Genomic DNA, 49,470 nt, shown 5'->3' on the forward strand with positions numbered 1-49,470 from the left:
GGTTGTCATCCCGACCTGTTCCAGACAAGTCTGTCACAGTTCAGTCTGTCACCCTGTTTTTCTTAATGATTCTCAAAATCTTTCAAGGTTATTTCACTGTTTAGTTATCAATGTTCGTTCAAATGACTTCGTCAGTTTATCATGTTTCTTTTTATCTGTCAATACCTTTTTTTGTTTTTCTTTCAAAAACTTTTTATATGATATATCAAGAATTTTCTGACTACTGTCTTATTTTTCTTACTGTCTCAAACACTTTATTTTCGACAGCTCAGTTATAATACACCCATTTATATTCATATGTCAAGCACTTTTTTTATTTTTTTTGTTTTTTTACATTTTCTGCTATTTTTCATGGAATCTCCTGCGGATCAGCTTTACGATCAGGTGATACACTGCCCTGATACAGGAAAATATAAAGAACAATACGATAAATCCGACAACGCCAAAAACAATATCTGCAAAGTCCATATTTCCGGTATTTGTGACTTTCTGTCCAATCTCGATTGCAAATGTGATCACGATGATCAGTGTAAATACATAGATCCATGCGATCACCATGATATGATCATGTTTTGCTAAGGATTTAAAAAACGGATAGACTACAAAAATCATCAACATTCCTAAAACCCCGATCACAATAAAGTGCAGCTCTTTATCAGAAAAGTTATATTCATATGCATCATTCAGCCCCATCAGCCGGTTATGTATTTTTGAGATCATATAAACGATCGTATAAAGAAATTCTTTCATATGCTTTTTCCTCCCAATACTATTTATCTACTCCCTGAATTCTCTATTTTAAAGATTTCGGAAAGACATTCTGTTTTTCTTTCTTCATTTTAATATAAGAAAGAAATACTGTCAAAGAACGTTTGACTTATTCTTTTTTTGAAACTATACTTAGTATTGGTACATTAGTACCTTACCTATTTCCCATATTACGAACGAAAAGGAGTAATTACCTATGACAAACAATTATCTTGAGCCTTATTTTTCTCCTGTATTGATCACTGATTATATCCGTGAAAATCCAAATGGTATGAAACGTTTCCAGATTTATGATCTGTACCGCTTTTTGACTTCAGCAGACAGCAGTTCCCATGACATCGTACCATTTTTATATCAGCTTACAGATGCTCCGCTTTCAGAAGATTCTTTTGAAATGATAAGCGGCTACTTAGCAGAAGATTTTTATTTTTCTCCTGCATTCCGCTCAGACAGCTATGACTCTGTTCTTCTATATTATGCAATCTGGCTGTCAGAGGACTCTGCAATGCAAAAAGACCGTTTTCTGCATCAGATCTTTTCGAAATATTCCCCTGCGATTTTGGAGATCGATTTTTCTGATTCTTCAAATAATCTGCCATTTGAGATTACAGATGCCTGCACATTCTTTGGAGGTCTTTTTTACATTGCATGTCATGCACCGGCACAGTTGCCGAAATTTCTTCCGGAATTTGCTAAACATTATCAGGAAGAATGGCATTTTACCTGTGAAGATTTCATTCTTTATAATTTTATGGATGAATATTTCGAAATCAGCAATTGCAGGAGCAACCTGAAATTTCAGGAGTTGATCTCAACGCTATCGCTTGCTACTCTGCAGGCACAGGATATGACATTAAACGAATGTACAGCTGCTGATGGTTTACAGCAGTTAAAACATCCATTTTCCCAGCTTGCAGGTCTATACCGTTATGGTGCTCTTACTTTTGAGCAGACAGGGAATCCTTCGGCTGCATGTGATAAAATGAAACACCTGTTAGATTATGCAGTTACCTACGAACTGCGCCGCAACCTGTTTGATTTTCATTTAGATGAAGACCGAATCATCACACTAGATAACTGGAAAGAAAAATTAAAATGGTATCACGTTCAGTATGACAGTGCCTACGCTCATGCTATTTCCCTGTTTTACAGTGCATCTGTATCACAGCAGTTATTAAAGAAACAGTTTATGGAAAAATTAAACGAACTGCAAATGCTATAAAAAGCGATCATTTTATTCTGTAAAAAACTTCCTTAAACATTCAGGAATGTCCCTGTTGTCTAAGGAAGTTTTTTCTTTATAGCTGTCAGTCTTCTTTGGAAACTGTTTTTTTCTTATTCTTTTTGCTGCTTTGAAAGCCATTGATATTATATTTTTTCTCATACATTTCAAAGCACTGCATATAGTCCTCATTTTTCAATTCACGAACACTCTTTAAATATTCGTGTGTATCAAAATCCGAAGCCTCTAATTCTATCATCGCAACTGCTACATTAGAACAATGTGCTGCAATACGCTCTAAATTATTCAAAAGATCATTAAAGACAAATCCCTGCTTCATATCGCATTTGCCCATCCGAAGTCTGGCAATATGCCGCAGCTTTAATTCGTCGCATAAGATACCGATCAGTTCACGAAGCGGCTCTACTTTCGCTGCTACTTCCAAATCGTCTTCCCAGAATGCATTGACTGCCAGATCTACAACTTCTCTTGTTGCATCTTCGAGCACATTCATTTCATAACCGGCTTCTTCGGAAAATTCAATCTTCTTATCTGATAATTCATATGCTGCTTCAGCAATATTTACTGCATGATCTCCTAAACGTTCAAAATCACTGATCGTATGTAAAAATTTAGAAACCTGCTTTGTCTGTGATGCATCCATTTCTTTTCCGGTAAGCTGCATCAGATAAGTGCCCAGCTTATCTTCATATTTATCGATCAGATTCTCTTTTTCCTGTACTTTCTGAAATTTATCCTGTGAAAATCCTTCTAACAGACTTAATGCACGGAAAATATTTTTTCTTGCTTTTTTCGCCATACCATTCATGGCTAAATGGCTCTGACTGATCGCAATTGCCGGATATGCCAAAAAACGTTCCTCTAACAGATCAAAATCTGCCTGTTCTTCTTCATCTTCCGGTGAATCTTTGATCAGTGTAAATACTAATTTTTCAATATACTTGATAAATGGCACCAGTATCAGGATCGTCGCTGTACGGAATACGGTATTCATCATTGCGATCTGCATCGGTCCTAAAATCGTATCCATAAAATCAAAATGAACGATCGCATTGACAGAATAAAATACGATTGACCAGAATACCATACCAAACAGGTCATTGATCAGATAGATCAATGCGGTACGTTTTCCGTTCTTATTCGTTCCAATCGATGATAACAATACCGGACAGGCTGCCCCTACACCAATTCCCATCGTGATTGGAAGTGCTGTTGCAAAGCTGATAGCTCCGGTAACTGATAACGCCTGCAAAATACCGACTGACGCAGATGCACTCTGCAAAACTGCCGTAAATAAAATACCTACGATAATACCTGCGATCGGATTTGAAAACATTGTGAGTACATGAACAAATTCTTCGCTTTCCTTTAATGGTGAAACTGCGCCACTCATCGTCTGCATTCCTACCATCAAAATGGAAAATCCAAGCATGATGTCTCCCACATTTTTATAGACAGCTTTTTTCAAAAACATCTTAAAGATGATACCAATGATCGCCACGATTGCTGAAATCGTTGCCGTTGATAAAAGCTGTGCGATCCCGCTTGAACCATCAATATAGGATAGACATAATATCCAGCCTGTAATACTTGTTCCGATATTTGCCCCCATGATAATCCCGATCGCCTGTGCGACTTTCATCATACCGGAATTTACAAAACCGACAACCATAACGGTTGTTGCTGAAGATGACTGGATGATGGCAGTTACAACTGCTCCTAACAGTATCCCCTTGACCGGTGTATTTGTCAGCTGGTACAATATCAATTCCAGCTTATTTCCTGCAACCCTCTTTAACCCATCTCCCATTAAAGACATACCGAATAGAAACAGTGCTACACCGCTCAATAACGATAGAATCATTGTAATGCCCATTGTGCAATCCTCTTCTTTTTTATGTTTTTTCGTAACTATTCCATAGCTTCCCAGTTACACTTTTCAAATGCTTTACCTGCTTTTTACAGTTTGTTTACATTCACATTCAAAAACTATTATACATTACAAATATGGGAAATTACAATATAATTTTCATATTTGTTAACAATTCCCTTGCCCATATGTTATCGTTTACCAGCAAAGCTACTGTCTGAGTCCTAATGCTCAACTGTTATCTGAAATGCCTTATACATTGAAAAAAGACGACACAAATAACTGGGTACTGAAAAATTACAAGGATTGATTTGTGAAGATCACGGCTATCCTAAGAACTTATCTTTACTATACATTTTGTTATTATTATTAACTTTTTATGCTATTTTAGAACATTTTCTTTCAATTTTACATTTTTTCAATTATCTATTGCATAGTTTATCTAACAGTGCTATTCTACAAAGGATTTACATCTTGAAATTTGCTCAAAGCAATGTTATTTATAATAACAATCAGGAAAAAAGGAACTTAAAATGAAAAAACTATCCACAACAATTCTTGCTGAAATTGTTGAAACCAAAAGAAAGGCTGCCAAGCTGACACAAGTACAGCTTGCCGAGAAAACCGGCATTAACAGAGCACAGCTTTCAAGACTGGAGCAGGAAGATTACTATCCTTCCATCCCCCAGCTGGAAGCTCTCGGAGAAGCACTGGGCTTCGATCTGGACGATGTATTTATCAATGCAGCCAGCAAGAAGATTGAATCACCATCACCACTCAATATCGCAGTAGCCGGAACAGGATATGTAGGGCTTTCCATCGCCACACTGCTTGCACAGCACAATCATGTCACAGCCGTTGATGTGATCCCGGAAAAGATAGAAATGCTCAACAACCGCAAATCCCCAATTCAGGACGATTATATTGAAAAATATCTGGCTGAAAAAGATCTGGATCTGACTGCCACACTGGATGGTGCAGCTGCTTATAAGGATGCTGATTTCGTTGTCATTGCCACACCGACCAACTATGACAGCAAGATGAACTACTTTGATACTTCACTTGTTGAGGATGTGATCAAGCTTGTACTTTCCGTCAATCAGGATGCCATCATGGTCATCAAATCAACCATTCCTGTTGGCTTCACAAAATCTGTTCGGGAAAAATACAATACAAAAAATATTATTTTCAGTCCGGAATTTCTGCGTGAATCCAAAGCACTATATGATAACCTCTATCCAAGCCGCATTATCGTATCCACTGATAAGGAAGATGAACGACTTATAGAAAAATCACACCAGTTTGCTGCTCTTCTGCAGGAAGGGGCACTCAAAGAAAATATTGATACGTTATTTATGGGATTTACTGAAGCGGAAGCTGTTAAGCTTTTTGCCAATACTTATCTGGCACTCCGCGTCTCCTACTTCAATGAACTGGATACTTATGCAGAAATGAAAGGGCTGAATACCAAGGATATCATTGATGGTGTCTGCCTTGATCCACGTATCGGAACGCATTATAACAACCCGAGCTTTGGATACGGCGGTTACTGCCTGCCTAAGGATAGCAAACAGCTCCTTGCCAACTATAATGATGTACCGCAAAATATGATGAGTGCGATTGTGGAAAGTAATAAAACGAGAAAAGATTTCATTGCTGATCGTGTTCTTGAGATTACCGGTGGATATGAAGCAAACAGCCAGTGGGATGCTTCTAAAGAAAAAGAAGTTATTGTCGGTGTATATCGTCTTACCATGAAGAGTAATTCCGATAACTTCCGCCAGTCCTCTATTCAGGGAGTTATGAAACGTATTAAAGCCAAAGGTGCTAAGGTCATTATCTTTGAACCAACACTGAAAAACGGAGAAACCTTCTTTGGAAGTGAAGTTGTTAATGATCTGGATAAATTCAAAAAAATGTCACATTCTATCATCGCTAATAGATATGATTCCTGTCTGGATGATGTGAAAGACAAGGTATATACAAGAGATATTTTCAAAAGAGACTAAATTCCAAAAGGGAAGTCACATAATGGCTTCCCTTTCTTATATTGTTATATCCATACTACATATAAAATTCCTTATACCACTCAGCAAACTTCCGAAGTCCATCCCTGAGACTTGTATTCGGTTTAAAGCCAAAGTCTTCTTCTAAGGCCTTCGTATCCGCATAAGTGACCGGAACATCGCCGGGCTGCATTGGAACGAGCTTCTTATGCGCTTCAAAATCATAATCTGCCGGAAGCACGCCTGCGCAGATCAGTTCCTGTTGCAGAATATCTACAAAATCAAGCAGGTTTTCCGGTTGGTTATTACCGATGTTGTAAACAGCATATGGTGGAACCGGTAAACCGTCTTCTCCCATCTTTTTCTCCGGAGCAGCCCGCATAACACGCTTTACACCTTCTACAATATCATCTACATATGTAAAATCACGCTTACAGTTACCATAATTAAAAATCTGGATTGTTTCATTGTTACGAAGCTTATTGGTAAAACCAAAGTATGCCATATCCGGTCTTCCCGCTGGTCCGTATACCGTAAAGAAACGCAAACCGGTCGATGGAATATTATAGAGCTTACTGTACGCATGTGCCATCAACTCATTTGACTTCTTTGTAGCAGCATATAATGATACAGGATTATCCACCTTATCCTCCGTCGAATATGGCACTTTCTTATTTGTTCCATATACAGACGAGGATGAGGCATAAACCAAATGTTCTACACCAGCCTGTCCATCATCGTAGGAATGACGACAAGACTCTAAGATATTGTAAAAACCAATCAAATTACTTTCGATATACACATCAGGATTGGTAATCGAATATCTGACACCGGCTTGTGCTGCAAGATTGACAACTACAGAAGGCTTATGTTCTGTAAAAATCTGATTAATCAAGTTCTTATCTGCAATACTGCCCTTTACAAATCTCCACGAAAGATCCTCTCTTTCTGCAGCCATTGTCTCAATCTGACTAAGACGATATTCCTTAATAGAAACATCATAGTAGTCATTCATATTGTCAATACCAATGATCTGCATTGGTTTTCCCATACGGATAAGTTCCATAACCAAGTTAGAACCGATAAAACCTGCAGCCCCGGTTACTAATATTGTTTTGTTTTCTAACGATATGTTTTGTTGCTTCATTATTGATTATCTCCCTAAAAATAAATTACTTAAAATGCATGGCATCCCATTTTATAACTGAGTATTCCACCGCAACGTAATATTCAATAACTTACTGGCATTATTGTTTATTGTCTTTATTAAGCTAATTCTCCAAATCTTCTATCAGCTGTTTAGTTCTAGCATTCGCCCTTTCTTCATTCAAGTGCAAAATTGTATTATAAAAATAATTATACAAAAAAATTTACTCTCTATAATTTGATATAACTTCGCAATCTAATTGTCATGCCGAAAATCAGAACAAATATTCTCTTTCTTTGATTACAATTATCTCTATCAAATTTACGTGTTAATCAACTTTTAATTAACGGCAAATGTTTTTTAATATATTTATTATATATATGACAAAACAAACAATCCGCTATCATAGAAATTACAAATGACACTAGCGAAATTAAATAACCTCTTCCGGAATACAAAACTTTCTCATCAAACAGATGCCAGATTATTGTATTTAAAATACCTACCATAATCGCCTGTATACCATATATACTCATACTGTTTTTTCCAATAAATTCGAGAATTTTATAAGTTTTATTACCTTGAGACAAAAACATACTAAAGCAAATAATAGCAGCAGAAAATAGAATCGCAGTTGCTACATCCGTAAATACATTACCAAAACTATGCGAATCAAATGCAAAATTTATGTCAAAAGAAAAAAACATAACAAATCCTAATCCAAGAAACACAAGTGTCGAGTTAAAAAGAGTTAATCTGCTTAATTTCTTTTTTAATATTTTGCTAATCCAATAGCCAAAACATATATAAAAAACAGCTAAAGGAACCACTTCAAAATGCCAAACGAGATATACATCATTATAATAGTTACAAAACAAATAAGAACTCACTAAGCAAATAAATGCAAAAACAATCTGAAAATTTCTTTTTTGTTTAACAAGAATAAAGTGTGCAATCATTAACGCTAAAAATAGCGTGAACAAAAACCACAAACTACCAGTGTAATCAGAATAACCGATTTGAAGTACAATTCCAAAAAAACGCCTAATTAATGAGATTCTGCTATATGTATGTTCAAAACAGTTTTTTACAATTTGCCATATATACATCACTAATTCAAAAAAATATGCAGGGATTATGATCGAGTTTATTCTCTTTTTTAAAAATATACTTGTATTATTCTCTTGACTTAAAGAAAATGTTATTCCTGATAAAATGAAAAATAATGGCATATGGAATGAATAAATGAATTGTCTGGCAATTCTAGGGTAAGTCGTCATATGCCCTAGTACAACTAAACAAATCGCAATTCCCCTAGCATAATCAAATTCTTTTTTTCGTTCTATATTCTGTTTGTCGATCATCTGATTTTCCATATTCTTATTCAACAACTTTCTTCAAAAAATTTTCATTGTACCTATCACCATGTATTTATGCATTGACGAGAAATTTACCACAGTGAGGCTAACCTATATAGCTTCTTTTCTGCAGGTTTCAAAAATTTCTAATCCATATATATGCATATCCATTCAATCACTATTAAGTCTCCAAAACCGTTTCATCCATTCTTTAAAGGAATAATACTTCCTAGCCTCTACACATTCTTCCGTATCAACATATGGCTGCTGTAAGAAATAACCAATCAACTCTATATCTGTTTCATCGTGACAAACCAATATATTATTGCCATTGTAGAAAGCCAAATTTTTAACTTCTGAATTAAATGTTATTAGTTTTTTTTGAAAATATAATGCCTCTAAAACTCGCAATGTCAATCCATGTTGTCCTTTTAATGGGACATCTAAAATAGCTTTAGAATGAATGACATTTTTAATATTATCTTCATATGAAATTGGTTTGCGATAAAATCTTTCCCCAGTACTAACTTTAGAACTGGCATCTGCAACCACATGAAAATTAGCCATCAAGTTTATACTTTTGCAATATTGTTCGATTTTCTTTATGAGTTCTGCTCTGTTTTTATCACTCCCAACAAAATACAAATCCCATTTTATTAGATTGTCATAGTCAGCTTCTTTTGCCATGTAGTACTGTGTATTAAAATGCATATTATATTGCTTACAGTCATCAGCATCAAAACTCCACTGCTCACAGTGCATTGCCAACTCAGCTTGCGGATTTATTTCATTCTCATATATTTTATTCCAATGCCACATAATCACGCGGCATCCTTCTTTTTTGTGTTTTAAAATATACTCAAAAACCCAACTGCGGCCTTTTAAACCTTCGCATATTATCAAATCATAATCCAAAATATTTTTTGCCCAATCTCCTAAAAAGTATACTAAAAAAGGTAATCTCAGCTTTACATTTATTCTAGCCAAGATCTTACAAACAGCGTTATCAAATCTATAGACTGGTGATGCAAATATATACTCGTCGTATTGTCCACTAGCAATCATATCCTTTTTTCCTTTTGTTAAAAAAACGCTCTTTTTCATTCAAACACCACCTCGTACATATTTGCTTTTTTTATTCTGAAATCACTCTTCATTTAAAATATTTGTTTTCAAAATAATGTTGGAACGGCACAGACAAAATATTCAACAATACATTTTCTTTATGTTTTGTCTGTTGCCCATGTCTCTGAAAAGCTTTATATTTCCCATAATATCCTATGCGCTTAATTAATCCATGCATCGTTTCATAATATAAATAGGCATAATCTGCATTGGCGTTTGGATTTTTATTTGGAGCTGCCACATGGCTTGCACTTCCAATCGAATATCCATCCATTTGATATTTCCCAGTTTCTAAGACCACAGGTATCACTCTCACCCAATATTGCTTATCTATGCTTCTCCAACACCAGTTCTCCGGAAAAAACCTCTCTTCTTTATATTCCGGAAATTTAAATTTTTTCAGTACATTTGTCCGATAAATCTGCGTTGTATCAAAAACACCTGTTACATCAAACATATCATTTAATTTCACATTAGCTGCATTTTCAGGGAACTTAATTTGCATATTGTCAAAACTACCGTCTTCGGCTTGCAAATGTCTGTAACCTACCATTCCGGCAACTTTTTCATCTGCTTGTATATCTGAAATTGTATCAAAAACAGTCTGAATAGCATCTTGTGTCAGTACATCATCAGAATCACAGATCAAGAAAAAATCTCCTGTTGCCAAATCCACAGCATAGTTATGTGCAGTATGCTTGCCACCATTTGATTTGTATTGATAGTTTATATTGATTTCATGCTGTTTTATTAACTTTTCAACAATCTCACCGGTGTTATCTGTAGAACCATCATCTATAATAAGCCATTCAAACTCGTGTTTATAGTTGTCATCAAGATTCTGATTTATCAAGCTATTATATAGGTTTTTCAGCTCCCTCCCCCGATTATAGGATGGCGTAAAAACTGTTAATTTCATTCCCAAAACCACCTTCCATTAACTACGTAGTACGTTAGAATTTCTGTCGAGTATCCACCATAGATATTCATATCAAAGTACAACCACAATAGGGTCAACATCAATGTTGAAAGAAAAATGTATCTCCTTTTATTTCTATCCGGGGTATATTCATACATCATCGCCATATATATAAAGTTTACAATTGTCATGTACTTTAGGAATCTGGACTGGTGTAGAGTGAGAATAGCAAGAGGAATATATACTGAGCAAAGTAATAATATTAGCTGCATTCGCTCCAGCCATTTATTAATCGTTACGGATTTCTCTGTGTTTATCAGAAGTCCATCAATAATTCGGATGGATTTAGACGAGATACTAATATCACCCTTTACCCATCTTCCTACATACCACGCATTTATGACTGTAGCCCCCCAAATCAGCAGTACTGACAACCATGCGTATCGACCTAATGCAACTGCATAGTGGATGTATTTCTCACTTCCAATCAAGTTCCCAATAAATGTTGCCATTATGGAAACTAACTCATTATCCCTTATTGATGCAATCAATCCTAACACTCCAAATATAAGAGCAGCGGTCAACAATTTTCTGTATTTTTTTAAGTTTTCCCATTTCCATGTCACAACTATTAATGGCAAATACAGATATATCATCGAGTGGAACTGAGCTCCTAAGATTGTAAATAAAACAAACCTCCAGCCTCCATGCTTAGTCTCCGGTTTTATAAGTCCATCTATTCCCAACAATAAAACCGAAAATCCAATCGAATTACGAAGTATAAGTGCCTGATTAAATATCAAATGCAACATGAAGAATAAAAATACAAACCCCACTCCTCTTTGTGTAAACTTTCCTACAGCAATCAAAATAAGTATGAGCGAAATCAAAAGCAAAACAGACTTAGCTTCCATATAAGACATTCCTAATAATTTGCATATGTACATGCTATTATAGTAAGCCCAATCATTTGCTAATTTGATTGGATAAAACTCTACCAATGAGTTGAAATTTACCTCATAATTATTGAGATCGTTCCACATTATATGCGACGGCACGCACGATGACAATACCATAAATGCACATACCAACGTAATGATTTGCAATGCTTTTTTCTGTTTTGTAAAAAGACTAAGAAAAGCTACAGCCATTCCAGTCAGATAAAATAGCCAAAAATTATATTCCATATTTCTCTTGTATGCTCATCCTCTATGAGTACGCTCATACTCCTCCGTCTTCAATATTATCCCTTCCACACAGTCTTTATGCGTCCTTTCAGCCACTCCCGATTATTATAATCCGTATTGATCACGATAAACACGAGAGCTGTCACGCCGCAAGCAACTATATCTATGATAAATCCTATAATTCCTTCGAATGTAACTAAACTCATGAATTTACCGGTAATCAAGGTTACAACAATAGCAAGCATCAGTGACTTAAAATACCGTTTGAAGTAGTCTCTTAATCCATTTGAAAAAGAGTATTTGTAAAGCACATATGGATCAAACCACAGCGTCGTCAGTACATGTGAAAATGTCGTGCCCAAGAAGACTCCGACCATTCCCCATAGCTTTGCACCCACAATAGACACAACGAAATTGATAATTACCTCTACCGCAGGCTTGAATCGGAAGTGCTTAAAGACTCCATCTGCATTAATATAAGCCTCAACCGGCTGATGTATACCTGATAAGTAACAGTTGAATACAACTACAAAGACAATTTTCTCTGATAACAGATAGTCTGTACCAAGCCACAACTTAATAAACGGATTGAACAATCCAAAAAGGAATATCATAATAGTTCCAAATAAACAAGAGTACAGATATTGCAGTCTGGCAAACACTTCTCGTTTCTTTTCTTTTCCTTCAGATACACATAAGTTCCCTATGCTTGCTGCCATCGACGACTCAATTAAAAATGCAGTTGTCAGAATAATCTGCGTAATCATACTATAGTTAGAATAGATTCCAACTAATACCGTACTGATCATAGCCGAAATCAAGAGATTATCTGTTGCATTAATTAGGGTCTGACTAATGCGAATATTCATCATGCTGAATGCATTAGAAAAAATCTTTCGTTTGCTTGCACCATCCAGCTTTTCAACCTTATTCTTGACAAAGGGAAATAACTGTTTTGCTTTACAGTCTAACAGATATCCGCCATATATCGTCACAAAAATCTGCACAAGCATATAGATGACATAGCTCTTGGTGACAATCAACACAATTATCTCTAGAATCGTTTTAAGCACTGACATCAGCAGCGTGTTTCTTGAATTAATACGGTTCAGCTGATATGCATTAAGCAAAGATCTGCTATGGGCAAAGAAGTATGTGGCTACAGAGTCTCCCAAATGAAGTACATACAGAAATTGTATATTCCCTACATTTGGTACATCTGTAATCAGATATCCCAGAAATGGCATTAACAAGCTTCCAAGCACCGCTATAAATATGCCAATACCCGCATACACATCTCTATAAAATTGATAGAGCTGTGTTACTCTTGTCTCATTGTTCTCCGATATAGGCCTATACATATCATAGACTATGACAGTTCCAAGACCCAACTCGGCCAACGACAACACTGTCAATATATTGTTGAAGACACCGCCGACTCCAAGGTACTCTTTTCCAAGTGTGTAAATAAAAATAGTACGAACAACAAACTTGATTACTATATTCACTATCTGTACAACCACGGCCGCTATAATATTTCGTTTTGTATGCTCTGTTCTGCTTATCATCTGGCTGCACACACCCGTCCTATAAGATTCTCTAATTGTTTAATCTTGTCCTCTATATACATATTCTCACGTACATAAGTACCTGCTATCTTACCCATGTCTTCTACAAACTGAGGATGATTGATAAAATACCTCATCCAATAGGCTACATCTTCACCTTCATTGACAATGACTCCACCGGGAAGCTTAGCGACTACCCCTACGTTGGTAGAAATAAAAGGCTTATTACAAGCCATTGCTTCTATCAATGTAATTGGTAAATACTCATTATTGCTTGTCATCAGACAAGCGTAACACTCTCTGATGAGCGATACTGTCTTATTTCTTGGCAATTCTGTAATAAATTTCACTTTCTTTTCAGTGCTGTATTCCATGTCCAACTGATTCTTTCGCTCAATGAGTCCTTGCAAATATTCATTGTCCTTCGATCCGACAAATACAAGCTCGGTATCCTTTTCGTTTAACTGGTAGAAGTTCTCTAATGCAAGCATCTGATCCTTTCTTGCACAGAAATTTGCTACATAAAGGAAAAATCTGTCTCCGATTCCCAAGTCTTTTACAACTGTCTTGTCTGTGTCTGTTGCAGGCTCAAACGGCTCATGATCACAGCTATTTAGTATCACTTCATTATTTTTAAAGCCATGCTCCTTGAAATATTTGTGGCTACTGTCATTTTCAAACAGATGAACACATGCATCATACTTCATAATCTGCTTCCAGTGAAGGCGATGATATACCTCCCAATATGGAGTAAGAACTAACTGCTTTGCCACGCGTATAAAAGAATGAGCCTGTTTCAAATGCAGATGGCCATCATACATACCATGTTGATACATTATTTTTTTACAATTCAATTTATCTACCAATGGATATGTCCATTCTGCAAATGCCGTATTTGCACATACAGTTATTAAAACATCAATTTGGTCTGAGTTAGAGAGCAAAAACTCTTGGAAATTCCTTTTCTCCCCATAATAAGTTTTAATTATTGACTTTACAATAAATCTAACGATCTTAACTCCTTTATATTCTTCTTCTCTGACGAGATTTTCCCTCATATGAGTAACAACAGTAACTTCATGTCCTAGCTTGACCAATCCCTCAGCCATATACTGTGTTACCATTTGAACTCCATCTTTATTAGGATAATATGTAAATGTAGTAAAAACTATTTTCATAATCATTTATCTCCACAAAACATAATAATATATTTTTTGTTTAATAAAAATATATTTCTGATAAAGGCTCCTTCTCCAAAAAGCATTGATTCGTACCAACAGAGACAATCCCCTATCGCATTTTACTGACCTTTTAGACAAATATAATCTTATATCATCATTTAAATTTCTACACTCATTATATTCAAAAACTATTTCATCGGACAACTTCTTCAAATTATATTTGGTTCCCGTAAAATGATAATATATTTTTTCCTTGTAGATAACATCTCTTCCATCATCATATACATGATATATTTTACCATTTTTAAACACCACCGCCTGATGTTCATAATTGTCTGTTTCAGCAAAAGAATATGGTAGGGTTCTCTTTTTATCTAAGCAATATTTATGTCCACAATCATACCATTTTATTTCATATTTCCTACATAATATATTATATCCATATTGTTCATCAAAACCATAGTTATACTTTGATGTAAAGACCTTTTTATATGAAAATGGAGTTCCTTTCTTTTTATAAAGATTATTAATTTCATAATTATTTCTATATAAAATTAAATGTCCATAAGTACCTATCCTATCATATTTGTCAAATATTTCATTTGTATAAAAACTGCTAATATTTCCAAATACCATATCTACATCACAATGTCCCCAAAACTCATATTCTCTTACATATTCTTCAAAAGCAATTCCATATAATGGTTTAAAATCACATAATTTATATGGTTTTTCTAATGAAATATTGAAATCGAAACACTTTTGGAATCTTTTTTTTAAATCATCTAGAGATTGACTTAATACAGTAATATTTTCAGGGATATCGTCATATAATTTATCATCCGTAACTAACATAAAGTCATAATCTTTATTGTACGCACATGACTTTATCCACATATTTATAGATTCTGGTAATTTGCCTATGTAACATGCAATAATTAATGCTCTTTTCATTCCTCAACCTCATTTACTTTTTTCTGATTTTTTGAAGAATATACTCTGTGTTTTCCTCAAAAACAGACTTTCCCAAGCATTTTGAATCAGCCAAATACTTCCACATATTAAATTACTTTCAATCAATACCACTTGATTTTTGTCATTCATAGCAAAGTCCCAATTTACGATACCTATAGATGGTAGACACTTATGCAACTCTCTCGCAGCTTCAAAAAATCGTTCAAAATATGGCAATTGATAATCTTTAAATATAATTCTTGAATCAGGATGTATAAAAACCGGTTCACAATACTGCTTAATTCCCCTCTCTAACAATCCTCCTAACATATATACTCACATATTACTGCATTTTTTGAGGTAAAACAAACTTTTCTCCTAATATAAAATCAAATTCGTCTGGTTCAAAATCATAATATCCACTTTCCGGGAAAAACGTTAACTCACCAAAATATATTTTACCATCATGGTTATATAAATCCACTCGGACATATGGGAAATCTTTTGATAAATCTGTTGCGATTTTTATCATTTCTTCAAAGTTATTAGGTTTCTTTAATTTTGTACGAATAGGTTCAATTTTTTCTCTCATATAAGGCATTATATTAAAATCAAGATCCATAATATTTTGTCTAACACCTGTATTAGTAAATCTTTCATTCATTACATACAGACAATATGGTTCGCCATTGAAGCAGAAAAATTTGTAATCAACCAATGTTTCTTCTCCTCTGCCTGGTAAAATTATATCTTCTATTATAATCCTTGGTGGATATTTAGAATAAACCCATTCCCTTCCACCTTTCGATGATTTCTTTTTTAGCCATTGTTTTAGTTTATTTCTCAATTCTTCTAAATCAATTTTATTTTTGTCATGGCATATTTCTATTCCGATTCCACTTGCACCATTTGTTATTTTTACAACAAAGCTATCTGGTAATTTATCAAAATCTATGTCATCTGGATTATCATAAACACCATAACATTTATTTAAGATATGCTCATACCCTTTATTTTTGATATATTCTCGCACTTCCCATTTATCAGCACACTTTGCCATTAATGGATTTTTATAATATAATTTATACCACTGCAATTTTTCTGTATATCTTATAGGATTTTTTAGGTTTAATTTACGACCTGTTTTCAGCCTATACTGGATTTTTATCATTTTCTCATCAGACATCCAGTCAAACATCCGTAATATGTTCAATTTAATCCTTGTCTTTATACTATCTGCCATCATTTTCTCCATATTGTTTTTGAAAATTTATATATTAAAAATATTCTATTTACAGCCTAAGTTTTTTACTTCATTCAAATATTTTTCAATAACTATTTTACGATCAAAAGTCTTCTCGACTTTTCTTCTTCCTGCCAACCCCATCTGTTTTCGCTCTTCTGGCTTCTTTTTTAGGAAAAGTTCAATCTTATCAATTAAATCCTGACTATCTTTCTCCTTAATTACATATCCATTTATACCGTCATCAACAACTTCTCTGCATCCCGAACGATCAGTTGTAATAATAGGTCTTCCACATGCTGCGGACTCAAGCAACACATTACTTAGCCCTTCTGGATAGTATGTTGGATGAATAGTACAACTCATTTTCGCATAGACAGCAGCCATATCTTTAACTAGCCCATGATAAATAATTATACCCTCATCTGTCATTTGCTTAAGTCTGTTTTCATATGCTTGTTCGCAAAATCCGCAAATATGAAATCTCGTTTCCGGATATCTTTCTCTTATTACCTTAGCCGCCTCTAAATACTGGTCAATTCCCTTTTCTTTCATAATACGTGAAACAAAAACAAAATCTATCGTTTCTCCTTTTGGATATTCTGACACAGCATAATTTTGAAGATTTACTCCAGATCCCGGCAGCATATCATATGCTCCATTTACTACGCCTTTACGCAACATAAAATCTCTATTTTCAGTATTTTGAAAAAAAACTTTCTGTGCTTTTCTAAGTCCCAGTTTATACAAATATACCGTTATCATTTGCATAGCTCCAGCATTTTCCACAGCAGTACCTAGTCCTGTAATATTTACCACGTATGGAATATTTAGCCTTGAGCATACAATACCTCCATAGATATTCGGCTTTATTGTATATGTAAAAACAATATCCGGCATCGTCTTTCTGATTATTTTCTTATAATAAGAAATAAGTTCTAACTCTTTAATTGGATTAGTTCCATGTCGCTCTAGCAAATCACACGATATAAATTTGCATCCCATTGCTTCTAATTCATCAACAAATTCACCATATGGAAGGCAGATAATCACTTCATTTTCTTCTAGTAACGCATCTATTAATTCTTTACGGAATTTATACAATCCCACATCATTATTGGCTAATATTAAAATCTTCATCTAATTTTTCTCACGGGACTTCCTACATAAGTTCCTTTCTCCTCAATATCTTTCACTACAACAGCTCCAGCTCCAATAATCGTATTTGGCACAATCTTTTTGCCTTGAATTATCTGTGCCCCTGTTCCTAATTCAGAACATTCTCCGATTTCTACATTGCCAGACACATTGACACTGGGATACATCGTCACAAAATCATTTATTATATCATCATGTCCGAGTGTGCAATCGAGATTTACAATTACATGCTTGCCAATTATTACATCCACAGTAATTATAGTTCCTGCACAAATTATACTTCCTTCACCGACACGAATTCTTTTTGACATTATAACCGAAGGGTCTACTAATGTTGCATATCTAACCTGACTATCCGCAAGCTTATTAATAATCTTCTTTCTAACCTTTGCTGATCCAACTGCACATACTGCATAGACATCTCCTATTTTTTTCAGATATTCACATCCACCCAAAACCGGATATCCATCTTCTTTTGAGCCCCAAATCGACTCATCATCATCTATAAATCCCTTCAAATTCCATTCAAAAGATACATCATTTATTCTTTCTACCAGCCAGGCAACCTCACGCCCAAAGCCACCTGCACCAATAATATACAAATCTTTCATATTTTCTCACCAATAAATTATTTTACAGAATCCCGCATCCCCATAAATTCTTTCATCGTAGCAGAAGTTTCAGAACTGATGCCACTTCTCTTAAACACCACCATCACTGTATCGATCAATATCTTTATATCACCCAGAAATGTAATATGCTTCGTATACCATACATCCATTGCAAATTTGTCTTCCCATGATATTGCATTCCTGCCGTGTGCCTGCGCATAACCGGTCAGTCCGGGTCTGACATCATGCCTATGATGTTGTTCCTCATTATATCGATCAAGATATCTAACTAATAATGGTCTTGGTCCTACAATCGCCATATCTCCTTTAATGATATTAATTAATTCTGGAAGTTCGTCTAAAGAAGTGCTTCTCAAAAATATGCCATACTTATTAAGACGCACCTCGTCTGGAAGAAGTTTACCATCTTGATCCTTGCGATTATTCATTGTCCGAAATTTTATCAGTTTGAATATCCTTTCATCCTTACCTGGTCTTTCTTGTATAAAGAACGGATTTCCTTCCATAAATATTGCTCCTAAAATCATTAAAAAAAGCATCAATGGTGATAACACGATAAGACCAATAAGACTTAAACAAAAATCAATTACTCTTTTAAAACATTTTGCATACATAGATATTATCCCTATTCAAAACAAGCCCTAATGACTTCAATAATCCTATCCTGCTGTTCTGCCGTCATCTTGTTATCACTTGGCAGACACAGACCTCTGTTAAAAATATCCATGCCTATATCAACAGGCAGTCCGTCTTTTTTACTGACTGATCCTTCTATAATATATGCATTCGTTCTTGCCCTTCCATTCCCTTCTCTGGTGACAAAGTCATGCATACGGTAGATTGGCTGCATATGCATCGGTTTCCAGATAGGTCTTCCTTCAGAATTAATGCTTCGGATAGCTTCTAAGATCTCTGTAGGACAGCTTTTTCCATGTTCAGGAATATAGAGTGCATCTTTTTCTCCTCTTACCTGACGGCACATTGCTTCCGGTTCTATGAGCAGACAGCTTAACCAGTGATTTGGTACGCTGTTCTTCTCATCGTATGGATTCATCTTCACTGGCAGATCCCCTAATCCGGCTTTGTATCTTTCATAAATAGCTTTCTTCTGTGCAATATGTTCTTCTAAATATGGTATCTGTCCACGTACAACTCCCGCAATGATATTACTCATCCGGTAGTTATATCCAAGTTCTTCATGCTGGTACCAGCTTGCATTTTCTCTCGCCTGTGTCGACCACTTTCTTACTTTTTTACTGTCTTCCAGACTATTTGTCAAAAAAGCTCCTCCGGCACTTCCGCATATGATTTTATTTCCATTAAATGAAATACAGCCATAATCACCAAAACTTCCTGTCTGCTGCCCTTTATATGTACTTCCCAAACTCTCAGCTGCATCTTCAATGATCTTAGCATCATGTTTTTTAGCAATAGCACGAATCTCATCAATCTTACCCGGAGTCCCATACAGATGTGCCAGATCGATCAATTTTACATCCGGATAAAGTTCAAATGCCTTTTCTAATGCAGCCGGATCCATATTCCATGTATCATATTCCGTATCAATAAATACCGGTATTCCACCTTCATACACAATAGGATTCACTGTTGCATCAAATGTCATATCAGAACAAAACACTCTTTTTCCTGCAAGTGCACCTTTTCCCATTTCACCCCTGCCATACAAATATTCACCCGCAAGTTTTACAGATAAATGAATAGAAGCTGTTCCCGTAGCCAATGCAACTGCATGATCCGTTCCAACCTTTTCTGCTATCTGTGTCTCCACTTCATTAATATTGACACCAATTGTACTCATCCAATTTGTATCATATGCTTCTTGCATATACTGCAGTTCTTCTCCATGCATTGTCGGCGATGCAAGCCATACCTTCTCTTTAAATTTTTCATGCTTTCCGCTTTTGTCAAACACTTTCTTCTTTCTCCTAATCACTAATACTCTTATTTACTTCTTCCGGACATCTAAATGTCGGTACAGCCTGATGCAACGCTTCTTTTGCTTTTATATCATCTCCACTTCCACATGCCTCTTTTAACAGTTTCAATTTCTCGTCAATATCCTCTTCCGGAAGTGCTCTGTCTTTTTCTATAAAAATCATTTCATTTTCTGTCTTATCTAACTCTTCTGTCTTGACTAAAAGTTCTTCATATAACTTTTCGCCCGGTCGCAATCCGGTTTCTATGATCTCAATTCCTGAAATTCCTGATAAACGTATCATGTTCTCAGCAAGGTCTAAAATTTTAATCGGCTTACCCATATCTAGTACGAACAATTCTCCATTTTTCGCCATAGAACCACTCTGGAGCACTAATTGTGCTGCCTCCGGTATCGTCATAAAATAACGGATGATCCGTTTGTCAGTTATAGTAACCGGACCTCCATTTGCGATCTGCCTCTTAAATAGCGGGATCACTGATCCTGCACTTCCTAATACATTACCAAATCTTGTTGCACTGTATTTTACAGTTCCGTGTGTACCTGCACTTTGTACGATCATCTCACACATCCGCTTGGTTGCGCCCATGACATTCGTCGGATTCACGGCTTTATCGGTAGATACCATGATAAAATGTTCTACCTGATATTTTTCGCAGAGTTCCACGACATTTTTAGTACCAAACACATTATTTTCAATAGCTTCAATACAATTATGTTCCATCAGCGGTACATGTTTATGTGCTGCTGCATTGATAACGATCTGTGGATGATACCGCATGAAAACAGCTTCCATTGCCCGGCAATTCGTGATGGATGCAATCTCTATCTGCAGATCGATCTGTTCTCCATAGAGGATCTTTAATTCCTGCTGGATATCATATGCACCATTTTCATAGATATCGAGAATGATCATCTTCTTCGGATGCATTTTTGCTAACTGCCTGCAAAGTTCTGAGCCTATCGACCCTCCGCCTCCGGTGATCAGGATCACTTTATCAGTATAATAATCACTTGTCTGTTCCGATGCTACCACAAGCGGTTTCCGGAACAGCAGATCATCTGTGTCAAAGTCACGCAGATGACGTTTTCCACTTTCTGTATAGACAGTCGGATAATCATAGACTTTTACCTTATATCCGGCATCTTTATAATATTCATATAGTGCCTTTTTTTTATCTGCATCCATATTCGGGATCGCAAAGACAATTTCCTGCACTTCGTGTTCTAATAACCTTGACATGGTCGCTTCATCTTCGGACCATACCGGAATCCCCTGGATCTCCCTGCCGACTTTGTCTTTATTCGTATCGATAAAACATCTCGGTGTATATGCAGAACCGGAATTATTTAACAATTCCTCTGCAAAACTGACTCCAACACGTCCTGCTCCGATGATAGCGATCTTGATTTTCTGTCCTTCTCTGTCATTTCCCCGATCCAGACCGGAAAATGTATGCAGAAGCCACAACAGGATCCTTCCCTGTTTCGTATCACTATTTCCACACTTATATGCATACCGGTACATCATTCGTATAGAAAGTGCTCCTAACAGATTTAAGCTGACGATTGATAATTTTCTGGCAAATGTGATACACCAGACAGGTGGGAAAGTCAGTTCTATGATGACATAAATCCAAAATGCCACTGCATCTGTGCATAGCAGACGAATATAACACTGGATTCCACCATATCTCCAAACTTGTCCATAGATATTTCCAACGAAACGCATCACTTCCACACAAGCCACACACAACAGCGACTGTATGAGCATTCCCTCGATACTGAGATTTTCGATTCCTCCATAGAATCCTAAAAGCAGAACTGCAACGACAGCAAAAACAATCAGATCATAGAGCACTAAGGCCCAGCGTATATGGCTCAGATTATTGATCGTGCCTTTGACATTCCTTGTCAGATTAGATGACATATCTTATATTTGTACCTTTCTATCTATTTTCTCTCGTGATTTATTTTTATCCTGATCACTTTTCGTTCTTATCTCCATAATAAGGTTTATAATAGCCTTGATAATAACCGCCCTTGTAATACCGGTTATAATAACCGCTTTTTTCCACTTTTACCTTATTCAACACCACACCTAAGATCCTGCAGTCTGTTATCTCTAACTGTTTGCGGATATCCTGTACAAAATGATAGCTGCACTTGTTCGCTTCTACAACCAGTACGACACCATCACATTTTGGTGCAATGATCGCTGTATCAATAACAGAACCTAATGGCGGTGTATCGATCAGTATCACATCATACTGTTCTCTGGCAAATGCGATCAGCCGGTCAAAATATTTATTTCCTAATAATTCTGTTGGATTTGGTGTTGTCCTTCCGGCGAAAATAATATCTAAATGTGCAACATTCGTTTGATATACTACTTCTTCTAATTTTGCCTGCCCTGTCAGATAATGGGACAATCCGCGGATACTTCCGCTTTTATTCTTTGCATGATGTCTTCCGACTAAAACGGATTTACGAAGATCAGCATCCACGAGCAATACATTCTTTCCATCTTCTGCTATGGAGCGTCCAAGTTCCATAACTGTAGAACTCTTTCCCTCATCCGGTGTGCAGCTCGTAAATGCAATGATCTGTATATCATCTCCGCAGAAACTGAGATTCGTCCTAAGGGAATTAAATGCTTCTTTTTTTCCATATCCTAATTGCTCAAGTTTTGTAAGTTCAATCTTTGGCTTATCCATCTCTTTCTACCCCTTTCTGATTCCGCAGAATTTTCTTTTTGATTTCTTCTCATGATTGTCTGTTCCACCTTCAAGAGGAATCATAGCAAGTGTATTCATGGACAAATAACGTTCCACATCATCCTGTGTCCGTATAGTATCATCTAAAATATAACGCATTATGATCACTGCTGCTGCTAAAAGCAATCCTAAGATCCCGCCAATTGCAAGATTCTTCATATTATTTGGACTGCTCTGATGATCTGCTGCGATTGCTTCTTCTGCTACTGTCGGTTCATCAATATGCATAATCTCTGAGATCTGCTTTGTTGATACCTTTACGAATTCATTTGCTATATTTTTTGCAATGACCGGATCCGGGTAGGTTGCTGTGATCTGGATAATCCGTGTATTATCTGTATTGATCGTATCGATGCAGTCTAAAAGCTGTTCATAATTTTCTGTTAATTCCAGATTTTTTGCGACTCCTTCCACTACCGGACGGCTCTTAATAAGTTCTTCATAATCTCCTGCAAGGCTGCTTCCCACCTGAAGATCTGAAAGACTTACCATTGTACTCTGGTTTGTCAAAATATATATCTTAGCCGTAGAAGTATACATCGGAGTAAGCAGGCAGAAGCTTATGATCCCTGCAACTACTACACCCGCAACTGTAGCGGCTAATAAAACCGGCAGTCTGTGTAAAAGTACAAAGAATAATTCTGCCAGATCAATCTCCATTTCATCATTTTGTCTGTTGTTCATCTCTAACCCTTTCTTATTCTGTATATTTTATAATATGCAATCATCACTCTGCAGTTGTTTTGGATTTGTATACAACAGCTGATCTAATATATCCTGTGATATTTTTTTCTTTAATGATCTGATACAGTCATCATAAACCGGTGGTCTGCTCTGTGTATCATGGCAGTCACTTCCCAGAAAATGAATCTGTCTCTTTGTGATCATCTTACGCAGACGTGCTGATCTTCTGTCAAACAGATTTCCCATAAGGCTTCCACAGTTGCTCTGCAGACAGCATCCCATCCTAAGAAGCCGGCTGATATTTTCTTCTGAGTCAAACACTTCTTTTACACGCTCCACATGTGCGAGTACCGGATAATATCCATTCTCTAACAATTCATTCATTCCCTCTGACACCACTCGAAAACTCTCATGTGGCAGAAATTCGATCAATACATAACTACTGTCTGCCAATGTCAGTGCATGACCAGATGCAAGTTCCTTTGTGACTTCCGGGCGATATAAGATCTCATTACCTGCCATTACCCGTAAAGAAGGCAGTATCTTTTGCCCGATCTTTTGTGTTTCTTCACAAAGTCTGCGGATCTTATCTGAATCCTGCGGTGTTCTGCCCGGATAATTATGTGGTGTGGCAATAATTGTCTCTACTCCCTGCATAACTGCTGCTCTCAGCATATTTTCTGTCATTTCCCAATCTTTTGAACCATCATCAATTCCAGGCAGAATATGGGTATGAATGTCCGTATATCCCTTTGTTTCCATCTCTGTTCTCCTTTAGTCAATCAATTCCGGCTCTTTTTCATCAATATGATGCTCACGATCACAATGATAAGCATTGCAAGAATTGCATCTGCAACATAAAAGCATCGTATACCACTTTTTATAAACATCTGATACATTGCCTGATAATGAGTTTCCATATCCTGTGCAATATCAGACTGATGTATTACAAGCAGGATTGTCAGTACAGCATTCCAGATCAAAGCGCAGATTCCGGCACCACCCAAATACTGCAATGCGTGTCTGCTGCTCTTATACCAGCTGTATAATATCATCATCAGTATAATGGAAACTGCTGTCATAAGTATTGTCAGTATCACTGTTTTCAGGAAAAGTCTGTTACATAGTTCACGATATTCTGTTACAAAATCCGGATATAAATATCTTGCAGCAAGATTCTCCGATTCTGATACTAACACTGATATACTTGCATCAAGCTCATCTGTACAGGAAATATGGTATGTATCAAGATAATTATAGACCGCCTCTTTGACACCAAATGTCTTGTCAACAGATTTTCCATCCACATAAGTACTAAATGCCCTATATGATCTTTCTTTTTCAAAGAGTTCTTCTGCGATCTCTTCCGGTAAACGATATTCCGCAAATAATTTTTTCTGCTGTGCAAGCATTTCTTCTGCCGCATAAGTTCCATATCCACTTTGACGGATGTCAGTTACAAAAATCCGCCAGTTCATAAATCCGGCTAACAATTCCATTCCCAGGACAGCTGTAAATAATGTAATTGACAGGATCACTGATATCAAAAAACTTTTTCTGGTTCTATGCTGTATCCGATGACTCATTTTCTGACCTCCTCCTTTGTCTCCTGCTCCTTTGTTTTTTCTGCATAGACAAAATAGCGATCTGATCTCATTGTATCTTCTTCTCCAAACGGATAACAGGTATACAGCACTAACTGTTCTTTATCCGAATCAGGTGTTTTGTATTCTGAGGCATCCTTAACCTCCGTTTTGGTAACCTGATATGTATATTGTCCGGATGCTGTCTTAACTGTAACCATATCTCCCTTAGTAACATTTTGTAATGATGCAAATGTTGTAGCATCATGACCTCCTGCAAGGATCACACCGCCTTTGCCCGGAAGGCTGCTTCCCATATATGTACCTGCACCTTTTGTCAGGACTTCATCATTGTCGCCCCAATACAGCGGCACACGAAGATCAACTTTCTCACAGCTGATCTCTCCATATTCATCGCCTGTAACCGGCTGCTTTTCTGCACTGCAGGTTTCATAATCATATTGTGGTGCTCCTGAAAGCCACATATCATTCCATATGCCGTATGTTTTTTGGATCAGTCCGCTTCCGAATGCCGCCATTGCACACATTCCTGCCAGGCTCACAAGAAGAACTGATGCTCCTGAGAATTTTTTCTTTTTATATAAAAAAGGAACCGGGATCACACATATCAAAAGCAAAAGTAAAAATAAAAGACGAACCTCCCCGATAATATACCCTGTATTTTTCACGGGATAATCTGCCTGCATGATAATTCCATCCGTTTCTGAAAGGACGGTCATTTTCCCTTTGATTTTTTCTTCTATCAGCGCATTCCAGTTGTCCTTAGCATCTTCATTCTTTGTGATGTTTATATTAACCTTTGCCTGAGAACCTTCTTGTTTAAGGTCTTCTGCCAGACTCTTCAATTCTTTTTTTTCATCTGATGATGTATCACTTTGCTGATTTAAAATATTTATCAGACTCTCTCTTGCTTCATCTGTATTTGCCGGCACGGTAATTGTTTGCCCATTCTCCTTCTTATTATCTTTCCCGGTTTTTGTATCATCCTTTTCATTACTGTTATCTTTGTGGCTTTCTTCATCACTGTTTGATCCATCTTTATTAATCGGATCCTGTTTGTTTCCTGTATCCTCTTTTTGTTCAGTATTATTCACATTAGGATCCGCAGATTCTGTATTATCTGAATCTGTCCCGCCAACAGGAAGAATATAGCCTTCTGCAACGCCCCTTGCAATATTTGCATTCATCTCTGCAATAGCGGCATTTGCCTGATCTGCCGTCAGATCAATGTCGTCTCTGCAAAGATAAGAGGATAACTGTGAAAGATATTCAGATGCTGCTGTGTATGATTTTCCTTCATATTCAAATGTTCCACTTGCTGCTGCATATACAGAAGCTTCATTGGCATTCATGCCACCTGCCATGCAAGTTGTTGAAACACTGCATATCAAACCAACGCTAAGCAGAAATACTGCTATTTTTGTGTTTTTCATCTGATGGTCTTTTTCCTTTCCCATAATTTATCATATAGTATAACATCATATATCCATATTCTCAAACCAAAAAATCAGATATAAATCTAAAATTTTAGTACAAATTATACATATTTAAAAATTTAAAGTCCGGAAATCCTCCTATCTCATCTTTCAATATACCGTTCAAAAGTTTTGACATACGCATCACATATGTATAATTTACGTTATCTATATATACCTCAAAGTGCGGATTGCTGTAATTCGGACGGAACAGTGCGATCGTACTGCCGTTATGATATACCTCTAAAATAAATATCTCGTCCCGGATGCAGAATTGTATCCGGCTGGCTTTCGTAAAATATCCATTGGCATCTAACACTTTCTTTTCTTTTTCAAGAATATCTATCTGTGTTAACCTAATAGTACTCTTACTGTCTGTCTTCTGTAATGTAATACTTGAATAGTCTTCTGCATATTCTTTTACCGAAAGATCCTCCCATTCATTACAGATCTTGAGGATCATATCATAGAATTCCTGTCGTGTAGCAATTCCATTCCGGACTGCCATTCCCAATTTAAAAAAATTCCGTGATACATCCGAAGCATCTGTAACCACTACAGATTCTTTGCCTGTTTCCGTATAGGACTGCTCGTACTGCAGTGCATTGCGGTCTAAACGGTATACATAATAGCTGTCCGTATGGTCATTTGCCAAAGTTCTCAGATGTGGTAAAACTGTCACTCTGCAGGATGCATATATGCCGCTTCCATCCTGTGCAGCAGCTGTGATCAAAACATCCTTTCCTTCCTTGACTGCTGTCACCATCCCATTGGCATCCACACGTGCGATGCTGTTGTCTGAAGACTTCCAGACAACTCCCTTGTCTGCTGCATTCTGCGGAAATACTGTTGCTGTAAGCTGCTTCGTATGTCCTTCTCTTAAGCTTATATCTGATTCCGATAGTGTGATCTTGTTAACGAGTATCTTCTCTGGCTTTTTTGTATCACTCGGTGATGGTGTATCCTCTGTATTTTGGTTCTGATCCTGTCCATCTGCGTTCTGCTTCTTTTGTATCTTCAAGGTACATACAGCTTTTTTCCCACTTCCATCCTGTGCCTTTGCTGTGATCTTTACAGTACCTTCTGCATATGTTTTTACCACACCTTTTTGGTCTACAGATGCGGTTTTTGGATCAGACGATTCCCATTTTAAAGTCTTTAACGTTGGCTTTGCCGGCTTTAAAGCGGTTTTTATCTTCACTGTTGTTCCCGGTTCTGCCTTCTTTGCCGAAGCGGTAAGAGATATCTTTTTGATTTTTGTAATCTTTTTTGTTACTTTTATTTTACATACCGCTTTTCTGCCACTGCCATCCCTGGCAACAGCTATTATCTTTGCAGTCCCTTTTTTCTTTGCTGTCACTTTGCCGGAAGAAGATACTGTCGCTACAGATTTATTGGAAGTTTTCCATTTTACTGTACGTTTTTTAGCATCTTTTGGCAGGCAGACTGCTTTTAGTTTTACTGTCTTCTTCGGTTTTAATACATAAGTATAGTAATTCAGTTCTATAGATGTAGTTTTTTGATCCGCAGCATCTGCTTCTACCATATCTGTCACAATGATCCATCCAAATATCATTGATATGGCAGTCACTATGATGCATATTTTCTTTATTCTGTATAGGCATTTCATCATGTGTTTTCCTCCACCTATTATCATAGCAAGTTTATCCGGATATGCAATGGCATTTTTTACATATAAACTGTAAAAAAATACATATGATAAAAGCGACTCGTTTTTATCTGCCGTGGCAAATAATAAGAGTCGCTTTTATTTTTTGATCAAATAAAGTTTATTTTATTTTGCAGTATCTGCTTTGTACAAAGCCTGGATCTCATTTGATGATAATGCTGATCCATATACTGTAAAGTTATCGATCATACCTGTAAAGTATTCTCCGCTTCCCCAGGTCGCCTGTCCAATATGGAAGATACTATTTGTTCCAATAGAATCTTCAATCGATGTACTAGCCGGCTTTGTATCTGCTAACACACCATTAACGTATAATTCCGTAGATGTTTCTGCATATACAACATCAATTCTGGTCCATTCACTGCCATTTCTGCTTCCAGTATTCGCTTCATTCACACGACCATTTGCATAACGCTCAACATTAATCTCTGGTTTGTCTAAAATGCCTAAATAGTATTCCTTTTGGTATACTGGTGACTGATCGTCCTTTGATATAAAATATGCCCAACCCGAACCTGCATCTGTCTTGCTGTAATAAGAAATCGTGATTGCTTTCTGACCGGATACAACCGGTTTTCCATCTGTTTTCTTAACATCCAGATAACTGGAATTCTCTAATTTCAATGCACCTGTTCCAAGAAGCTTATCTGTCTTTTCAATAGATACACCATTTCCATTTACAGTTGCTACCGCATTTGTTCCTGTGATCTTGCCATCAACAGCATCCTCATCAAAATCAAATGCCGCTAACACTGTCTTCTCCACTTCTTCAATGGCAATGTTATCGTTTACCTCCTCAAAAGTTGCAGGAAGTTTGATCAATGATACATCTTTTACTGCATCATAGAATTCTGATGCAAGTGCATTATCCATTGTCAATATATACTGATGGTCTTTGTACTCTAATGTAACTATCGATCCATCCTTAGCCAATGTAGCTTTATCAGCTGTAAAGGCAAGAGCCGCACTTGTACCTTTATATTCCAAAGTTGCTGTCTTAGCTGTCATATCAATATTGCTGATCACAGCACTCCTAGCAGCATCTGATCCGGAAGATACAGTTACTTTAATAGAATCATCAGTACGTGTTAATACTGCACTATATGTACCTTCACTGTCTACTGTTATGATTGTTTTCTTATTAGCTTCTGTAGTTACATCGATAGATGCATCGTCTAAAGCTGCAAATGCCTTGAGATTTTCTTTTGTGATCATATTCCATAATGCATCAACAGTCTTTGCTGCTACAAATTCCTGATATTTCTTATATGCGACTTCCATTTCTCTAGCTGTAACATTTCGCTGAATCTTCTCACCATCTGCATCTGTAAAAATAATCTTATAATTTTTAGAATCATCGAAAGTACGTACAGTAACTTCTCCTGCTTCTTTTACTGTTACTGCTATTTCTGCTTTTACACCATTCTTAGCTGTTGCTGTGATCTTTGCTGTTCCAGCTGCTACTGCTGTAATCTTAGCACCTGCTTCTGTTGCTTCTACGGTTGCAACTTTGTCATTATCTGTTGTCCAGGTAATTGTCTTATCTGTTGCATTTTCCGGTGCTACTGTTGCTGTAACATTTGCAAGTTCTGTTCTTCCAAGTACTAATCTTACTTTTTCCGGATCAACTGTCACACTTGTTACATCTACTGTTTCCGGTGTTGGTGTTGGTGCCGGTGTTGGGTTTGGTGCCGGTGTTGGTGCCGGTGTTGGGTTTGGTGCCGGTGTTGCTACTGTCACACTACATGATGCACTCTTAGCACCGGAATCAGATGCAACTGCTGTGATCGTTGCTGCACCATCTGCTACTGCTGTTACAACTCCGTTTGCATTTACAGTAGCCACATCACTGTCTGAGGAATACCAGTATACTTTCTTTCCTGCTGCTTTTGCCGGGTTTACAGTTGCTGTTAATGTAGCTGTCTCACTTGGTTTTAAGGAAAGGCTTGTCTGATCTAAAGTTACACTCTTTGCTACTGTAATTTTTTTCTTTACAGTAACCTTGATCTTTGCCTTTTTGCCACCTGCAGCTGCTGTCATTGTAATAGTTGCTTTTCCTGGTTTTTTAGCTGTAATCTTACCTTTTTTGTCTACAGTTGCAACTTTTTTATTACTTGTTGTAAAGATCATCTGCTTATTGGCATCTCCAGGTGTCACTCCATATTTGATCGTTACTTTTTTGCCCTTCTGCATTACAATGCTCTTTGCTGTCTGAATAGATGTTGCTGCCTGCACAACGGTGATCTTACATTTTGCTTTTGCTTTAGGATTCGTTGCGGATACTACTGTAATGGTTGCATTACCGATACTCTTACCGGTAACTTTTCCCTTTGCTGTTACAGTTGCTACATCTGGATTACTGGATGTATAGGTTACTTTCTTAGAAGCTTTTTTCGGCTGTACCGCTTTTACTTTCAACGTTACGCTCTTTCCTACACCAACAATCTGTTTTGTTGTGCTTAATGTGATTTTCTTAGCATTTGCTGCTGCCTGTACATCTGTTGGGGAAACAACAATGCTGCTGACTGCCAATACACACACTAAGATGAGTGCCGACAGTCTTCTGATTGGATTCTTTTTCATCAATCAGACCTCCTTTTGTATAATATATTTACATAATCTAATCTTATATATTTTTCCTATAATTGTCAATATGAACCCCGGCATTTTCCTGCATTTTGAAATATGTGTAAAAATATGATGATTATTTGTAATAAAACAACAAACAGGAGATGTCTGCTTTTCTTTCTGAGCGAAAAAAACTGCTGCAAAAGTAAATTAACCATCTACTTTTGCAACAGTTTCGTTTCTAATATGTATAATGCCGGCAGCGGGACTTGAACCCGCACGTAGTTGCCTACAACAGATTTTGAGTCTGCCTCGTCTGCCATTCCGACACGCCGGCAAATCGTCCGGTCAAACCGGACAGGTAGTATAATAACATAACCTCTCACAAAATACAAGTACTTTTCTTCAAAGGTTTTATATCTCCGTCTTAAATTTTAAAAAGATGCTATTTAGGATCTTTCATATTTTTCAAGATATCAAAGCAGTCAAATGTTGCAAAATAATCTTTTGGTGTTTCCGCACGACGGATCAGTTCAAAACTTCCATCTTCTTTTAACAGGATCTCTGCGGATTTTAATTTTCCATTATAATTATATCCCATGGAATAACCATGTGCACCTGTATCATGGATCACTAACAGATCTCCCATGTCGATTTTCGGCAGCATACGGTCAATGGCAAATTTATCATTATTCTCACAAAGGGAACCTGTAATGTCATATTTATGGTCACACACACTGTTGTCTTTTCCCATAACAGTAATATGGTGATATGCTCCATACATTGCCGGGCGCATCAGATTGACAGCACATGCATCAACACCGATATATTCTTTATATGTATGTTTCTCATGGATCGCTTTTGTTACCAGACATCCATAAGGTCCCATCATAAAACGCCCCATCTCTGTGTAGATCGCAACATCCCCTAAACCTGCCGGTACTAAAACTTCTTCATAGACTTTGCGGACACCTTCTCCGATCGCACGGATATCATTCGGCTTCTGATCCGGTGTATAAGGAATACCTACACCACCTGATAAATTGATAAAACGGATATCACAGCCGGTTGCCTCTTTTAACTCGACAACTGTTTCAAATAATGTTTTTGCCAGTGTCGGATAATAGTCATTGGTTACGGTATTACTTGCAAGGAATGCATGAATACCAAAACGTTTTGCTCCTTTTTCTTTTAAGATCTTAAAGCCTTCAAACAACTGCTCTTTGGTAAATCCGTATTTTGCATCTCCCGGATTGTCCATGATGCTGTTACTGATCTTAAACACTCCACCCGGATTGAAACGGCAGCTGATCGTTTCCGGAATTTTTCCGATCGTTTTTTCCAAGAAATCTATATGTGTAAAATCATCTAAATTGATCGTTGCACCGATCTTATCTGCAAAAGCAAATTCCTCTGCCGGTGTATCATTTGAAGAAAACATGATCTCCTCACCGGAAAAACCGAGTGCATCTGACATCATAAGTTCTGTCATGGAAGAACAGTCACATCCACATCCATACTCCTTTAAAATATTGATCAGAAATGGATTTGGTGTTGCTTTTACGGCAAAATATTCACGGAAACCCTTATTCCATGCAAACGCTTCTTTGACTGCTTTTGCATTTTCCCGGATTCCTTTCTCATCATATAAATAAAACGGTGTCGGATATTTTGCTACGATCTCCTGTAATTTTTCATAAGTTACGAATGGTTCTTTCATGCTATTTTTCTCCCTTCATAAGCTGTATTAACTGTATTTCATTGCGCATGGAATCCTTAAAAACCTGTACAAAATTCTGTTGTCCGGAATACAGGCAGGTACTTTCTCCACCATTACCGATCTCTCCGGTAAGCACATTGGTAGAATCCGTGATCACGCCGATCTGTCTGCCTTTGTCCTCTGACTGATAACAGACAGCACCCGGCATATCTAACTTTGCATCTGTAATGATGACTACTTTTTTACCTTCTGAAACCGCTGTACGGATCTCATTTTCAAAAATATGGACACAGTTTTTTGTCATGGATAAATAGATCCTTTTTTCGGACTGTGCGATCATATTTTTTACTTTGTTACGGATATGTGCATCACCTGTGATCGTTAAATACCCTTCGGCTTCTTTTTTCTGCTTCGGCATGTATTCCTTAAGCTGCATCTTCATTTCCTCAAGCAGACGGATCTTATTTGCACAAAATTCTTCTGCTTCTACCGCATGATATCTGACTGCGGTCCCTTCAGTTGTATATGCAGCTCCTTTATCAACTAACCCCGCCAACGCATTATAGGCATTAGATCGTGAGATGCCAGTCTGCTTTGAAGCTTCATAACCTGTCATTTCACCATTTTCTGCAAGACACAGATAGATAGCTGCCTCCTGCCTTGTCATGCCAAAACACATCAGCTTTTCAATTAACTGATTGTTATCCATGTTCTTTCCCCTCAGTAGTAGTACTATCTAGGAATACTATATAGGTTTTCTAAGTGCTTGTCAACTCAAAAAACCTGCTGCACCAAAAACATATATAAAACTGTCCCTGCACCGATGCTCAAAAGATTATTCCGTTTCCATACATGCAAAACGATCACCACAACTGCGGCGATCAGTTCCGGCAGTCCATACGGATACCGAAATACACTGACGGATTTAAAACAATAAATGATCAGCATTCCGATAACTGCCGGTGGTAATACTTTTCCAAGATACTGTACCATCGGTGGAATCTCTTTTCCTTTTGGGAAAAGCAGAAATGGGATCGCCCTCGTTGCAAATGTCGTTGCTGCAACTGCTATGATAATAAGTAAAGACCGTCCTGTACTAACCGGCATGATTTACCGCCTCCTTTTTTTCATCCTCTGCAATATACTTTCTTCCTGCGATCAGGCAGACCATGATACAGATCATAGATGGCAGGATAAAATTATCACTGCCGCAGATCAGCCGAAGCAGCAATGCCGCACAGATTCCGATCATTGCCGGGATCCTGTTGCCGCCGGCTAACCACTGTTCGACGAAAATAACAATAAATAATGCTGTCATGGCAAAATCGATCCCTTCTGCATCAAATGGGATCAACGCTCCTGCTAAGGCTCCTATCGCAGAACCAACGACCCAGTAGATCTGGTCTAATAAAGCGATTGCAAATAAAAATTTATCCTCTGCCACATCTTTTGGCACTTTCGTAATAAAAAACAGGGAATACGTTTCATCTGTCAGTGAAAAGATCATATACAAACGCTTTTTTCCCATTTTTCCAAAACGTTCTAACAAAGACAGTCCGTAAAAAATATGGCGGACATTCACCATAAATGTCATAAAGACCACATCTAAAAAACTGACCCCAGGTGCAAAAAAATTGACTGCAAGATACTGTCCGCTTCCTGCATAGACTAGCACACTCATCAGTATCGCCCAGAGAAAATTATAACCTTTTTCCTGATACATGACTCCAAATGCGATCCCGATAAACAGATATCCTGTCATAACCGGTATCGTAAACGGGAAAGCCGTCTGAAAAGCCCTGATATATCCATTCTTTTTTAATTGTTTCATTTCTAATCCCTCTTTTTTTGTCATACACAGATATTGTTCTGCCCTTTATGGGCTTTCTGTGAACTGTAACCCACTCTACACCAGTCATTTTTGAAATTCAATCTTTTTTTTGAAAATTGCTTCCCTTTGTCGATAAATATGTTATACTGTATATGTATGTAAACATTTTGTTACTGTTCAGAATACGATTTTAAAGGAGCGTACAGTGATCATGACAAATATTTCAGCACTTGATGCTTTAAATGCTGCTCTTGCAGCTTCAGATACAGTCAAAGAACAGGCGGCTGCTTCTAATGATACGACGATTGATTTTTCTTCCTATTTAAAATCAAGTAAGAATCTCGACGAGATCTATCAGGAGGCATCACAGACTTATGGTGTTTCTGTCGATCTGTTAAAAGCTATGACAAAACAGGAATCGAATTTCAATCCAAATGCAACCAGCCGAAGCGGTGCACAGGGACTGATGCAGCTTATGCCTGCAACTGCTGCAGGACTTGGCGTAACAGATGCTTATAATCCATATCAGAATATCATGGGTGGTGCAAAATATATCCGCCAGATGTTAGATAAATACAACGGCAACGTATCACTTGCCCTTGCCGCATATAATGCCGGCAGTAATAATGTTGATAAATATGGCGGTATTCCACCGTTTGCAGAAACACAGAATTATGTAGCCAAGATCACCGGTTACTTACAGGAAGGTGTAACCATACCGGATACTGATACCGTCTATGCGGCTAATTCTTCTGTAAATGGAAGTGATACTGTCACTTATCAGGATCTCAATGAATTTGCCGGTGATATTTTAACAGAGATTTTTTCTTATGAAGACTATATGAAATATCTTTCTTCCTTATTAGGACAGGATAAGATGGCACTTTCCCTTTCCGTAACTTCTGTGGATACCGAAGAACAGGAAGCATCCGATGAGGACAGCATAGATGCTATCCCATCAGATACATACCTTGCTTATCAGGATATGACACAGACACCTGCAATAAATATTATTACATCAGATGATATAAAAAACGACGTTTGATCTCTCAAACGCCGTTTTTTTAATCTATGATCTCTAATACTTTTTTCTTTAGATCTTCTGCTGCTGCACCGACATCTTCCTGTGCAAAGATTCCACTGACTACTGCTGCGCCTTTTGCTCCAAGCCCTTTAAGCTGTAAGATATTTTCTCCATTGATCCCTCCGATCGCTACCACAGGGATCTTCACGCTATGACAGATTTCAGAAAAGATCTGATGCTCTAGTGCCTTTGCATCTAATTTCGTTCCGCTTCCAAAAACTGCTCCACTTCCAATATAATCTGCTCCTGCTGTCTCTGCCGCTTCTGCCTGTGCAACGGTACGTGCAGTCACACCGATGATCTTATCCTCTCCTAAGATCTCCCGTACTTTTGCGATCTGCATATCACCCTGTCCTACATGTACTCCATCAGCGTCCATTTCTTTTGCAATTTCCACATTGTCATTGATGATAAGCGGAACATGGTATCTATGACACAGTTCTTTTAATTCTACTGCCTCCTGTAAAAATGCATCATGATCTAACTGCTTTTCCCGTAACTGTAAACAGGTCACACCACCTTTTAATGCCGCTTCTACCTGTTCATACAATGTTTTTCCATGCAGCCAGCTTCTGTCTGTCACTCCATAAAGCCTTAACTGTTCTTCTGTACAATTCATTTGCCATTCTCTCCTATATGAAACACCTGTAAAATAAAAACCTGCATACTAACATCTTCCGATGCTAACTATGCAGGAATCAAATAAGCTGGCAACGGGAATCGAACCCGTGACCTCCGCACTACCAATGCGACGCTCTACCGACTGAGCCATGCCAGCACTGCTGAATTGCTTCAACGCATACCATCATACTATAGCTTTTCCTTTTTGTCAACAATTCCCCTTTTAATTTTTTCAGAAAATTTCCAAAAAAGAACTTGACTTTTTATCCTTATAGCTGTATTATATTTTTTGTCAGTTTGAGCAGGAATGGCGGAATTGGCAGACGCGCAGGCTTCAGGTGCCTGTGGCAGCAATGTCGTGAGGGTTCAAGTCCCTTTTCCTGCATGATAAAATCACTTCATAGTTTACTATGAAGTGATTTTTTTATGATAAAGATCCGGGTGTCAAAATGTGGCTCACAACTTCATGACTGGCAGATTGCGCAAAGCCGAAACTGTCTTTGTGACTTTGGAAGAAAATTAGTAAATCTTAGTCTGCCTGTTCATATACAGTGTTTTGCTGCCATGGACGGCAGCAAAAGTCTTAATGCCCCATGGACGGGGCGTTTAAGACGCACACGTCACTTTGTCGCAACCTAATTCAGGCAGACTTAGATTTTCTTATTTTCGTACAACGAAACAAAAACAGTTTCGGCTTTGTGCAATCTGCCAATCAAAAACTTAAAGCCACATTTTGACACCCGAATCTACTATTTTCTATAAACCAATCCCCACGAACTCTTTCAATGTCTGTGCTGATCGTTTCAGATCTTCTATTTCTTCCTCGCTTAAGTCGATCGGAACTCTTGTTTCTATTCCATATTTTCCAACGATCGCAGGCATACTGAGTACAACATCCTCGATCCCATATTCCCCATGCATCATCGAAGATACCGGTAAAATGGATTTTTCATCCCGAATGATAACTTCACAGATACGCCTGACGGCTGATGCAATCCCATAATAAGTTGCTTTCTTTTTCTGGATGATCTCATATGCACTGTTCTTCACATTCTCTGCAATCTGTCTCGTATTTGCCTCGTGATTATAATGCCCGCGCATTTCACAGAATTCACTTAATGCAATACCCGATACATTTGCACTGCTGAACGCAGCGATCTCACTGTCGCCATGTTCCCCTATGATAAATGCATGGATACTGCGGCTGTCCACGCTAAGATGCTCACTCAATTCATATTTTAACCGTGCCGTATCAAGCACCGTTCCCGATCCTATGACACGGTTTTCTGTAAAACCGGACAATTTTATTGCTGTATACGTTAAAATATCCACAGGATTAGATACGATCAGTAAGATCCCAGCACAGTTCCGCTTTGCAATTTCCGGTATGATCGACCGGAAAATAGCAACATTCTTATGCACTAAATCTAATCTTGTTTCGTCCGGTTTCTGATTCGCCCCCGCTGTGATAATGATAATCGCAGCATCCACGATATCATCATATGTTCCTGCATAGATTTTCATATGTCTTGAAAATGGAACTCCATGGCTGATATCTAATGCTTCTCCTTCTGCCCTGTCCATATCTGCATCGATCAGTACGATTTCTGAAAACAATCCGCTCTGCATCAGACTAAAAGCTGTAGCCGAACCAACGAATCCGCATCCGATCACTGCTGCTTTCCGCAGGTTCACCTGTTCTTTTCTGTTCTCCCGATTCATTTTTCTTCCTCCTAAACCAACATACTTTATGACTAGGATTCTCCATTTTGCCTTGTTCTATACAAGACAACTATACCTTGATATATAGGATGAGAAGTGGGCATTTTTATTACCGCTGTACCCTGCCGGATGCATCTCCACCGGCAAGTTTTTTTACTTCCTCTACAGATACCTGATTAAAATCTCCTTCAATGGAATGTTTTAAGCAGCTTGCTGCAACCGCAAATTCGATCGTATCCTGTGGTGCATAGCCATTTAAGCAGGCATAGATCAGACCTCCGCCAAAAGAATCTCCTCCACCTACACGATCAACAATATGCATCAGATATTCCCTGCTGAAATAACATTCTCCATTTTCATAGAGCATTGCTGCCCATTTATTATCATTTGCAGAAATAGAAGTCCGCAACGTGATGGCTACTTTTTTGAATCCAAAGCGTTCTGTCAGTTTTTCGGCTACTTCTTTATATCCAGCCTTATTTAACTCACCTGCGGTTACTTCTGTGCCTTCTGACTTGATGCCAAAGACATCATTTGCATCTTCTTCATTCGAGATGCACACATCTACATAGCTGCATAACTCACCCATGACCTTTTTTGCTTTTTCTTTTGACCACAGCTTATTTCTGTAATTCAGATCACAACTGATGATAATGCCTTTTTCTTTTGCAGCTTTGCAGGCTTCTAAACAGATTTCTGCAACGTTGTCCCCAAGTGCCGGTGTAATTCCTGTAAAATGGAACCAGTCAGCCCCTGCAAAAATATCTTCCCAGTTGAAATCTGCTGCTGTTGCTGTTACGATTGCAGAACCTGCCCGATCATAAATGACTTTGGATGGTCTTTGGCTGGCGCCTTTTTCTAAAAAATAAATTCCTACACGATCTCCTCCCCGTGTGATTCCTGTCGTATCAACCCCAAACTGTCTTAAAGAATTGACTGCTGCCTGCCCGATCTCATGTGTTGGCAGTTTTGTCACAAACGCTGTCTCCATGCCATAATTCGCTAAGGAAACGGCAACATTTGCTTCTCCGCCACCAAATGCAGCTTCGTAAGAAGACGCCTGAACAAAACGGTAATATCCTTCCGGTGCAAGTCTTAACATAATCTCTCCGAATGTAATGACTTTCTTTGCCATGTCTATTTCCTCCAAACCATTAGTTCTGTACCAGATGGATTGCAAATCCTGCAATCTCATCTTTTAAATAAACTGCTTTTAAACTGCCATCGTCTGCATATACTCTGCTTGCTTCATCAAATGCAAATCCACGATTTTCCAGATGATATACTGCACGCTCTGCATAATTGACACCAACGGCAATATCTCCATGCAGTCCCCGTCCATGTGTTGTCATCATTTCGATAAAAGTTCCCGAAACAATAAATCGGCCGCCGGAATGTTTGATCGTAAATCCAAGCATTGCGGAAACAGCTTCTCTTGTCAATGCTGTAATACCATCCCAGTCCTTTGCTTTGACCATATCACCATTGACCATCCAGCTTCCGCCACAGGCAATAATCTTTTTAAAATCAAGATAACTCTTGATATTCTTTGCATTGATCCCACCTGTCGGCATGAATCTCATCTTATGATAAGGTGCCGACATTGCTTTGATCGCAGGAAGTCCGCCATTTGTTTCTGCCGGAAAAAATTTAACAGCATCTAATCCTAATTCCATTGCCAGTTCGATGTCACTTGGATTGGCACAGCCCGGCATCACCGGAATCTTTTTTTTCACACAATACGACACGACCCTCGGATTTATGCCCGGACTTACAATAAATTTTGCGCCTGCTTTGACTGCCCGGTCGACCTGCTCTGTTGTCAGGACTGTTCCAGCTCCGACTAACATCTGCGGATACTTCTCTGCCATGATACGGATCGATTCTTCTGCTGCATCTGTACGGAATGTCACTTCTGCACATGGAAGCCCCCCGTTGATCAATGATTTTGCTAATGGCTCTGCATCTGCTGCATCTTCTAATGCAATGACCGGAATAATACCGATCTTAGAAAATTCTTCTAATACCTGATCCATTCTGTTCTCCTTATTATTTGCGATACGTTTCATTTCCATCTGCATATATGATTACCATTGAAATACGAAATATACATGAAACATGATCTCTGAAATTTTGATATACAAAAAAAGCATAGAATCATTTCTATGCCTTTTCTATATAATCTGTACTTAATCCATTTCAATATGGTAACTATTCAGAACCCAGCTCATATATTCGCAAAACCGCACGATAAATCGTGCTTTACCGCTGCTTTGCAGCTATTTTGCTCATATATGGGGCGGTGACTCTATTCGAGCCACCTTACGAATCATAAAAACTGCTACTTACATGCAAGCATGACGTATCAATTTTTATGATTCTAAGGGTTCTGAATAGTTACTCAATATGATATTTACCTAAAAACTCTCTTGTTCTCTGATTCGTGGAAGAGAACAGCTCTTTTGGTGTAGTTTCTTCCACGATCACGCCTTTATCCATGAAGATCATCCTGTCTGATACATCTTTTGCAAAATTCATCTCATGCGTAACAATGACCATTGTCATCTTTTCTTTTGCAAGTTCTGTAATTACTTTTAAGATCTCTCCTGTTAATTCAGGATCTAATGCGGAAGTCGGCTCATCAAAAAATAAGATCTTCGGGTTCATCGCCAATGCCCTTGCGATCGATACACGCTGTTTCTGTCCACCGGAAAGCTGACATGGATAATAATCTGCCCTATCACTAAGTCCCATCTTCCGAAGTAATTCCACAGCTTCTTTTCTTACTTCATCCTTATCACGCTTCTGTACCCGCACCGGTGCATCCATGATATTTTTGATAACCGAAAAATGCGGAAACAGATTGAAATTCTGGAAAACAAGTCCAAACTGCCGTTCAATGTGGCGCAGCTTATCTCCCGTTTCATATACGGCATGCTGCTCTACACTTTTTGCGGCTGCGTCTCCCGAATAATATAAATCTCCATCATCCATCGTTTCTAACAGAGTTGCACAACGTAATAATGTAGATTTTCCGGAACCGGAAGGTCCTATGATCGATACCACTTCTCCTTCTTCGACGGACAGGCTGATATCTTTTAGAACTTCATTTCCATCAAAACTCTTTTTTACATGGTTCATTTCTAATAATTTCACAATGGCTTCCTCCTAATGATAATAATTCAGTTTCTTTTCCCAGTATTCCATCAATGCTGCAACTAAGAAGTTAAATACATAATAAAAAACAGCTGCTGCAACAAATGGGATCATGCTCTTTTGGGAAGCCGCTATGGATTTTGCAATGGTAAACATCTCCGCATATGCAATGGAAAATGCTAACGATGTATCTTTTACTAACGTGATCACTTCATTTGTGACAGATGGTAAGATCCGTTTGATCACCTGCGGTAATATAATGATAAAAAATGTCTGTGCTTTTGTATATCCTAATACTTTTGCAGCTTCATACTGACCTTTCGGCATGGACTCGATACCACCACGATAGATTTCTGCGAAATATGCTGCATAGTTGATTGAAAATGCGATAATCACAGCATATGCCCTGTATGCAGATGAAATATTGACACCGAATATGTAATATGGTCCAAAATATACGACTAACAACTGCAGCATCAACGGCGTTCCACGCATGAGAGAAATATAAATTTTTGTCAATGTGCGGATCACTATATTTTTTGACATTCTTCCAAATGCGATCAAAAGTCCAAGTGGAAGGGAAAATAGCAGCGTCAGTACGAAGATGAGGATCGTTGTTCCCATTCCTCCGGCAAGCTGCTGCATCATAATCTGTAAACTCATTTTTTATCTCCAACCTGTATCTATTATTTTACCTTATTTTAAAGTGCAGACATCATATCCAAAATATTTATCGGAAATTTCAGCAAATGTTCCATCGTCTACTAATTCCATTAAAGCGTCCTGTACTTCATCACGTAAGGCATCATTTCCTTTTAGGAAACCAACTGCATACTGCTCTGAAGATATCACATCGTCTAAGATGACATAATCATCTTCTTTTCCTTCTAACTGGAATTTTGCAACACCGATATCGATTGCGATCGCATCTACTGCGCCGGACTCAAGATCCATAAATGCTGTATTATATTCTCCAACCTGTAAGAAATCACCAAATGATGCTAAAAGATCTGCATTTTCTTCATCTTCTAATGCTGTCTGTGCGGAAGATTCTTTCTGCACTTCTACGATCTTGCCTGCAAGATCATCTAATGTTGTGATTCCTGAATCTTTCTTTGTAACAACAACCTGTGTATTATCCATATAAGAATCTGTCCATGTATACTGATCTTCACGACCGTTTACTGTAAAACCGTTCCAGATACAGTCGATCGTTCCTGCTTCTAATTCCATGTCCTTTGCATCCCAGTCGATCGGCTGGAGTACAATTTCTTTTCCCATACGTTTTGCACATTCTGTTGCCATTTCAATATCAAATCCTGTATATTCACCATCGTCCCCTACATAGCCAAATGGTGGGAAATCCTGATCAAATCCTACCGTAAATGTATTTTTACTTTTACTCTTTCCACATGCAGCCATGGAAACTGCCATTCCAATCAATAATAATGATGCAACTACTTTTTTCATAAATAAGATCCTCCTCTTTTGCGCTTATAATTGCGTCTGTTAATCTGTTATCTTGCTACCGTAATAAAGTACTTTTATAGGCTATCACAGGAAATCTACTCTGTCAATTGCAATTTTATAAGCATAATTAAAGAAAAGACATCCTACTTCGAATGTCTTTCCTCATAAAATGCAATATCATCTTTTCCGGCATTTTTCACACGGTACATCGCAGCATCTGCCGCAGCAACCACCTCTTTTGGTGTTTTTCCATCTTTCGGGCACATTGCGATACCGATACTCGAATGAAGCATATATTCTTTGTCCTCTAATACAAACGTTTTTTTAAAAATCCCCTGCACTGACTCTGCGTATTCACGTACGATCCCTGACTGATTCGAAGATACGATCGCTGTAAATTCATCACCGGCTAAGCGGTATACTTCAAATACAAAGTCTTCTAACTCCACAGAACGTCTTGCGATCTCCTTAAGGACTACATCTCCATTGTTATGTCCTAAAGAGTCATTGATATGCTTAAAATTATCAAGGTCAAACAGGATAATGCCAAATTCGTCGCCCTTCTCGATCTTCTGCTGAAGTTTCTTCATAAACATTCCACGATTTTTCAATCCGGTTAAAACATCATAACTTGCCGCATGTTCTAATCCTGTTTTCGCTTTTTCCAATGCCTCATAGAGCCTTCTGCGCTTTAGATTATCAAATGCCAGCATCAATATCAATAATGTCAGGACTGTAACGATGATCGCAGCGATCTGTATCATCTGCTTATTACGTTCTGTAAAAGTTTCGCGGTGATTGACATACTCGCTGTTTTCCGGCATTTGTGAATCCCTGATATCAAACCTGCGCATGACATTTTCGTCAAAACAAAACTGCCATGGCGGTTCAGCGATCATCTTGATATCCCGAATATTCTTACCATGAAAATATTGTTTTAACATCTGTGCCGCTAAATAACCCATCTGCTTTTGCGATACGATCTCTCCGCCTAACACACCACTTCCCATTCCAATTGATACTATGCTGAATGTAGGGATATCAGCATTCTCACTGACTAATGCTACTCCATCATTTCCATTGTAAACGTGTCCGTTTTTATCCATACTGCACATAATATATATCAGAATCGTACTTTCGTCATATCCGGCTACCTTTTCAGCCAGTTCTTCCCTGCTGTATGCTGCAGCATTGATTTCTGAGAACCGGTAATCCGGAAACTTATCTGCAAAGCTGTAAAATTCCCGTCTTTCACTTTCTCCTGTGATCGTATCATCTAAGACACCAACAATCTCTTTTGCATCAGGATATAATTCCGTAGCTATCTTTATCGTATTTTCATAAGAAAGACTTTCTGCTACACCTGTGATCAACGGCTGTGCACTTGCCTCGGCTGCTTTTTGCAGGTCATTCACACCTTCAAATATGATCGGAATATCTGAAAAAAGTTCCTGCTGGTGATCTAATGCAAACAAAAATGCTGCATCATCCCCCACGATCACTCCATCGTAAGCATCTACCTCTGATAAATACTGCCGCATACTCTGATAGAACAATTCACTGCTTTCCTCAGATGTAAGATTCTTTGTGTCCATAAATTTATAATCAATGGATGCTTCATCTGATAAAGCTTCCTGAATACCCTCTATCTGCTGTGGCACTGTTTCCCATGCATAGGAATACGAACTGATAAATAATACCCTCTTTTCTTCCTTTTGAAATCCTGCCACAATACTCTCTCCCCAAAGAGAACTGACTATCAAAACCAAAAAGAATGAAAATAGACACTTTTTATACAATCCATAAACGCCCCCTTTTCGATTGCCTTCCATCGTTAAAGTTTATCATAACATATTTCAGTCTTTTTGGGTAGTATATGTCAAATTTTGTCGGTTTTATGTAAAATATTGTCGGTTTTATGTACAGTTTTCTTTAATTACTAAAATATCTCCTTCTTTTAACAGCGTTCCTCCATTCGGAATGATCACATCTTCATCCCTCTGTACCATCACGATCAGTTTTCCGGCTTCTAAACTGACATCGGAAATTCTCTTGCCGATCCATTCATGCTCCTTATCTAATGACAATTCTAAAAGTTCCACATCTTTTGCGATTCCATTTGCCCTTGCACTTAATACAAGTCTGTCTCCTTCATTTAACACTGTACTTCCATCCGGTGTGATCATGGTATTATCCTGTTTTCGTACCTGGACAAGTAATGTTTCCGGTGGAAGTAAGATATCTTTTACCATACTGCCTGCCCATGGATGATCTTTTTTTACAGAAAATTCGATAAACTGTACCGGTACTTCCTGCGTATAATCGGTAAATGTCTTTAAAACGTCCTCTTTCTCATCGATCAGATCAAGTTTTGTTGCGATCCATGGGAGAAATGTTCCCTGTAACAAAATCGAAAATAATACGATGAAAAATACGATATGGAACACATCATGTTCTACAGAGGCACTGCTCGTTACTGCCATGATCGCAAATACGATCGATGCCGCTCCACGAAGTCCTGCCGCTGATACGAAGATCTGCTGTGATGTCCTGCTGCAAAAAGGTGTCAGCAGTAAAAATACAGCGACCGGTCTTGCGATAAAAGTTAAGAATAAAGCTACTGCTAATCCGATTCCGGCAACATGGAATAATTGCGACGGAAATGATAAAAGCCCTAACAGGAAAAATAAAAGCATCTGCATCAATCCTGTCACGCCATCAAAAAAATGCACCAGTGTTTTCTTATTCTTTAATTTTTTATTTCCAAGTGCGATTCCAAAAATATACACAGACAGATAGCCATTTCCACCGATCATGGAAGGCAGGGCATACGAAAGCAGGATCATTCCAAAAACAAATATCGTATCAAATCCTTCGGTTGTAAACTTATACCTCATTAAAATGGCTTCGGTGACAAATGCCACAAGCATTCCGATGCAAATCGCAGATGCGATCTGTATGATAATAGAAAATACCAGATCCTGTGCACTGACAGTTCCACCACCCATAATACCAAGCATAATGATCGTAAGCATATAGGAACATGGATCATTACTTCCGCTTTCTACTTCTAATAATGATGCTGTATGATATTTTAAATTCAATCGTTTTGAACGCAGGATAGAAAATACAGATGCTGCATCTGTGGAACTGATCAGAGAACCGATCAGAAAACTTTCAGATAAACTGATATGTAAGACGAAATAACAGAACAAACCGACAAGACCTGCCGTTAAGATAACACCCACTGTTGAAAGTAAGACAGCCCGCCCGACTACCGGTTTTGCGGTACTCCACTTTGTTCCAAATCCACCATAAAACATAATAAATATCAATGCTGCAGAACAGATCTGTTCTGCAGCGTGAAAATTGTCAAATGCAATCCGTATCACTCCATCAGAACCGAAAAACATGCCAAGTAAGATAAAGACTAAGAGCATGGGAACTCCAATCATATGGGATATACGGTTACAAACTACGCACGCAATAATTACAACTGCGGCTAAAAAAATATAATCATTCATGTGCCTCAATCCTTTCTGGTCAGATAAAATCCGCAATTATGTATATGATAATAACATAAAAAATATGTTTTATCACTTTTTCAACTTATCTTAGCGCAAAATTTATATTTGTATAATTTACAAAATAATGTTAAAATACAGCTATGCTAAAGGAGGACTTTTCTATGGACGAAAAAATCTATAAAACTCTTGGTTCGACCGGTGCTGCGAATCTCGCAATCGGCATTTGTCTTCTGGTCACAGGAATCACTTCCGGCATTTTACTGATTGTCAATGGGGCAAGGCTCTTAAAAAGTAAAAAAGGAATTCTCTTATGATCTAAAAATCCAGAGTGTGCATCATGCACACTCTATTTTTTATCCTGCTCTGTCAGATAACCAAGTTCTTCTAATTTCTTACCCACCTGTTCCCCGATGATCTTATAAAATGCTGCATTTCCATGGATATCGTCTACCCGTATGCTTGATGGGATCTCTCCATCTGCAATATCCTTTTGATCCTGCTCTGTCGGTGTGATCCCTGCATCCTCTAAACCATGTTGTAACATATAGGAACGGATATCTAAAAAATGCTCTCCAAATGCCTCTTTCAATGCTTCATTGATCGGCTCCACATCCGGTATATATGTCTTAGAAGTCAGACCCAGTACAATATATTGTTCTGTTCCTGAATATTCTATCATCTGTTCTTCAAGATTGATCAGTTCTCCTACTGTATCTTTGTCCGGTGGAAGATTTGTCCCTGCAAATAAGACGATGATATCTGAATCCTTTTTATCCATTGCTGCAAAGGTTTCTACTTCTGTTCCTTCCGGCACGGGCACAGACTCTCCTGCCTCCTGTCTGGTAAAATAATATTTTACTTCTTCTGCCCGATAAGAAAGTGTTCCTTTTACACCTGCGATCGTACAGGGATTGATCGCACAGTCGCCTAAACGCATCATGATCGGATCTTCTCCCCACTGCCATAAAGAAACCTCCACAGGTACTGTTTCTGCCGGAATTTCAAATGTTCCTACGGACATAGGAAATGCACCCATGCGAATCCCGATCTGTCTTGCGGTTTCCCCCTGAATACCATAGTTGATCACTTCTGCCTGATAATTTTCTTCTAAAACAGACGGATAGGTCGTTCCTTCTCCACCCTGTCCATATGTCAGGCTGTCACCCCAGCATATGATCCTCTTTTTTCCGGTATCAAGATCCTGTATGCTATCATTCTGTATTTCTGTATCCTGCATGTCTATCAGATTTTTAGTTGAAGTATCTGGTTCCATTTTCTCACTTTCTTCTTTATCATCTGTGTTCTTTTGTTCTGTATATTGTTTCTTTTCTGTTTTGATCTCTGTCTGTAAATCTGTTCCCTCTTTCTGTGTATCGGCACACCCTGCCATCAAAATTCCCATACACAAAAGAATCCATGCCAACTTAAATCTGTTCATATTTTTCCGCCTTTCCTTTCCACCTATAAAATTTCTATTCCATGTGTAAAAATAAAACCGGATGGTATTTTAACCTTCTCCGGTTTTACATGCTATTTGATAATTATATTTGCACATTTCAGATCATTTCCCAGATCATATACTTTGCCCGTTTTTAAACCAAATACTTTTGGACGTAATACATATTTCGGATTATTTTCGATGACTTTTGCATTTTCTCCATTACTAAGCTGTACTGTACTGCCTACGGGATATAAAATGATACTGTCTAAGAAACTCCGCATGACATTGATATCTAATTCATCTGTCATTGCCATAATCATCTCAACGGCAGCTCTCGGTGAAAATGCCTTTTTATATGGCCGCTCCGTTACTAATGCATCATAAATATCTGCAGTCGATATGATCTTAGCATATTCATAGATTTTCTCCTCCGGTACACCTAATGGATATCCTTTACCATTTAATTTCTCGTGATGCTGCAATACACCCATCAATACCGGATCAGAAAGTTCTTTTTTATCCTTTAAGATTGAATACCCAAACAGGGCATGCTGCTTCATCAATAAAAATTCTTCATCTGTCAGCTTTCCCGCTTTATTTAATATTTCATTTGGTATTTTTGTTTTACCGATATCATGCAGCAAGCCTGCAATCCCAATCTCATAAACTTCTTTCTCCGTCAGACCATGTTGTTTTCCGATGATCATTGCCATCGTAGCCACATCGACACTATGTTTAAATGTATATTCATCACTTACTTTTAGTGCACTGATATCAACTGCAATCGACTCATTATCCGTAATTGCCTTCATCAGATCGTTTGCTATATTATTTGTAGCATCTATAAAATCATCTGACTCTGTATTATTATACAAATATGCAATTCCCGTTGCCACACGCTTCTTGACGCTCTCTGTCAGTTTCACATTTGCCCGGTCTTCTACTTTGAGTTCCTCAATCTTCTCTATCATCTTTTCAGAGATATTTTCTTTCTCTGTAGTTCCATCCTCTTTTCCCTCTACAGTATAAACACCTGACACACCCCTATTCATCAGAGCTTCTATCATATAATCGTCTAATATTGCACCTCTTGCAATCAATGTACGTCCCATACGATCAATGATCGCCTGATCGATCTTCATCCCGTTCTGCAACGATCTTGTTCTTACATACTTTCTTTTTATCAAGTTAATTTCCCCATTTCAATGTAAAGGCAATATTTTTTGCTTTTACATTGTAACAAAATTTTCCAGAAAAGAAAACTATTTTTACTGTAAAAATATAATAAAACCGATAGAACCATTTTCTGATTCTATCGGTTTTTATCTGATTAACAGGGGCAGAAGGACTTGAACCCTCGACATTTGGTTTTGGAGACCAACGTTCTACCAACTGAACTATACCCCTATATAGTATGAAAAGACGTATAAAACGTCATTCATTCTCACTTTTTGGTTTTCAGATTTCATATACCTTCAAAACTTCATACAGATCTATCCGATTTATGCTTAGATATGCGGTCAACATTCTTTCTTAGGAAGTTCGGTTCTCTTCGTTCACCGAACGACCAACGCACTAACCTCAAGCTTCGTTTCACTCGCTTTCGCTAAGTGCTTTTGGTCAAGCCCTCGACCGATTAGTAACAGTCAGCTCCATGCATTACTGCACTTCCACCTCTGCCCTATCTACCTTGTAGTCTTCAAGGGGTCTTACAGTTTATAACTGGGATATCTCATCTTAAGGGGGGCTTCACGCTTAGATGCCTTCAGCGTTTATCCCTTCCA

General features: G+C 37.8%; 43 protein-coding genes, 4 tRNA genes and 1 rRNA gene. 5 read left to right on the plus strand and 43 right to left on the minus strand.

What is annotated here, in order from left to right; all coding sequences use genetic code 11:
* Positions 1 to 342: 342 nt before the first annotated feature.
* Positions 343 to 750: a hypothetical protein gene (locus H8S17_RS13665; RefSeq protein ID WP_186867646.1), complete on the minus strand. Its 408-nt coding sequence runs from the start codon at positions 748 to 750 to the stop codon at positions 343 to 345.
* A 214-nt stretch (positions 751 to 964) separates the two neighbouring features.
* On the opposite strand from H8S17_RS13665, the gene H8S17_RS13670 reads away from it, so the two are divergent.
* Positions 965 to 1,990: a hypothetical protein gene (locus H8S17_RS13670; RefSeq protein WP_186867647.1), complete on the plus strand. Its 1,026-nt coding sequence runs from the start codon at positions 965 to 967 to the stop codon at positions 1,988 to 1,990.
* Between the two features lie 85 nt (positions 1,991 to 2,075).
* Here the strand turns inward: H8S17_RS13670 and H8S17_RS13675 are convergent, their stop codons facing one another.
* On the minus strand, positions 2,076 to 3,887 hold the full coding sequence (locus H8S17_RS13675; protein WP_186867648.1) for a Na/Pi cotransporter family protein: 1,812 nt from the start codon (positions 3,885 to 3,887) through the stop codon (positions 2,076 to 2,078).
* A gap of 527 nt (positions 3,888 to 4,414) precedes the next feature.
* Between H8S17_RS13675 and H8S17_RS13680 the strand changes: the two genes are divergently transcribed.
* Entirely contained in the window at positions 4,415 to 5,890 is a 1,476-nt protein-coding gene (locus tag H8S17_RS13680) for a nucleotide sugar dehydrogenase (RefSeq protein WP_186867649.1), read from the plus strand.
* 55 nt (positions 5,891 to 5,945) lie between these two features.
* Here H8S17_RS13680 and H8S17_RS13685 read toward each other — a convergent pair whose 3' ends face one another.
* From H8S17_RS13685 to H8S17_RS13815, 27 genes are all read right to left on the minus strand, one after another.
* Entirely contained in the window at positions 5,946 to 7,034 is a 1,089-nt protein-coding gene (locus tag H8S17_RS13685) for an NAD-dependent epimerase/dehydratase family protein (protein ID WP_186867650.1), read from the minus strand.
* A 332-nt stretch (positions 7,035 to 7,366) separates the two neighbouring features.
* Positions 7,367 to 8,398, minus strand: coding sequence for an acyltransferase family protein (locus tag H8S17_RS13690; protein WP_186867651.1), 1,032 nt, complete (start codon positions 8,396 to 8,398; stop codon positions 7,367 to 7,369).
* Positions 8,399 to 8,563: 165 nt separating this feature from the next.
* On the minus strand, positions 8,564 to 9,496 hold the full coding sequence (locus H8S17_RS13695; RefSeq protein WP_186867652.1) for a hypothetical protein: 933 nt from the start codon (positions 9,494 to 9,496) through the stop codon (positions 8,564 to 8,566).
* Between the two features lie 49 nt (positions 9,497 to 9,545).
* A complete protein-coding gene (locus H8S17_RS13700) occupies positions 9,546 to 10,436 on the minus strand; it encodes a glycosyltransferase family 2 protein (protein WP_186867653.1) in 891 nt (296 codons plus the stop codon).
* On the minus strand, positions 10,433 to 11,623 hold the full coding sequence (locus H8S17_RS13705; protein WP_186867654.1) for an EpsG family protein: 1,191 nt from the start codon (positions 11,621 to 11,623) through the stop codon (positions 10,433 to 10,435). The genes H8S17_RS13700 and H8S17_RS13705 overlap by 4 nt, the downstream gene beginning before the upstream one ends.
* Positions 11,624 to 11,679: 56 nt before the next feature.
* Positions 11,680 to 13,191, minus strand: a complete 1,512-nt coding sequence (locus H8S17_RS13710) for a lipopolysaccharide biosynthesis protein (RefSeq protein WP_186867655.1) — start codon at positions 13,189 to 13,191, stop codon at positions 11,680 to 11,682.
* Positions 13,188 to 14,369, minus strand: a complete 1,182-nt coding sequence (locus tag H8S17_RS13715; RefSeq protein WP_186867656.1) for a glycosyltransferase family 4 protein — start codon at positions 14,367 to 14,369, stop codon at positions 13,188 to 13,190. The genes H8S17_RS13710 and H8S17_RS13715 overlap by 4 nt, the downstream gene beginning before the upstream one ends.
* 6 nt (positions 14,370 to 14,375) lie before the next feature.
* On the minus strand, positions 14,376 to 15,326 hold the full coding sequence (locus tag H8S17_RS13720; protein WP_186867657.1) for a DUF6625 family protein: 951 nt from the start codon (positions 15,324 to 15,326) through the stop codon (positions 14,376 to 14,378).
* Positions 15,327 to 15,335: 9 nt separating this feature from the next.
* On the minus strand, positions 15,336 to 15,656 hold the full coding sequence (locus H8S17_RS13725; protein WP_186867658.1) for a sugar-transfer associated ATP-grasp domain-containing protein: 321 nt from the start codon (positions 15,654 to 15,656) through the stop codon (positions 15,336 to 15,338).
* Positions 15,657 to 15,669: 13 nt separating this feature from the next.
* Positions 15,670 to 16,569 carry an ATP-grasp fold amidoligase family protein gene (locus tag H8S17_RS13730; protein WP_186867659.1) on the minus strand — a complete coding sequence of 300 codons (900 nt, stop codon included), beginning with the start codon at positions 16,567 to 16,569 and terminating at the stop codon, positions 15,670 to 15,672.
* A gap of 45 nt (positions 16,570 to 16,614) precedes the next feature.
* Positions 16,615 to 17,709, minus strand: coding sequence for a glycosyltransferase family 4 protein (locus tag H8S17_RS13735; RefSeq protein WP_186867660.1), 1,095 nt, complete (start codon positions 17,707 to 17,709; stop codon positions 16,615 to 16,617).
* Positions 17,706 to 18,338 (minus strand): acetyltransferase, encoded by a 633-nt coding sequence (locus H8S17_RS13740; protein WP_186867661.1) that lies wholly within the window; start codon positions 18,336 to 18,338, stop codon positions 17,706 to 17,708. Before H8S17_RS13740 ends, H8S17_RS13735 begins: the two co-directional genes overlap by 4 nt.
* 17 nt (positions 18,339 to 18,355) lie before the next feature.
* Positions 18,356 to 18,973, minus strand: coding sequence for a sugar transferase (locus tag H8S17_RS13745; RefSeq protein WP_186867662.1), 618 nt, complete (start codon positions 18,971 to 18,973; stop codon positions 18,356 to 18,358).
* A gap of 11 nt (positions 18,974 to 18,984) precedes the next feature.
* A complete protein-coding gene (locus H8S17_RS13750) occupies positions 18,985 to 20,292 on the minus strand; it encodes a DegT/DnrJ/EryC1/StrS family aminotransferase (protein WP_330595795.1) in 1,308 nt (435 codons plus the stop codon).
* A 13-nt stretch (positions 20,293 to 20,305) separates the two neighbouring features.
* Entirely contained in the window at positions 20,306 to 22,246 is a 1,941-nt protein-coding gene (locus tag H8S17_RS13755) for a polysaccharide biosynthesis protein (RefSeq protein WP_186867663.1), read from the minus strand.
* A 55-nt stretch (positions 22,247 to 22,301) separates the two neighbouring features.
* The gene (locus tag H8S17_RS13760; RefSeq protein WP_186867664.1) at positions 22,302 to 23,033 is read right to left on the minus strand and encodes a CpsD/CapB family tyrosine-protein kinase; all 732 of its coding nucleotides are present in this window, start codon (positions 23,031 to 23,033) and stop codon (positions 22,302 to 22,304) included.
* Positions 23,034 to 23,039: 6 nt separating this feature from the next.
* On the minus strand, positions 23,040 to 23,777 hold the full coding sequence (locus H8S17_RS13765) for a YveK family protein (protein ID WP_186867665.1): 738 nt from the start codon (positions 23,775 to 23,777) through the stop codon (positions 23,040 to 23,042).
* Between the two features lie 27 nt (positions 23,778 to 23,804).
* On the minus strand, positions 23,805 to 24,539 hold the full coding sequence (locus H8S17_RS13770; protein WP_186867666.1) for a CpsB/CapC family capsule biosynthesis tyrosine phosphatase: 735 nt from the start codon (positions 24,537 to 24,539) through the stop codon (positions 23,805 to 23,807).
* Positions 24,540 to 24,559: 20 nt separating this feature from the next.
* Positions 24,560 to 25,363 (minus strand): hypothetical protein, encoded by an 804-nt coding sequence (locus H8S17_RS13775; protein WP_186867667.1) that lies wholly within the window; start codon positions 25,361 to 25,363, stop codon positions 24,560 to 24,562.
* Positions 25,360 to 26,814 carry a class D sortase gene (locus H8S17_RS13780; protein ID WP_186867668.1) on the minus strand — a complete coding sequence of 485 codons (1,455 nt, stop codon included), beginning with the start codon at positions 26,812 to 26,814 and terminating at the stop codon, positions 25,360 to 25,362. Before H8S17_RS13780 ends, H8S17_RS13775 begins: the two co-directional genes overlap by 4 nt.
* Positions 26,815 to 26,908: 94 nt before the next feature.
* Positions 26,909 to 28,489: an Ig-like domain-containing protein gene (locus H8S17_RS13785; RefSeq protein WP_186867669.1), complete on the minus strand. Its 1,581-nt coding sequence runs from the start codon at positions 28,487 to 28,489 to the stop codon at positions 26,909 to 26,911.
* A 162-nt stretch (positions 28,490 to 28,651) separates the two neighbouring features.
* Positions 28,652 to 31,129, minus strand: coding sequence for an Ig-like domain-containing protein (locus H8S17_RS13790; RefSeq protein ID WP_186867670.1), 2,478 nt, complete (start codon positions 31,127 to 31,129; stop codon positions 28,652 to 28,654).
* A 239-nt stretch (positions 31,130 to 31,368) separates the two neighbouring features.
* Positions 31,369 to 31,451 (minus strand) — tRNA-Leu (locus tag H8S17_RS13795).
* Between the two features lie 108 nt (positions 31,452 to 31,559).
* On the minus strand, positions 31,560 to 32,834 hold the full coding sequence (locus H8S17_RS13800) for a diaminopimelate decarboxylase (protein WP_186867671.1): 1,275 nt from the start codon (positions 32,832 to 32,834) through the stop codon (positions 31,560 to 31,562).
* Position 32,835: 1 nt separating this feature from the next.
* Positions 32,836 to 33,543, minus strand: a complete 708-nt coding sequence (locus H8S17_RS13805) for a TrmB family transcriptional regulator (protein WP_186867672.1) — start codon at positions 33,541 to 33,543, stop codon at positions 32,836 to 32,838.
* Positions 33,544 to 33,608: 65 nt separating this feature from the next.
* Entirely contained in the window at positions 33,609 to 33,941 is a 333-nt protein-coding gene (locus H8S17_RS13810) for a branched-chain amino acid transporter permease (protein WP_186867673.1), read from the minus strand.
* Positions 33,931 to 34,665, minus strand: a complete 735-nt coding sequence (locus H8S17_RS13815; RefSeq protein ID WP_186867674.1) for an AzlC family ABC transporter permease — start codon at positions 34,663 to 34,665, stop codon at positions 33,931 to 33,933. The genes H8S17_RS13810 and H8S17_RS13815 overlap by 11 nt, the downstream gene beginning before the upstream one ends.
* 211 nt (positions 34,666 to 34,876) lie before the next feature.
* Between H8S17_RS13815 and H8S17_RS16780 the strand changes: the two genes are divergently transcribed.
* Positions 34,877 to 35,710, plus strand: a complete 834-nt coding sequence (locus tag H8S17_RS16780) for a lytic transglycosylase domain-containing protein (protein WP_186867675.1) — start codon at positions 34,877 to 34,879, stop codon at positions 35,708 to 35,710.
* A gap of 19 nt (positions 35,711 to 35,729) precedes the next feature.
* Here H8S17_RS16780 and thiE read toward each other — a convergent pair whose 3' ends face one another.
* Positions 35,730 to 36,368, minus strand: a complete 639-nt coding sequence (gene thiE, locus H8S17_RS13825) for a thiamine phosphate synthase (protein WP_186867676.1) — start codon at positions 36,366 to 36,368, stop codon at positions 35,730 to 35,732.
* Positions 36,369 to 36,454: 86 nt separating this feature from the next.
* Positions 36,455 to 36,527: transfer RNA gene (locus H8S17_RS13830), tRNA-Thr, on the minus strand.
* 144 nt (positions 36,528 to 36,671) lie between these two features.
* Here H8S17_RS13830 and H8S17_RS13835 point away from each other — a divergent pair.
* Positions 36,672 to 36,755: transfer RNA gene (locus H8S17_RS13835), tRNA-Leu, on the plus strand.
* Between the two features lie 371 nt (positions 36,756 to 37,126).
* Here H8S17_RS13835 and H8S17_RS13840 read toward each other — a convergent pair.
* From H8S17_RS13840 to H8S17_RS13875, 8 genes are all read right to left on the minus strand, one after another.
* Complete coding sequence (locus H8S17_RS13840; RefSeq protein WP_186867677.1) at positions 37,127 to 38,092, minus strand: L-lactate dehydrogenase; 966 nt, start codon at positions 38,090 to 38,092, stop codon at positions 37,127 to 37,129.
* Between the two features lie 109 nt (positions 38,093 to 38,201).
* Positions 38,202 to 39,227, minus strand: coding sequence for a sugar kinase (locus H8S17_RS13845; RefSeq protein WP_186867678.1), 1,026 nt, complete (start codon positions 39,225 to 39,227; stop codon positions 38,202 to 38,204).
* A 19-nt stretch (positions 39,228 to 39,246) separates the two neighbouring features.
* On the minus strand, positions 39,247 to 40,128 hold the full coding sequence (locus H8S17_RS13850) for a bifunctional 4-hydroxy-2-oxoglutarate aldolase/2-dehydro-3-deoxy-phosphogluconate aldolase (protein ID WP_186867679.1): 882 nt from the start codon (positions 40,126 to 40,128) through the stop codon (positions 39,247 to 39,249).
* A gap of 361 nt (positions 40,129 to 40,489) precedes the next feature.
* Entirely contained in the window at positions 40,490 to 41,248 is a 759-nt protein-coding gene (locus H8S17_RS13855) for an amino acid ABC transporter ATP-binding protein (protein WP_330595799.1), read from the minus strand.
* Positions 41,249 to 41,260: 12 nt separating this feature from the next.
* Entirely contained in the window at positions 41,261 to 41,911 is a 651-nt protein-coding gene (locus tag H8S17_RS13860; protein ID WP_186867680.1) for an amino acid ABC transporter permease, read from the minus strand.
* Positions 41,912 to 41,944: 33 nt separating this feature from the next.
* Positions 41,945 to 42,718, minus strand: coding sequence for an amino acid ABC transporter substrate-binding protein (locus H8S17_RS13865; protein ID WP_186867681.1), 774 nt, complete (start codon positions 42,716 to 42,718; stop codon positions 41,945 to 41,947).
* Between the two features lie 143 nt (positions 42,719 to 42,861).
* Complete coding sequence (locus H8S17_RS13870; RefSeq protein ID WP_186867682.1) at positions 42,862 to 44,448, minus strand: ABC transporter substrate binding protein; 1,587 nt, start codon at positions 44,446 to 44,448, stop codon at positions 42,862 to 42,864.
* 186 nt (positions 44,449 to 44,634) lie between these two features.
* Positions 44,635 to 46,242 (minus strand): potassium/proton antiporter, encoded by a 1,608-nt coding sequence (locus tag H8S17_RS13875; RefSeq protein ID WP_186867683.1) that lies wholly within the window; start codon positions 46,240 to 46,242, stop codon positions 44,635 to 44,637.
* Positions 46,243 to 46,406: 164 nt separating this feature from the next.
* On the opposite strand from H8S17_RS13875, the gene H8S17_RS13880 reads away from it, so the two are divergent.
* Entirely contained in the window at positions 46,407 to 46,559 is a 153-nt protein-coding gene (locus tag H8S17_RS13880; protein WP_178052440.1) for a hypothetical protein, read from the plus strand.
* A 32-nt stretch (positions 46,560 to 46,591) separates the two neighbouring features.
* Here the strand turns inward: H8S17_RS13880 and H8S17_RS13885 are convergent, their stop codons facing one another.
* The 4 genes from H8S17_RS13885 to H8S17_RS13900 all read right to left on the minus strand — a co-directional run.
* Complete coding sequence (locus H8S17_RS13885) at positions 46,592 to 47,683, minus strand: hypothetical protein (protein WP_186867684.1); 1,092 nt, start codon at positions 47,681 to 47,683, stop codon at positions 46,592 to 46,594.
* 92 nt (positions 47,684 to 47,775) lie between these two features.
* Entirely contained in the window at positions 47,776 to 48,873 is a 1,098-nt protein-coding gene (locus tag H8S17_RS13890; RefSeq protein WP_243238090.1) for an HD-GYP domain-containing protein, read from the minus strand.
* Positions 48,874 to 49,020: 147 nt separating this feature from the next.
* A tRNA-Trp gene (locus H8S17_RS13895) sits at positions 49,021 to 49,093 on the minus strand.
* Between the two features lie 209 nt (positions 49,094 to 49,302).
* Positions 49,303 to 49,470, minus strand: a 23S ribosomal RNA gene (locus H8S17_RS13900); the annotation flags it as partial.

It is taken from the genome of Roseburia zhanii (genome assembly GCF_014287635.1).
Lineage (GTDB): Bacteria > Bacillota > Clostridia > Lachnospirales > Lachnospiraceae > Roseburia_B > Roseburia_B zhanii.

What these genes read in the sequence shown, in the direction of transcription:
- H8S17_RS13760 (WP_186867664.1), bottom strand. Translation starts at nt 23,033, where the DNA reads ATGGATAAGCCAAAGATTGAACTTACAAAACTTGAGCAATTAGGATAT.
- H8S17_RS13670 (WP_186867647.1), top strand. Translation starts at nt 965, where the DNA reads ATGACAAACAATTATCTTGAGCCTTATTTTTCTCCTGTATTGATCACT.
- H8S17_RS13730 (WP_186867659.1), bottom strand. Translation starts at nt 16,569, where the DNA reads ATGGCAGATAGTATAAAGACAAGGATTAAATTGAACATATTACGGATG.
- H8S17_RS13695 (WP_186867652.1), bottom strand. Translation starts at nt 9,496, where the DNA reads ATGAAAAAGAGCGTTTTTTTAACAAAAGGAAAAAAGGATATGATTGCT.
- H8S17_RS16780 (WP_186867675.1), top strand. Translation starts at nt 34,877, where the DNA reads ATGACAAATATTTCAGCACTTGATGCTTTAAATGCTGCTCTTGCAGCT.
- H8S17_RS13845 (WP_186867678.1), bottom strand. Translation starts at nt 39,227, where the DNA reads ATGGCAAAGAAAGTCATTACATTCGGAGAGATTATGTTAAGACTTGCA.
- H8S17_RS13865 (WP_186867681.1), bottom strand. Translation starts at nt 42,718, where the DNA reads ATGAAAAAAGTAGTTGCATCATTATTATTGATTGGAATGGCAGTTTCC.
- H8S17_RS13680 (WP_186867649.1), top strand. Translation starts at nt 4,415, where the DNA reads ATGAAAAAACTATCCACAACAATTCTTGCTGAAATTGTTGAAACCAAA.
- H8S17_RS13840 (WP_186867677.1), bottom strand. Translation starts at nt 38,092, where the DNA reads ATGAATCGGGAGAACAGAAAAGAACAGGTGAACCTGCGGAAAGCAGCA.
- H8S17_RS13815 (WP_186867674.1), bottom strand. Translation starts at nt 34,665, where the DNA reads ATGAAACAATTAAAAAAGAATGGATATATCAGGGCTTTTCAGACGGCT.
- H8S17_RS13790 (WP_186867670.1), bottom strand. Translation starts at nt 31,129, where the DNA reads ATGAAAAAGAATCCAATCAGAAGACTGTCGGCACTCATCTTAGTGTGT.
- H8S17_RS13800 (WP_186867671.1), bottom strand. Translation starts at nt 32,834, where the DNA reads ATGAAAGAACCATTCGTAACTTATGAAAAATTACAGGAGATCGTAGCA.
- H8S17_RS13850 (WP_186867679.1), bottom strand. Translation starts at nt 40,128, where the DNA reads ATGGATCAGGTATTAGAAGAATTTTCTAAGATCGGTATTATTCCGGTC.
- H8S17_RS13755 (WP_186867663.1), bottom strand. Translation starts at nt 22,246, where the DNA reads ATGTCATCTAATCTGACAAGGAATGTCAAAGGCACGATCAATAATCTG.
- H8S17_RS13785 (WP_186867669.1), bottom strand. Translation starts at nt 28,489, where the DNA reads ATGATGAAATGCCTATACAGAATAAAGAAAATATGCATCATAGTGACT.
- H8S17_RS13725 (WP_186867658.1), bottom strand. Translation starts at nt 15,656, where the DNA reads ATGTTAGGAGGATTGTTAGAGAGGGGAATTAAGCAGTATTGTGAACCG.
- H8S17_RS13705 (WP_186867654.1), bottom strand. Translation starts at nt 11,623, where the DNA reads ATGGAATATAATTTTTGGCTATTTTATCTGACTGGAATGGCTGTAGCT.
- H8S17_RS13685 (WP_186867650.1), bottom strand. Translation starts at nt 7,034, where the DNA reads ATGAAGCAACAAAACATATCGTTAGAAAACAAAACAATATTAGTAACC.
- H8S17_RS13720 (WP_186867657.1), bottom strand. Translation starts at nt 15,326, where the DNA reads ATGAAAAGAGCATTAATTATTGCATGTTACATAGGCAAATTACCAGAA.
- thiE (WP_186867676.1), bottom strand. Translation starts at nt 36,368, where the DNA reads ATGAATTGTACAGAAGAACAGTTAAGGCTTTATGGAGTGACAGACAGA.
- H8S17_RS13770 (WP_186867666.1), bottom strand. Translation starts at nt 24,539, where the DNA reads ATGGAAACAAAGGGATATACGGACATTCATACCCATATTCTGCCTGGA.
- H8S17_RS13715 (WP_186867656.1), bottom strand. Translation starts at nt 14,369, where the DNA reads ATGAAAATAGTTTTTACTACATTTACATATTATCCTAATAAAGATGGA.
- H8S17_RS13745 (WP_186867662.1), bottom strand. Translation starts at nt 18,973, where the DNA reads ATGTATGCAAAATGTTTTAAAAGAGTAATTGATTTTTGTTTAAGTCTT.
- H8S17_RS13735 (WP_186867660.1), bottom strand. Translation starts at nt 17,709, where the DNA reads ATGAAGATTTTAATATTAGCCAATAATGATGTGGGATTGTATAAATTC.
- H8S17_RS13780 (WP_186867668.1), bottom strand. Translation starts at nt 26,814, where the DNA reads ATGAAAAACACAAAAATAGCAGTATTTCTGCTTAGCGTTGGTTTGATA.
- H8S17_RS13740 (WP_186867661.1), bottom strand. Translation starts at nt 18,338, where the DNA reads ATGAAAGATTTGTATATTATTGGTGCAGGTGGCTTTGGGCGTGAGGTT.
- H8S17_RS13885 (WP_186867684.1), bottom strand. Translation starts at nt 47,683, where the DNA reads ATGAACAGATTTAAGTTGGCATGGATTCTTTTGTGTATGGGAATTTTG.
- H8S17_RS13810 (WP_186867673.1), bottom strand. Translation starts at nt 33,941, where the DNA reads ATGCCGGTTAGTACAGGACGGTCTTTACTTATTATCATAGCAGTTGCA.
- H8S17_RS13710 (WP_186867655.1), bottom strand. Translation starts at nt 13,191, where the DNA reads ATGATAAGCAGAACAGAGCATACAAAACGAAATATTATAGCGGCCGTG.
- H8S17_RS13690 (WP_186867651.1), bottom strand. Translation starts at nt 8,398, where the DNA reads ATGATCGACAAACAGAATATAGAACGAAAAAAAGAATTTGATTATGCT.
- H8S17_RS13875 (WP_186867683.1), bottom strand. Translation starts at nt 46,242, where the DNA reads ATGAATGATTATATTTTTTTAGCCGCAGTTGTAATTATTGCGTGCGTA.
- H8S17_RS13765 (WP_186867665.1), bottom strand. Translation starts at nt 23,777, where the DNA reads ATGAACAACAGACAAAATGATGAAATGGAGATTGATCTGGCAGAATTA.
- H8S17_RS13860 (WP_186867680.1), bottom strand. Translation starts at nt 41,911, where the DNA reads ATGAGTTTACAGATTATGATGCAGCAGCTTGCCGGAGGAATGGGAACA.
- H8S17_RS13665 (WP_186867646.1), bottom strand. Translation starts at nt 750, where the DNA reads ATGAAAGAATTTCTTTATACGATCGTTTATATGATCTCAAAAATACAT.
- H8S17_RS13700 (WP_186867653.1), bottom strand. Translation starts at nt 10,436, where the DNA reads ATGAAATTAACAGTTTTTACGCCATCCTATAATCGGGGGAGGGAGCTG.
- H8S17_RS13805 (WP_186867672.1), bottom strand. Translation starts at nt 33,543, where the DNA reads ATGGATAACAATCAGTTAATTGAAAAGCTGATGTGTTTTGGCATGACA.
- H8S17_RS13775 (WP_186867667.1), bottom strand. Translation starts at nt 25,363, where the DNA reads ATGAGTCATCGGATACAGCATAGAACCAGAAAAAGTTTTTTGATATCA.
- H8S17_RS13880 (WP_178052440.1), top strand. Translation starts at nt 46,407, where the DNA reads ATGGACGAAAAAATCTATAAAACTCTTGGTTCGACCGGTGCTGCGAAT.
- H8S17_RS13675 (WP_186867648.1), bottom strand. Translation starts at nt 3,887, where the DNA reads ATGGGCATTACAATGATTCTATCGTTATTGAGCGGTGTAGCACTGTTT.